This window comes from Paenibacillus sp. JL3B1040 (genome assembly GCF_057063165.1).
Genome location: NZ_CM169317.1, coordinates 1,328,701 through 1,385,463 on the forward strand (window position 1 = coordinate 1,328,701; position 56,763 = coordinate 1,385,463).

56 protein-coding genes and 1 pseudogene (1 of these 57 only partly in view) are annotated in these 56,763 nt (G+C 56.0%); 38 read left to right on the forward strand and 19 right to left on the reverse strand.

Annotated elements, in window-relative coordinates:
• Positions 1-292 precede the first annotated feature (292 nt).
• Together ACZF99_RS05750 and ACZF99_RS05755 are read left to right on the forward strand one after the other, a co-directional pair.
• Complete coding sequence (locus tag ACZF99_RS05750) at positions 293-712, forward strand: DUF6157 family protein (RefSeq protein WP_483609831.1); 420 nt, start codon at positions 293-295, stop codon at positions 710-712.
• 92 nt (positions 713-804) lie between these two features.
• Positions 805-1,608 (forward strand): AAC(3) family N-acetyltransferase, encoded by an 804-nt coding sequence (locus ACZF99_RS05755; protein ID WP_483612563.1) that lies wholly within the window; start codon positions 805-807, stop codon positions 1,606-1,608.
• 19 nt (positions 1,609-1,627) lie between these two features.
• On the opposite strand, the gene ACZF99_RS05760 is transcribed toward ACZF99_RS05755, so the two are convergent.
• Both ACZF99_RS05760 and cysK read right to left on the reverse strand, forming a co-directional pair.
• Positions 1,628-1,984, reverse strand: coding sequence for a rhodanese-like domain-containing protein (locus ACZF99_RS05760; protein ID WP_483609833.1), 357 nt, complete (start codon positions 1,982-1,984; stop codon positions 1,628-1,630).
• A gap of 44 nt (positions 1,985-2,028) precedes the next feature.
• Entirely contained in the window at positions 2,029-2,973 is a 945-nt protein-coding gene (cysK, locus tag ACZF99_RS05765) for a cysteine synthase A (RefSeq protein WP_483609835.1), read from the reverse strand.
• A 227-nt stretch (positions 2,974-3,200) separates the two neighbouring features.
• Between cysK and ACZF99_RS05770 the strand changes: the two genes are divergently transcribed.
• Together ACZF99_RS05770 and ACZF99_RS05775 are read left to right on the forward strand one after the other, a co-directional pair.
• Positions 3,201-3,680 (forward strand): hypothetical protein, encoded by a 480-nt coding sequence (locus tag ACZF99_RS05770; RefSeq protein WP_483609837.1) that lies wholly within the window; start codon positions 3,201-3,203, stop codon positions 3,678-3,680.
• An 11-nt stretch (positions 3,681-3,691) separates the two neighbouring features.
• Positions 3,692-4,213 carry a hypothetical protein gene (locus tag ACZF99_RS05775; RefSeq protein WP_483609839.1) on the forward strand — a complete coding sequence of 174 codons (522 nt, stop codon included), beginning with the start codon at positions 3,692-3,694 and terminating at the stop codon, positions 4,211-4,213.
• A gap of 7 nt (positions 4,214-4,220) precedes the next feature.
• Here the strand turns inward: ACZF99_RS05775 and ACZF99_RS05780 are convergent, their stop codons facing one another.
• Positions 4,221-5,102 carry a hypothetical protein gene (locus ACZF99_RS05780; protein WP_483609841.1) on the reverse strand — a complete coding sequence of 294 codons (882 nt, stop codon included), beginning with the start codon at positions 5,100-5,102 and terminating at the stop codon, positions 4,221-4,223.
• Between the two features lie 197 nt (positions 5,103-5,299).
• On the opposite strand from ACZF99_RS05780, the gene ACZF99_RS05785 reads away from it, so the two are divergent.
• Entirely contained in the window at positions 5,300-5,614 is a 315-nt protein-coding gene (locus ACZF99_RS05785) for a YciI family protein (RefSeq protein ID WP_483609843.1), read from the forward strand.
• 329 nt (positions 5,615-5,943) lie between these two features.
• On the opposite strand, the gene ACZF99_RS05790 is transcribed toward ACZF99_RS05785, so the two are convergent.
• Complete coding sequence (locus ACZF99_RS05790) at positions 5,944-7,911, reverse strand: ABC-F family ATP-binding cassette domain-containing protein (protein ID WP_483609845.1); 1,968 nt, start codon at positions 7,909-7,911, stop codon at positions 5,944-5,946.
• 260 nt (positions 7,912-8,171) lie between these two features.
• Between ACZF99_RS05790 and ACZF99_RS05795 the strand changes: the two genes are divergently transcribed.
• The 8 genes from ACZF99_RS05795 (at position 8,172) to groL (ending at position 14,100) form a co-directional block, all read left to right on the forward strand.
• Positions 8,172-8,849, forward strand: coding sequence for a 5-formyltetrahydrofolate cyclo-ligase (locus ACZF99_RS05795; protein WP_483609847.1), 678 nt, complete (start codon positions 8,172-8,174; stop codon positions 8,847-8,849).
• Positions 8,836-9,300, forward strand: coding sequence for a cyclic pyranopterin monophosphate synthase MoaC (moaC, locus tag ACZF99_RS05800; RefSeq protein ID WP_483609849.1), 465 nt, complete (start codon positions 8,836-8,838; stop codon positions 9,298-9,300). The genes ACZF99_RS05795 and moaC overlap by 14 nt, the downstream gene beginning before the upstream one ends.
• Before the next feature lie 133 nt (positions 9,301-9,433).
• A complete protein-coding gene (locus tag ACZF99_RS05805; protein WP_009226288.1) occupies positions 9,434-9,919 on the forward strand; it encodes a MogA/MoaB family molybdenum cofactor biosynthesis protein in 486 nt (161 codons plus the stop codon).
• Between the two features lie 159 nt (positions 9,920-10,078).
• On the forward strand, positions 10,079-10,300 hold the full coding sequence (gene tatA / locus ACZF99_RS05810) for a twin-arginine translocase TatA/TatE family subunit (protein ID WP_483609851.1): 222 nt from the start codon (positions 10,079-10,081) through the stop codon (positions 10,298-10,300).
• A 109-nt stretch (positions 10,301-10,409) separates the two neighbouring features.
• Positions 10,410-11,168 carry a twin-arginine translocase subunit TatC gene (tatC, locus tag ACZF99_RS05815; protein WP_483609853.1) on the forward strand — a complete coding sequence of 253 codons (759 nt, stop codon included), beginning with the start codon at positions 10,410-10,412 and terminating at the stop codon, positions 11,166-11,168.
• Entirely contained in the window at positions 11,165-11,356 is a 192-nt protein-coding gene (locus ACZF99_RS05820) for a hypothetical protein (protein ID WP_483609855.1), read from the forward strand. The genes tatC and ACZF99_RS05820 overlap by 4 nt, the downstream gene beginning before the upstream one ends.
• 785 nt (positions 11,357-12,141) lie before the next feature.
• A complete protein-coding gene (groES, locus tag ACZF99_RS05825) occupies positions 12,142-12,423 on the forward strand; it encodes a co-chaperone GroES (protein WP_483609857.1) in 282 nt (93 codons plus the stop codon).
• A gap of 57 nt (positions 12,424-12,480) precedes the next feature.
• Positions 12,481-14,100: a chaperonin GroEL gene (groL, locus tag ACZF99_RS05830; RefSeq protein WP_483609859.1), complete on the forward strand. Its 1,620-nt coding sequence runs from the start codon at positions 12,481-12,483 to the stop codon at positions 14,098-14,100.
• 303 nt (positions 14,101-14,403) lie between these two features.
• Here the strand turns inward: groL and ACZF99_RS05835 are convergent, their stop codons facing one another.
• Together ACZF99_RS05835 and ACZF99_RS05840 are read right to left on the reverse strand one after the other, a co-directional pair.
• Positions 14,404-14,808, reverse strand: a complete 405-nt coding sequence (locus tag ACZF99_RS05835; RefSeq protein ID WP_483609861.1) for a type II toxin-antitoxin system VapC family toxin — start codon at positions 14,806-14,808, stop codon at positions 14,404-14,406.
• A complete protein-coding gene (locus ACZF99_RS05840) occupies positions 14,805-15,038 on the reverse strand; it encodes a hypothetical protein (RefSeq protein WP_483609863.1) in 234 nt (77 codons plus the stop codon). The genes ACZF99_RS05835 and ACZF99_RS05840 overlap by 4 nt, the downstream gene beginning before the upstream one ends.
• A gap of 420 nt (positions 15,039-15,458) precedes the next feature.
• On the opposite strand from ACZF99_RS05840, the gene ACZF99_RS05845 reads away from it, so the two are divergent.
• Both ACZF99_RS05845 and ACZF99_RS05850 read left to right on the forward strand, forming a co-directional pair.
• Positions 15,459-16,448, forward strand: coding sequence for a Gfo/Idh/MocA family protein (locus tag ACZF99_RS05845; RefSeq protein WP_483609865.1), 990 nt, complete (start codon positions 15,459-15,461; stop codon positions 16,446-16,448).
• 29 nt (positions 16,449-16,477) lie between these two features.
• The gene (locus tag ACZF99_RS05850) at positions 16,478-17,512 is read left to right on the forward strand and encodes an AraC family transcriptional regulator (RefSeq protein WP_483609867.1); all 1,035 of its coding nucleotides are present in this window, start codon (positions 16,478-16,480) and stop codon (positions 17,510-17,512) included.
• Between the two features lie 174 nt (positions 17,513-17,686).
• Here ACZF99_RS05850 and ACZF99_RS05855 read toward each other — a convergent pair whose 3' ends face one another.
• Positions 17,687-19,309, reverse strand: coding sequence for a response regulator transcription factor (locus ACZF99_RS05855; protein WP_483609869.1), 1,623 nt, complete (start codon positions 19,307-19,309; stop codon positions 17,687-17,689).
• Positions 19,310-19,357: 48 nt separating this feature from the next.
• A complete protein-coding gene (locus tag ACZF99_RS05860; protein WP_483609871.1) occupies positions 19,358-21,133 on the reverse strand; it encodes a sensor histidine kinase in 1,776 nt (591 codons plus the stop codon).
• Between the two features lie 278 nt (positions 21,134-21,411).
• On the opposite strand from ACZF99_RS05860, the gene ACZF99_RS05865 reads away from it, so the two are divergent.
• The 6 genes from ACZF99_RS05865 (at position 21,412) to ACZF99_RS05890 (ending at position 29,549) form a co-directional block, all read left to right on the forward strand.
• A complete protein-coding gene (locus ACZF99_RS05865) occupies positions 21,412-22,758 on the forward strand; it encodes an ABC transporter substrate-binding protein (protein WP_483612565.1) in 1,347 nt (448 codons plus the stop codon).
• Between the two features lie 102 nt (positions 22,759-22,860).
• Positions 22,861-23,799: a carbohydrate ABC transporter permease gene (locus ACZF99_RS05870; protein WP_483609873.1), complete on the forward strand. Its 939-nt coding sequence runs from the start codon at positions 22,861-22,863 to the stop codon at positions 23,797-23,799.
• A gap of 12 nt (positions 23,800-23,811) precedes the next feature.
• Positions 23,812-24,651: a carbohydrate ABC transporter permease gene (locus tag ACZF99_RS05875; protein WP_483609875.1), complete on the forward strand. Its 840-nt coding sequence runs from the start codon at positions 23,812-23,814 to the stop codon at positions 24,649-24,651.
• Positions 24,652-24,677: 26 nt separating this feature from the next.
• A complete protein-coding gene (locus tag ACZF99_RS05880) occupies positions 24,678-26,516 on the forward strand; it encodes a DUF2264 domain-containing protein (protein ID WP_483609877.1) in 1,839 nt (612 codons plus the stop codon).
• Positions 26,517-26,557: 41 nt separating this feature from the next.
• On the forward strand, positions 26,558-28,384 hold the full coding sequence (locus ACZF99_RS05885; protein WP_483609879.1) for a heparinase II/III family protein: 1,827 nt from the start codon (positions 26,558-26,560) through the stop codon (positions 28,382-28,384).
• Between the two features lie 28 nt (positions 28,385-28,412).
• Positions 28,413-29,549: a glycoside hydrolase family 88 protein gene (locus ACZF99_RS05890; protein ID WP_483609881.1), complete on the forward strand. Its 1,137-nt coding sequence runs from the start codon at positions 28,413-28,415 to the stop codon at positions 29,547-29,549.
• A gap of 261 nt (positions 29,550-29,810) precedes the next feature.
• On the opposite strand, the gene ACZF99_RS05895 is transcribed toward ACZF99_RS05890, so the two are convergent.
• Positions 29,811-30,716 carry an ArsR/SmtB family transcription factor gene (locus ACZF99_RS05895; protein ID WP_483609883.1) on the reverse strand — a complete coding sequence of 302 codons (906 nt, stop codon included), beginning with the start codon at positions 30,714-30,716 and terminating at the stop codon, positions 29,811-29,813.
• 188 nt (positions 30,717-30,904) lie between these two features.
• On the opposite strand from ACZF99_RS05895, the gene ACZF99_RS05900 reads away from it, so the two are divergent.
• The gene (locus ACZF99_RS05900) at positions 30,905-32,401 is read left to right on the forward strand and encodes an alpha-N-arabinofuranosidase (protein ID WP_483609885.1); all 1,497 of its coding nucleotides are present in this window, start codon (positions 30,905-30,907) and stop codon (positions 32,399-32,401) included.
• Between the two features lie 5 nt (positions 32,402-32,406).
• Positions 32,407-32,679, forward strand: coding sequence for a DUF6171 family protein (locus ACZF99_RS05905; RefSeq protein ID WP_483609887.1), 273 nt, complete (start codon positions 32,407-32,409; stop codon positions 32,677-32,679).
• A 78-nt stretch (positions 32,680-32,757) separates the two neighbouring features.
• Here ACZF99_RS05905 and ACZF99_RS05910 read toward each other — a convergent pair whose 3' ends face one another.
• Complete coding sequence (locus tag ACZF99_RS05910; protein ID WP_483609889.1) at positions 32,758-33,438, reverse strand: SOS response-associated peptidase; 681 nt, start codon at positions 33,436-33,438, stop codon at positions 32,758-32,760.
• 455 nt (positions 33,439-33,893) lie between these two features.
• On the opposite strand from ACZF99_RS05910, the gene ACZF99_RS05915 reads away from it, so the two are divergent.
• The 5 genes from ACZF99_RS05915 to ACZF99_RS05935 all read left to right on the forward strand — a co-directional run bounded on the left by ACZF99_RS05915 (position 33,894) and on the right by ACZF99_RS05935 (position 37,664).
• Positions 33,894-34,313, forward strand: a complete 420-nt coding sequence (locus tag ACZF99_RS05915; RefSeq protein ID WP_483609891.1) for a stalk domain-containing protein — start codon at positions 33,894-33,896, stop codon at positions 34,311-34,313.
• Positions 34,310-34,672, forward strand: coding sequence for an RsiV family protein (locus tag ACZF99_RS05920; RefSeq protein ID WP_483609893.1), 363 nt, complete (start codon positions 34,310-34,312; stop codon positions 34,670-34,672). The genes ACZF99_RS05915 and ACZF99_RS05920 overlap by 4 nt, the downstream gene beginning before the upstream one ends.
• Positions 34,673-34,806: 134 nt before the next feature.
• On the forward strand, positions 34,807-35,640 hold the full coding sequence (locus ACZF99_RS05925; protein WP_483609895.1) for a patatin-like phospholipase family protein: 834 nt from the start codon (positions 34,807-34,809) through the stop codon (positions 35,638-35,640).
• Between the two features lie 137 nt (positions 35,641-35,777).
• The gene (locus tag ACZF99_RS05930) at positions 35,778-36,215 is read left to right on the forward strand and encodes an ASCH domain-containing protein (RefSeq protein WP_483609897.1); all 438 of its coding nucleotides are present in this window, start codon (positions 35,778-35,780) and stop codon (positions 36,213-36,215) included.
• A gap of 123 nt (positions 36,216-36,338) precedes the next feature.
• Positions 36,339-37,664 (forward strand): glycosyltransferase family 2 protein, encoded by a 1,326-nt coding sequence (locus tag ACZF99_RS05935; RefSeq protein WP_483612567.1) that lies wholly within the window; start codon positions 36,339-36,341, stop codon positions 37,662-37,664.
• A gap of 141 nt (positions 37,665-37,805) precedes the next feature.
• Here the strand turns inward: ACZF99_RS05935 and ACZF99_RS05940 are convergent, their stop codons facing one another.
• From ACZF99_RS05940 to ACZF99_RS05950, 3 genes and pseudogenes are all read right to left on the reverse strand, one after another.
• A complete protein-coding gene (locus tag ACZF99_RS05940) occupies positions 37,806-38,747 on the reverse strand; it encodes a glycine betaine ABC transporter substrate-binding protein (RefSeq protein WP_483612568.1) in 942 nt (313 codons plus the stop codon).
• A gap of 15 nt (positions 38,748-38,762) precedes the next feature.
• A pseudogene (locus ACZF99_RS05945) lies at positions 38,763-39,594 on the reverse strand (ABC transporter permease); the annotation flags it as partial.
• Positions 39,554-40,801, reverse strand: a complete 1,248-nt coding sequence (locus ACZF99_RS05950; protein WP_483609899.1) for a quaternary amine ABC transporter ATP-binding protein — start codon at positions 40,799-40,801, stop codon at positions 39,554-39,556. The gene ACZF99_RS05950 and the pseudogene ACZF99_RS05945, both read right to left, overlap by 41 nt.
• Positions 40,802-41,167: 366 nt before the next feature.
• On the opposite strand from ACZF99_RS05950, the gene ACZF99_RS05955 reads away from it, so the two are divergent.
• The gene (locus ACZF99_RS05955) at positions 41,168-41,722 is read left to right on the forward strand and encodes a GbsR/MarR family transcriptional regulator (protein WP_483609901.1); all 555 of its coding nucleotides are present in this window, start codon (positions 41,168-41,170) and stop codon (positions 41,720-41,722) included.
• Between the two features lie 151 nt (positions 41,723-41,873).
• Here ACZF99_RS05955 and ACZF99_RS05960 read toward each other — a convergent pair whose 3' ends face one another.
• A complete protein-coding gene (locus ACZF99_RS05960; RefSeq protein WP_483609903.1) occupies positions 41,874-44,384 on the reverse strand; it encodes an alpha/beta hydrolase family protein in 2,511 nt (836 codons plus the stop codon).
• An 88-nt stretch (positions 44,385-44,472) separates the two neighbouring features.
• On the reverse strand, positions 44,473-45,774 hold the full coding sequence (locus ACZF99_RS05965) for an amino acid permease (protein WP_483612569.1): 1,302 nt from the start codon (positions 45,772-45,774) through the stop codon (positions 44,473-44,475).
• Positions 45,775-46,072: 298 nt separating this feature from the next.
• Here ACZF99_RS05965 and ACZF99_RS05970 point away from each other — a divergent pair, with 298 nt between their 5' ends.
• The gene (locus ACZF99_RS05970; RefSeq protein WP_483609905.1) at positions 46,073-47,314 is read left to right on the forward strand and encodes an MDR family MFS transporter; all 1,242 of its coding nucleotides are present in this window, start codon (positions 46,073-46,075) and stop codon (positions 47,312-47,314) included.
• On the opposite strand, the gene ACZF99_RS05975 is transcribed toward ACZF99_RS05970, so the two are convergent.
• The 4 genes from ACZF99_RS05975 to ACZF99_RS05990 are packed head-to-tail and all read right to left on the reverse strand — an operon-like array spanning position 47,315 to position 49,970.
• Positions 47,315-48,169 (reverse strand): ABC transporter permease, encoded by an 855-nt coding sequence (locus ACZF99_RS05975; protein WP_483609907.1) that lies wholly within the window; start codon positions 48,167-48,169, stop codon positions 47,315-47,317.
• Positions 48,169-49,086, reverse strand: coding sequence for an ABC transporter ATP-binding protein (locus tag ACZF99_RS05980; RefSeq protein ID WP_483609909.1), 918 nt, complete (start codon positions 49,084-49,086; stop codon positions 48,169-48,171). The genes ACZF99_RS05975 and ACZF99_RS05980 overlap by 1 nt, the downstream gene beginning before the upstream one ends.
• Before the next feature lie 23 nt (positions 49,087-49,109).
• The gene (locus ACZF99_RS05985; protein ID WP_483609911.1) at positions 49,110-49,520 is read right to left on the reverse strand and encodes a hypothetical protein; all 411 of its coding nucleotides are present in this window, start codon (positions 49,518-49,520) and stop codon (positions 49,110-49,112) included.
• Between the two features lie 12 nt (positions 49,521-49,532).
• A complete protein-coding gene (locus ACZF99_RS05990) occupies positions 49,533-49,970 on the reverse strand; it encodes a LytTR family DNA-binding domain-containing protein (protein WP_483609913.1) in 438 nt (145 codons plus the stop codon).
• A 239-nt stretch (positions 49,971-50,209) separates the two neighbouring features.
• On the opposite strand from ACZF99_RS05990, the gene ACZF99_RS05995 reads away from it, so the two are divergent.
• From ACZF99_RS05995 to ACZF99_RS06030, 8 genes are all read left to right on the forward strand, one after another.
• Positions 50,210-51,316, forward strand: coding sequence for a LolA family protein (locus ACZF99_RS05995; protein WP_483609915.1), 1,107 nt, complete (start codon positions 50,210-50,212; stop codon positions 51,314-51,316).
• A gap of 220 nt (positions 51,317-51,536) precedes the next feature.
• Entirely contained in the window at positions 51,537-52,718 is a 1,182-nt protein-coding gene (gene alr / locus ACZF99_RS06000) for an alanine racemase (protein WP_483609917.1), read from the forward strand.
• A gap of 247 nt (positions 52,719-52,965) precedes the next feature.
• Positions 52,966-53,247, forward strand: coding sequence for a CopG family ribbon-helix-helix protein (locus ACZF99_RS06005; protein WP_018750966.1), 282 nt, complete (start codon positions 52,966-52,968; stop codon positions 53,245-53,247).
• A 3-nt stretch (positions 53,248-53,250) separates the two neighbouring features.
• Entirely contained in the window at positions 53,251-53,601 is a 351-nt protein-coding gene (locus tag ACZF99_RS06010; RefSeq protein ID WP_009226461.1) for a type II toxin-antitoxin system PemK/MazF family toxin, read from the forward strand.
• 171 nt (positions 53,602-53,772) lie between these two features.
• On the forward strand, positions 53,773-54,060 hold the full coding sequence (locus tag ACZF99_RS06015) for a hypothetical protein (protein ID WP_483609920.1): 288 nt from the start codon (positions 53,773-53,775) through the stop codon (positions 54,058-54,060).
• Positions 54,061-54,122: 62 nt separating this feature from the next.
• Complete coding sequence (locus tag ACZF99_RS06020) at positions 54,123-54,284, forward strand: hypothetical protein (RefSeq protein ID WP_483609922.1); 162 nt, start codon at positions 54,123-54,125, stop codon at positions 54,282-54,284.
• A 316-nt stretch (positions 54,285-54,600) separates the two neighbouring features.
• A complete protein-coding gene (locus ACZF99_RS06025; RefSeq protein WP_483609924.1) occupies positions 54,601-54,954 on the forward strand; it encodes a DUF4190 domain-containing protein in 354 nt (117 codons plus the stop codon).
• 147 nt (positions 54,955-55,101) lie between these two features.
• Positions 55,102-56,763, forward strand: partial view of a Tex family protein gene (locus tag ACZF99_RS06030; protein WP_483609926.1) — the 5' portion only. Its footprint extends 573 nt past the window's final position; 1,662 of the gene's 2,235 nt are visible here — the first part of the coding sequence; the start codon lies at positions 55,102-55,104; the stop codon falls past the right edge of the window.

Consider the following 56,763-nt stretch of genomic DNA (forward strand, 5'->3'; position numbering starts at 1 on the left):
GGCTAGCGTCTTTAGGCGCAGTTTGGCAACAGGGGGTTATACCCCAAGAGCAAACCACCCGTTGGACGGGTGGTTATGATTATGAGTAAGAAAGTATAAGTTTCGGAGCTCCCGCTGTAAGGTGATGGATGGTATTAGGTAAATAACTGTACCTGCGCAGATATTTTAGCCGTTAAGTGCTTGCTAGTGAGGCAAGAGAAAGTACTGTTGGAGTTAATGCAAACGCTAGTGCCCAATTCTTTAAATTTAAAGGTTCAGCTATAATAAGGAAAAAGAAAGGAGGCCGGGGGCCGTGAGCTACCAAAACACATTTATTCGCGTATCGACCGATTGTCCCGCCGACCGCGGGATCGTCCCGGTATCGACGGGATCCGCGAAACCTGCGCACGTCATTCAATACGAGCTGCTCTCGCAAGCTCCGTACCGGTACAATCATGAAGAGCTGCTGTTCGAGGTGCATATCCGCCACAAGCAAATCCCGGAGGAGGTCGTGCGGGAGCGCCGGCAGGAGCTCTGGGAGGAGCTGTTCAGCAAATCGCACCCCTGCCTGCGGGCTTCGGCGCTTCCCAAAAAGTATGGATGGGGCGTGCACTATGACGCACAAGGGAAAATCGCGATTTACGGCATGGACTCGCCGGAGTATCGGCGGTTCGTCACTTCAGCCGACGTTCAACTGCTGAACGCGATGAGGAATAGCCGCAAGACCGGTTAGGTATACCGGAAGCTTGTTCAATCGGGGAGGGCGAGACACGGGGAAAATGTTCAGAGGGACATGGGAAGATAAGGAGAGATCAAAGAAGCATGATGGAAGAAATTCAAGGGGAATTGTACACAGTGGAGACGCTGCGGGCGGATTTGGAGGCATTGGGGGTACGGAAAGGATCGACGCTGCTCGTCCACTCGTCATTTAAAGCGCTGGGGAAGTGGGTTTGCGGCGGCCCATCGGCGGTCGTCCTGGCATTGGAGGCGGCGCTGGGCGAAGAAGGCACCTTGGTGATGCCCACCCATTCGGGCGACGTTGGAGATCCGGCCAGATGGCAGAATCCGCCGGCGCCCAAGGCGTGGTGGGACACGATTCGCGCGCAAATGCCGGCTTATGATCCCGAGCTGACGCCGTTATGGTACATGGGCGTCATTCCGGACACGTTCCGCAAGCAGAAGGGCGCCTTGCGCAGCGGACATCCGCAGGTTTCGTTCGCGGCCAGAGGCCCGCAGGCGAACCTTATTACGGCGGACCACGGCCTGGAACTCGGGCTTGGCGAGCGTTCGCCGCTCGCGCGGATTTACGAGTTGCGCGGGGATGTCCTGTTGCTTGGCGTGGGTTACGGGAACAATACGTCGATGCATTTGGCGGAGTGCCGGGCGAACTATCCGGGGAAGGAGACTTACACCGCAAAGGCGCCGATGCGGGTGGAGGGCGAAAGACGGTGGGTGGAATTTACCGAGCTTGATTACGATTCCGAGGACTTCGAACAGCTCGGCGCCGATTTCGCGCAGGAGACCGGATTGGTGAAGCGCGGCCAAGTCGCCGGGGCAACCGCGCTGCTGATGCCCCAACGGGATTTGGTCGATTACGCGGTAGGCTGGTTGGAGCGCCGCCGCGTTTAATTCAAGTTGCTTTTTCGCGTTATGTTTCATGTGATGAATCGTCGGCTGGTCCGGACTCGACCTCAAGGTCCCAGTCAAGCATGCCGCCGAGGAAATTGTGGACCCGTTCAAAGCCCTGGGCCTGCAGGTAACGGGCGACCTCGTAGCTGCGCGAGCCGCTGCGGCATACAAACACGTATTCCTGCTCCGGATCGAGTTCTTCGAGCCGGTAGGGGATTTCGCCCATCGGAATCAGCGGAACCCCGGGAATATGCGCCGCTTCGTATTCAAACGGCTCGCGGACGTCGATGACGACGGTTTCGCTGGCGGGATCTTGAAGCAAGGCGTGCAGTTCGGCCTTGTTGATATGGGAGATGTCTCCGATCATTTGGGGCATAAGTTCATCCTCTTTTCCTAAATAGAATGGTTTCCTTCTTTCGCTTATCCCTCTGCGTCCGTCGGCTCGCCGAAGACACCCATGCTCAGGTATCTTTCTCCGGTGTCCGGCGCGATGCACAATACGCGTCTGCCGGATCCCAGCCGCCGGGCCAAACGGAGCGCCGCCCAGACCGAAGCGCCGGACGACGGTCCGACCAAGAGGCCCTCTTGAGCAGCCAAGCGTCGCGTCGTTTCCAGTGCAGCCTCATCGCTGACCTGAACGATTTCGTCATACACGGCGGTATTCAATACCGGCGGGATAAAACCGGGGCTTGTGCCCACCAGCTTGTGCGGGCCCGGTTCCCCGCCGGAGAGCACCGGGGAGCCCTGCGGCTCGACGACGGCGATATGGAGGTTCGGTATGACGCCTCGCAAATACTCGCCGGTGCCGGTAATGGTGCCGCCCGTGCCTGCCGTAGCCACGAACCCGTCAAGCCGGCCGTCCATTTGCCGCACGATTTCCGGTCCGGTCGTGAGCCGGTGAATTTCCGGGTTGGCGGGGTTCTGGAACTGCTGCGGCATAAAGCTGCCCGGGATTTGGGCCGAGAGCTCCCGGGCTTTGGCGATCGCGCCGGGCATGCGCTCCGAGGCCGGCGTCAACACGACCTCGGCCCCGTAAGCGCGCAGCAGGACGATTCGTTCTTTGGTCATGTTGTCCGGCATGACGAGGATGATCCGATACCCTTTGGCGGCAGCGTTCATGGCCAGCCCGATGCCGGTGTTCCCGCTGGTCGGCTCGATAATCGTGCTGCCGGGGGTCAGCAAGCCCGCCCGTTCGGCCGTTTCGAGCATGTGAGCGGCGGCCCGGTCCTTGACGCTTCCGCTCGGATTGGCAAATTCCAGTTTGACGTATACGTCCGCATCCTGCCCGGAGACCAACCGGTTTAATCGGACGACCGGCGTTTCGCCGATCAGGTCGGTGACGCTGTGGACGGCTTTTCGAGTCATGGCGGCTTGGCCCCTCTCTCTAAAATTTAAAGTATCTATTTATTCTACTCGGGAACCTCCCATTGTTTCAAGTTGCCCCCCATATGGCAATCCACCGTTCCCAAGCGGGATTTCCTATGATAAAGTAGCAGTAACAACGAAGATGAGCCGAAATAAGACTCGTCTTCTTTTTTTATACGATAGGTGAATTTAATCACAAACATGAAATTGCAAAAGGGGTTGTACGAATGGTGAAAGCGAAAGGAAGACCGACGGCCTGCGCACTATTGATCGGATTGCAGGGACTGCTGGGCATCGGCGCCGTGTTTGGCGGCGGTGCGCTGGTCCTGGATCCGTCGGGAGGTTTGCTGGGGATGCCGCTGGACGTGATGCAGATCCCGCTGTTCCCGGATTATTTCATTCCGGGGCTGATTCTGTTGATGGTTTTTGGCATGCTGCCGCTTGCGGTTACGACGGCACTGGTGTGGAAATGGAACTGGGGCATTGCGGAGAAGCTGAATCTTTTTAAGGATCGGCACTGGTCTTGGGCCTTTTCCCTGTATATCGGCTTTGGATTAATCATCTGGATATCGGCCCAAATCTACATCCTTGGCGGTTCCTCCGCGGTGCATTTGGTGTATACGGCCTGGGGATTGGCGATCCAGGCGCTGACCGTGCTGCCTGCGATCGCCGGCTATTATCGGAAGCCGTCCGGCGCCAACGCTTAGGAGGGGGATTTATGCGGAACAACCTGAAGCCGGGCAACATGATACGGCGGCCCGGCGGCCTGCGGCTCTTACTCGGCTTGCTGTGCGCTGCGGTGCTGCTGACCGTCTTGGGCGGCTGCAATCCGGCCACGGAACGGCAAAAGCGGCTGTACGACGACGAATCGGAGCTGGCCCAGGAAGGCGACACTTTTACTTACGTGAAACGGGCTAGTACGACGAACAATGGATCGACGACGATTTCTTTTTCCTCTTTTTATGGAATGGAAACGATTTGGCTCATCCATGCCTCGGCGGAGGGCAAGGTGACTTTCCTTCATCGGCAGGAGCTCGACGACGGCCGCTTTAAGCTCGTGGCCATTGGGCCGGAGCGCCAAGTGACGACACTTGCCGAAGGGAACAGCGAAGGGAAGATGGAGCTGACGGTTCGCCCGGGTACGTATCGAATCAAATTCGTCGGCAACAATGCCAAGGGCCGGGTGAGGACGGAAATTCAGGCGGACGCGGGCATCCGCATCACGGCCGCCGACGATTGACATCAGCTTACCAACTGGACAACGCCGTGCGTTTCCAGGTGTCCTTAGCGACGCAGACGTAAATGTAGTTGTCATCCCAGGCGATGTCGCCGGGATTCCCGGGAGCCTTGGAGGAAGCGGGCGTGCGGGATTCGCGGATGCGGATACCGTCCCCGTTGACGTCCAGCGCGCTTTGCGGATCCTCAGTCCCGATGCCGACTTGCCCGTTATCCCGCTTGATCGTCAGGGCGCTGTCGATCGCTTCCCCTTTATCCGAATAACGGACCAGGTTAAAGTCAGCCCCGGCGTTGCCGCCTTTCAGCTCGGCACTGTTGGCGCGCAGGCTCCAAAGCGGGGACGTGGCGTTATCCTTGCCGGCGCCTGCCAGCTGCACGTCCCGGTTGCCTTCGCCGGCCACCCGCAAAATGCCGTCCATGACGTTAAAATTGGAGGAGTGGGTGCGAATCTCGGCAACGTTGGTATCGTAGGGGATTTCCAAACGGGTAAAGAGCTGATCTTTATACTCTCCGGTCGGAGACATCGTCGTTTCGATTGAAATATGCTTGTGATCATGTTGTTCCGGATTGTTTGCTTTATCATGCGAGATAATCGCCGTTTTGTCCTTGCCTTGTTCATCGGCCCAGGCGATTGCCGGTTTGGCGCGGTCCGCCGTCCACTGAAGGCGGATCAGGTCGGATAAATGACCTTCGCTTTCGATCCATTGCTTGTCGGTGGACAGATGGAGCCGTTCGTTCTGCGGGAGAGCCAGACCGCCCCCGGGCAGCTTGGATTCCGTAAAAGGGGAAGTCGTGGATGAAGCGCCTTGGGATGTGCCGAACATCTGGCATCCTCCCACGAAGACAAGGCTGACGCCCAGTGCGGCGAGTGAAGCGGCTTTGACAAATTTCATTCCATTCTCTCCTTTTCGGTGAATATTTGACGGTTTATGTGCTTTTTCGGCTGCAGCTCTATAGAGATCATAATGATTTTAAAAAGGGCAGGGCAATAGGCATTTCGGATGGTTTCAACGGGCAGGGGGCGAGCGGAAGCGCGAAATGGAAGGAAATTGGGCAGGAAGCATCAGACTAGATCAGGGAGGAATCCACTATGAGCAAAGCACTATATGAGGGATATAAAAGGTACGTCATCCTGCTGTCCTTAAATCCGGGTCGACGCTTGGATGAAGAATTGATCCGCGGGCACGTCGCTCACTTAAGGGAGCTGGACCGGAGCGGGCGGCTTGTGATGTGCGGGCCATTCCTCGATCACCAAGGCGGAATGGTCATCATCCAAGCGGATAGTCCGGAAGAGGCGCGGGACATCGCGGAGCGCGATCCGTTCGTGAAATCGGGAGCCGAGAACTATGAGCTTCGAACCTGGGCGATTTCCTGCGAAGAGAATCGGCATCTTGGAGCCGGTTGAGGAGTTGGGCCTAAGACTAAGGTTTTGTCAAGTTGTGGACAAGGTTATCCACAACTTGTTGGCGATTTTCATGAAAAAAAGATGAAAGCTTGCGTGCTAACCTATTGAGCTAGACGGGAGAAAAGGAGTGCTTTATTTTCAGAAAACTGTGGATAATGTGAATAAGTTGGTGGATAAAACGTAGAATTTGACAAAAAACGACGGTATCCCCGCAAAAAAACGGCCCAGCGGGCCGTTTTGAGGTCAGATATGCTCTGCATAATGGGGATAAAGTTGTGCATAACTCAGGTAAACTGAAAATGTGGAAAATCAAAAATATTTTATGAACTTTATCCATCCGCTAACGATTCCCATTCCTCGTAGGCGGCGGATAATTGTTCTTTCCGGCGGTCGATTCCGTCCTGTCGTTCCTGGACCGCGGTATAGTCCTGATATACCTCGGGCAGGGTCAGTTCGGCTTCCAGCCGGGCGATTTCGTCCTCAAGCCCGGAGATCGTTTCCTCCAGTTGTTCCATCCGGCGTTGGCGGTTCCGTTCTTCGCGTTTCGCCTGTTTATCGGCTTCATAGGAAGCTGCGCCGGATTTGACCGCCGGGGCTTCGTGTTCGGTCAACTTGCCGGCTGCGTTTGCGGTCGCCTTCGCCAATTCGCTGTTCATTTGCTCGGCGGCGAGTTCGGCAAGCTCCTGCTTCTTCGCCAAGTAATCGTCATAATTACCCAGGAAATGATCCGCACCGTTCGGATGCAGCTCGACGATCCGTTCCGCCATCTTGTTCAGGAAGTAACGGTCGTGGGAAATAAACAGCAGTGTTCCATCGTATTCGATCAGAGCGGACTCCAGCACTTCCTTGCTGAACAGATCCAAATGGTTGGTGGGTTCGTCCAGGATCAGCACGTTGGCTTTTTGTAGCATCAGCTTCGCTAGGGCGACCCGGGCTTTCTCTCCGCCGCTTAAAGCTGCGACTTTCTTAAGCACGTCCTCGCCGCTGAACAGGAAATTGCCCAGGACGCTGCGGATCCGTGCCTCCTCGATGTGGGGAAAAGCGCCCCAAACTTCCTCGAGTACCGTATTGGCCGCGTTCAAATGCGTTTGCTCCTGGTCGTAATAGCCGATCTTTACCTTGGCCCCCCAATGAATCGTCCCTTCCGATGGCCGCAAATCGCCGGTCAGCATTTTCAGCAAGGTTGATTTGCCGATCCCGTTCGGGCCGATCAAGGCCACCGTTTCGCCGCGGTATAAATCGAAATTGACGTTCTGGAACAACGGTTTGGGTTTGTCGGCAAACGTGTAGGAAAGACCGTTGACATGCAGTACTTCCTTGCCGCTCACAACTTCGGCTTCGAAGGAGAAAGCAGCCCGTTTCGGGTCGCCGAGCGGCCGGTCCAGCACATCCATCTTCTCCAGCGCCTTGCGACGGCTTTGCGCCCGTTTCGTTGTCGAGGCCCGAACGATATTCTTCTGGATAAACGCCTCCATCCGGGCGATTTCATCCTGCTGTTTCTCGTATTGCTTCAACTGGCTTTCGTATTCCGCCGCCTTCAGCTCGATAAACCGGCTGTAGTTGCCCGTGTAGCGGCGCGATTGATGGCGTTCGATCTCCACGATCGCCGTGACGAGCCGGTCCAGGAAGTAACGGTCATGCGAGACGACCAGCAACGCACCGGAATAATTGCGCAGGTAGTCCTCGAGCCAAGTTAACGTTTCGATGTCGAGATGGTTGGTCGGTTCGTCCAGCATCAGCAGGTCCGGTGCCTGCAGCAATATGCGGGCGAGCGCAAGCCGGGTCTTCTGCCCGCCGCTTAACGTTGCGATCGGGGTGTCCGGTGCAAAATCGCCAAATCCCATGCCGTGCAGCACCATGCGGATGCGGGTCTCCATTTCATAGCCGCCATGGTCTTTGAACCAGTCGGACTTCAGCGCGTAGCGGTCAAGCAGCTCCTGATGCGCTTTCTCATCCCGGGCTAGCTCCGGATCGGCGATCTGCTCTTCCATCCGGCGCAGCTCGCGTTCCGTTTCGATCAGCGGGGCGAATACGGCGAGCATCTCTTCCCGGATGGTGCGGTCCGATTGCAATCCGCTATTTTGCGCCAGATAGCCGATGGTCGTCTCTTTGGATTTGAAGATTTGCCCGCCGTCGTAGGAGAGTTCTCCGGCCAAAATTTGCAGAAACGTCGATTTGCCCGCGCCGTTGACGCCTACAAGGCCGATGCGGTCCCGTTCCAGTACCTGAAGGTTGATTCCCTCCAGTACGGGGGTGACACCGTATAATTTCGTAATGTTCGAAGCTTGAAGCAGCATAACCGATTCGATCCTCCAAAAAACAAATTTGCAGTCTTTCATGGTAAAACATCAGTTCGGTAAAACACGTACCTCCAGTGTACATGAAACCCAAGCGAATTGCATCGATGAATGCCTGGAATCACGCGTTTTGCAAACCGGGTGCGTTGGTTTTCATTTTCATGTAACAATGATACACTAAGGAGGAGATAAGCCGGATAAGCCCGGCTTTCCGCTGGAAGGCCGGCAAACATGAGACGGGAGCGGAAGGGGAGGACGGCATGGAGCTAGCGGATGCCAAAAAAGAGCTGCGTCAGCGGATGCTGAAGGCGCGCGCCGAAATTCCGAAGGCATCCCGCATGGAGCAAGCGCTGACCGCCAGCCGTTTCGCGGAACACGAGGTGCTGGGGCCCTTGCGGGTGCGGCGCGGCGGCAAGTTGAACTTGTTCTGTTACATATCTTTCCGGGATGAACCGGATACGGGGCCTTTGCTGGCCAGTTGCCTGGCCCTGGGGGACCTGCTGCTTGCGCCGAGGATTGGAGCACAGCGCAGTTTGACCTTGCATGAGCTCACCGGGCCGGCGGACCTCGCTCCCGGCACCTGGGGGATCCCGGAGCCGGCGGAGCATACGGCCGTTTGGCCTCCCGAGCGCTACCCCGAAATCGACGTGATTATCGTTCCGGGGTTGGCCTTCGACCTGAACGGAGGGCGCATCGGATTCGGCGCGGGGTATTACGACCGACTGCTGGATGAATTGGCCCGTCGGAGCGGGGGCACCGGAAAGGTCGTCCTGAGCGCCCTTGCCCTGGAGGAACTGATCCTGCCGGAGGCGATTCCGATGGAGCCGCATGATGTCCGGCTGGATTTGCTGTTTACGGCAAAAGGAACGATCTATATGAAGGAAAGTAGTGATAAGCTTGGCAAACTCGGAATCGGGTCAGGGAATGACGCATTTTAATGAACAAGGCCGCGCCCGGATGGTGGACATTTCCGGGAAATCGGCGACCGTTCGCGTGGCCGTGGCGGAGACCAAGCTCTCCATGCTTCCGTCGACCCTAGAAGCGATCAAGGCAGGACGGGTCGGCAAAGGTGACGTGCTTGCCGTCGCCCAGGTCGCGGGGATCCAAGGGGCAAAACGGACGTCCGACTGGATTCCGATGTGCCATCCGCTGGCGCTGACCGGCGTGAATGTTACGTTTGGCGACAACGGCCTGGACGAGTTGTACATCGAAGCGATGGTGAAGACGGAAGGCAAAACCGGCGTGGAAATGGAGGCGCTCACCGCGGTGTCCGCCGCGGCGTTGACGGTGTATGACATGTGCAAGGCGCTGCAAAAGGACATGGTCATCGGCCCGACGCTGCTGCGGTCGAAGTCGGGCGGCAAAAGCGGGGATTACTTGCGTTCGTGACATTTGCGGCAGGTACTGGATTTTGATATAGATAAAGTAGGCAGTTTGCCGTGGAATTCAGCATGAATCGACATGATCCGGCATGATGTTGGACTCCAAGGGGAGTTCCTATATGGATGAGGAGGGTGACTTCATGGTTTGGAAAACAGCGATCCTTACCGCCAGCGACAAAGGGGCCAGGGGAGAACGGGAAGATACGAGCGCCCAAGTAATCCGCGAGCTGGTAGAGGAGGAATTGGGCGGCGAAATCGTGGAATACCGCATCGTCCCCGATGAACCGGATGAAATTATCGCCGCATTGATTGAAATGACCGATTATTTTCACGCCGATTTGGTGCTTACTACGGGAGGGACGGAGCTGGCGATCCGCGACGTAACGCCGGAAGCGACCCGCCGGGTCATCGAACGTGAAGTGCCGGGCATGGCGGAGGCGATGCGCTATCGATTGATGCAGAAGAACCCTGCGGCCATGCTGTTTCGGGGAATCGTCGGCATTCGCGGACGTACGTTGATCGTGAATTTGCCGGGGACTCCCAAAGGCGTGCACGAAAATTTGGCGGCGATTATGGACCAACTGCCGGAAGCGTTGTTGATGGTGACAGGGCAATTCCGATTGTAATCCTCCTTCCAATTGGCCCTTATTCTCTATTCCTTTGTTAAATTGTCAAATAAATAGACTGTAACTGTGATATTTATTATGGTATGATGTGGGCGAGTGAATGTATCGGTTCGATTTGCCGTTGTCTATTTTTTTGCCGTAACGAAAGGAGAATCAACCATGAGCGCAGGCGGATTTTTGTTGATCGTCATTGCGGCGTTATTGCTGTTTGGCCCGAATAAATTGCCTGAACTGGGGCGGGCCGTTGGCCGCACGTTCCGTGAATTCAAGGAGGCGACCCGGGATATCGTGGACGATCAACCGGAGGCCAGAAGAACGGAACCCGCACCGAAACCGCAGGTAGAGGGCCCCAAACCGGACGACCGCCGCCTTCCCGAATAGCCGGAAGCGGCAGTGCCCGTTGCATAGGCGATACCTTGATCCCTTCCTTCGCGGAGGGATTTTGTATGAGATTTGACGGGAAAGCCCGGCGGGGAAAGGAGAACAGGAGATGTCGGAGAAAGACAATGCGCAAAGTTTCGTGGAACACCTCACGGAGCTGCGGCGGCGATTGGTGGCGGTTTGCGTCGTGTTCGTCGTAGTGTTGGTGGCGGCCTTTTTCGTGGTTGATCCGATATACCACTATGTGACGAAAAACGCCATTTCCGGCGTGACGATCGAATTAAACGCTTTTTCGTTTTGGGACGGCGTTGGCGTTTATATGAAAATCGCCATGCTGGTTGCGCTCGGGATCACGCTGCCGTTTACGCTTTACCAGGTGTGGGCGTTTGTCAGCCCCGGCCTGAAGGCTCGGGAACGGAAAGCGACGGCGAGATACATTCCGTACGTGTTCATCCTTTTCCTGGTGGGCCTGGCTTTCGGCTATTACGTGGTGTTCCCGTTGGCCATGACGTTTACCGGTTCGCTGAACAAGGAGCTGGGACTCATCGAGACGTACGGAATGGCCGACTATTTCAAGTTTTTGACCAATATCGTGCTGCCGATCTCGTTATTGTTCGAGCTGCCGCTGGTCATTTTGTTTTTGACGCAACTGCGGATTTTGAACCCGGTTCGGCTGAATAAGATGCGCCGGGTCGCGTATTTCGCGCTGGTGGTCGTGTCGGTGATGATTACGCCGGCGGATTTCTTCTCCGCTTTCCTGGTGCTGATCCCGCTGATCCTGCTTTACGAACTGAGCGTGCTCCTGTCCAAGCGGGTCTACGCCAAACAGCAGGCGGCGGATGCGGTGCGGGCGGAGATGTATAAATGAGGGAACGCGCCTTGCGTAAGCGGGGCGCGTTTTTCTTTTGCCCGCTGGGACTGGATCGTTGGCGGGGGCGGAGGTGCCGGGGGGCCGCATCGGGAGGGGGAATCGCCGTACAGCCGCTGTTGTCCGCCCTTTGCCCTGATGGGAACGAAGTGAAGGAGGAGGCAAAGGGCTCCCAAAGGCGGACGTAAACTCTGCCCGGCGCTCTCCCCCTCTTTACGCGGCCCATCTCCCCCGGCGGCTGGGCAAGGCCCCGCCCATGCCCAGCCGGGGAAGAATCCGCGAGGCCCGCTTCCGCCCAAGGCGCGTTGGGAGGCGGCAGGGAAGGGCTGGATCATTGGCGGGGGCGGAGGTGCCGGGGGCGAGGTGCGGGGTGCGGGGTGCGGGGGGCTGGTGAGCCACATGGAAGGTGCGACCAGCCGGTCATCCGCCGCCCCCCGGCTGAACGTAAAATGTTGTATTTCTTACAACATTTCAGGCTCACGCCCCCTTGATGAGCGCAAAATGTTGTATTTTGTACAACAATATTGGATCCATTGGCCCGTTTACCCGGAAAATGTTGCACTTAATACCATATTTCCGCCTTAAGCGGGCCAAACACCGCGAAAATGTTGTACAAAATGCAAAAGTTGCTGCTCAGTCCGCAGTTGGTCCAGCCCGCGGTCTATCCAGCCGCCAGGAGTGAACCGCCCCACAGCGGAGGAACGTTAGCCCAAATTACCCGGCGACCGGACTAGCCACCTCGCGCTACTCCCGTCCAGCCCCGCCGGAATATTTATCCAGGCGCAAGGATACAATGGGAAGGGCGCCGATTAGCCCGATAGGACAATGAAAAAAATTTGTACAAAGGAACTTGAAATCTACTCGCAACTTGAGTAATATAAAAGTGGTTGTTAGCACTTGAGTAGATTGAGTGCTAATACATATAACAAACATCTACCCATAACACCACATATTTAAAGGAGGCTGTTTTTTCATGATCAAACCTTTAGGTGAACGCGTACTCGTGCAACCGATCGAGCAAGAGGAGACAACGGCATTCGGCATCGTGCTTCCGGACACGGCCAAAGAAAAGCCGCAGGAAGGTAAAGTCGTCGCCGTTGGCAGCGGAACTTTGAAAGATGGCGCTCGCGTTCCGTTGGAAGTGAAAGAAGGCGACCGCGTTCTTTTCTCCAAATATGCCGGCACCGAAGTGAAATATGAAGGCAAAGAATATTTGATTATGAAAGAAAGCGACATCCACGCCATCATTGGCTAAACCGCCGACGAAAGGCATTGAACGAACACACACAACTTTATGGGAGGTAATTGAACAATGGCAAAAGACATTAAATTCAGTGAAGACGCCCGCCACGCTATGCTTCGTGGGGTTGACGCTTTGGCAAACGCAGTAAAAGTAACACTGGGTCCGAAAGGCCGCAACGTCGTGCTGGAGAAGAAATTCGGCAGCCCGCTCATCACGAATGACGGCGTAACGATCGCGAAAGAAATCGAACTGGAAGACGCTTTTGAAAACATGGGCGCCCAGCTCGTAAAAGAAGTAGCTACCAAAACGAACGACGTCGCCGGTGACGGTACGACAACCGCAACGGTTCTGGCACAAGCGCTGATCCGCGAAGGCTTGAAGAACGTTACGGCCGGCGCCAGCCCAATCGGCCTGCGCAAAGGGATCGACAAAGCGGTTCGCGCTGCAGTCGCTGAACTGAAAAGCATCTCCAAAGCCATCGAAGGCAAACAGTCGATCGCTCAAGTTGCCGCGATCTCCGCTGCGGACGAAGAAGTGGGCGAACTGATCGCCGAAGCGATGGAGAAAGTGGGCAAAGACGGCGTCATCACCGTCGAAGAATCCCGCGGTTTCGCTACCGAGCTTGAAGTGGTTGAAGGGATGCAGTTCGACCGCGGTTATGTATCTCCTTACATGATTACCGATACGGACAAAATGGAAGCCGTACTCGATAACCCATATATCCTGATCACGGACAAAAAGATCAGCAGCACGCAAGAAATTCTGCCGCTGCTGGAGAAAATCGTACAACAATCCAGACCGTTGCTGATCATCGCTGAAGATATCGAAGGCGAAGCGCAAGCGATGCTGATCGTCAACAAGCTGCGCGGTACGTTTAATGCGGTAGCCGTTAAAGCTCCTGGCTTCGGCGACCGTCGTGAAGCGATGCTGCAAGATATCGCCGCTCTGACCGGCGGCCAAGTGATCACCGAAAAACTCGGCCTTGATCTGAAGAGTACGACGGTGGAGCAACTGGGTAACGCGCGTCAAGTTATCGTTACGAAAGAAAACACGACGATCGTGGACGGCAGCGGCGACAAAGCCGACATCCAAGCTCGCGTGAACCAAATCCGTGCGCAACTGGAAGAAACGACTTCCGAGTTCGACAAAGAAAAACTGCAAGAGCGTCTGGCTAAACTGGCCGGCGGCGTAGCGGTTATCAAAGTCGGCGCGGCTACCGAAACCGAGCTGAAAGAACGCAAACTGCGCATCGAAGACGCGCTGAACGCAACGCGTGCGGCCGTTGAGGAAGGGATCGTATCCGGCGGCGGTGTTGCCCTCGTCAATGTATATAACGCTGTATCTGCTGTTGAAGCGGCCGGCGACGAAAAAACCGGCGTTAACATCGTGCTTCGCGCTCTGGAAGAACCGGTTCGCACGATCGCAGCCAACGCGGGCGAAGAAGGCTCCGTTATCGTGGATCGCCTGAAGAAGGAAAAAGTCGGCATCGGCTATAACGCCGCTACCGGCGAATGGGTGAACATGATCGAAGCCGGTATCGTTGACCCGGCGAAAGTAACCCGTTACGCATTGCAGAATGCTGCCTCTGTAGCCGGCTTGTTCCTGACGACCGAAGCGGTTATCGCCGACAAACCGGAACCGGAAAAACCAGCCGCTCCTGACATGGGCGGAATGGGCGGCATGATGTAAGATAGGCTGTAAAGCCTTGCCCACATATTGACCACATTGTGTAGAATGAAGACACCTTAGAGTGATGGAAATCGCTCCAAGGTGTCTTCTGTTTTTTAGAGAAAGTGAGGAGGTCTTGTTTTGAGATTAAGCATCTCAAGGCCGTTCGTACGACTTGCTGCTTGGCTATAGGACGATGGTGTTTTCCCGTTATATTCTGATTGTTTGGCAACATCGGCAGAGCACGTTCTAGTTGTTACTTTGCTTTGACCAGAAAACGCATTAACTTCAGTGTATCCTTGGTCGGTCTTCAGCACAGTAACCCTATATTTTCAACAAAGTCATCCCATACTCATTCGTAACAAAGTCCATGTCTGAATCCCGGGAAACCAGTAACAAATTAGCTGTAAAGGCAGTTGCAATAATGAGTGCATCAGGAGTTTTGATTTTCCGTCCCTTGCTTCTTTGCTCGCTTTGCATGGAAGCTGCCTTTCTTGCAACAGCGGAATCGACATGTAACATATGCCTAGGGGAGAAAAGCCTTTCAGCGATTAAGAACTGATTGTGTTTGACACCGCTCAGTACCTCACATTCCGTAATCGTCGAAAAAAATATTCGCCGTTTTTCTTCTTGGGCTTGTCGTACTAAGTTAACGGCGGCATGATCGTTGTCCAGAATGGCGATTACGATGTTCGAATCGAATAAATATCCGGATCGGTTGTGGGTCACTTTCCCCAGCCCTCCCGTGACCCCTGAATGTGGTCTAATAATTCTTGCGCTTCCCCGGGCTTCAGTATTCCAGCTACACTTAAAATGTCATCGACTGAGTAATCATCAAAGTCCTCGATGGTTTCTGCTTCAAGATCAATGACCAACTTCTTGGTGGAAATATTGTTTTCAGATAAAAACTCCCGTAGGTCTTTTGCTATATGAGGATGGAGCTTGCGTACCATTGACATGGAGAACCACTCCTTTATCAAGTTATGTTGCTAAATCGTTTTGCTTCCTGCGATCTTCTTCGATTATTACTTATAAACAATTATACCCGATAATGTAATGAAGGGATACGGCCGCGGCACATAGAACGAGCTATTATCATGTTCCTTTCATGTACGATTGGGGTTTATGTTAGTGCCCACAACTTGCCCACAAACTCTACGCATACATCGTAATCACTTAAATATATAGGACTGATTCAAAAAACACATTCGAGTTGATCTTAAAAATAAGTAAAACTTAGAACCGTTTTCTTATATCCACATGTCGTCAATTTGTAGTTTAAATGGCACGAAAACTCATTATAATGGCTATGAAAGTGGTGTAATCTGTCTGTGTTGTCGTATAATTTAAGTCAAATGGCCAAGGAGGCTTACTTACGAATGATTCGGATCGGCAAAATCAGTTTTTGGCATGTTCATGCGGAAGATTACACGAAGCAGGCACTGGAGCATCCCGAAACGGAGCTCGCCGCGATCTGGGATGAACTTCCCGAACGCGGGCAGACCAAAGCGGCGCAGTACGGAGTGCCGTATTACGCCACGCTCGACGAGATGCTTGCGCAGGACGACATCGACGCTGTCATCGTGGACGCGCCAACGAATCTGCATCGCGACGTCATGGTGAAGGCGGCTGAGGCCGGCAAGCATATTTTTACGGAGAAAGTCATCGCCCCTACGGCGAAGGAAGTAATGGATATTCTCGCTGCGGTCCGGAAAGCGGGGGTGAAGCTGATGGTTTCCCTGCCGCGCCTGTACGACGGTTATACGCAGACGATCGATCGCGTGCTCCAAGACGGCAAGCTCGGCAGGCTAACCATGGCGCGGGTCCGTCTGTCGCATAACGGTGCGACCGCGAACTGGCTGCCCGCCCATTTCTTCTCCAAGGAGCAGTGCGGCGGAGGCGCCCTCATCGACCTGGGTTGCCATCCGATGTATCTTGTCCGGCGTTTCTTGGGAATGCCCGAGAGTGTCAGTGCGAATTTTGGCTATGTGACGGGCAAGGAAGTTGAAGACAATGCGGTAGCCGTGCTCCGTTATGCGGAAGGCGCGCTAGGCATCGTCGAAGCAGGTTTCGTGAACAGCCACTCGCCGTTCTCCATTGAGCTTCACGGAACCGATGGCACGCTGCTGTACGGGTTCCCGGATGAGGTTCCCGTCGTTCGTTACAACGGCGGGAGCGGACAATGGGAGAAGCTGGAGCTGGGGGACAGATTACCTTATGCGTTCAGCCAATGGGTGGAACATATCAAGCAAGGTACCGAGGCGACGGAAAATATCGCGGCGGCTGTCGATCTGACCCGACTCATGGAGGCTTCGAATCGCTCGGCGGCGGAAGGCCGGTCGATCCGGATCGACGAGCTGGCAAAATAGCGGATGACCCAAGGAAAGGAGGGATCAAGATGCGGGCGGATTATCGCGAACCGACGGGGAAGAAGCCGGCGGACCGTAAAGCGGCCGGAAGCGCAAGCCCTTTTCCGTACGGCAGAATGACGGAAAGGCAGGATGCGCTCGACCGGCTTGAGCTGCAATTTCGCTGGGGAGGTTACGGAATTCGCGTGCTGCGCTGCCATCTGGCCTCGTTTCCTCCGGGACATATCATTCCTTTTCACAAGCACTCGGGTTATGAATTTCATTATATTCCGAAAGGCAAGGGCAAAGTGATCCTCGTCGACCAGGCTTACGATCTCCACGAGGGCCTGTTCTATTTGACCGGACCGGATCTGGTGCACTATCAGGAATCGGACCCGGAAGATCCGATGTATGAGCTTTGCCTTCATCTGGAGATTGAGCCGCTGGCGGCGGACGCCGAACCCGGCGGCTGGGGAGACGAGTTGGAGGCGGCGGAGGCGAGGGAATGCATCAGCTCGTTGGATCGTTTGCCGATCGCACCGGTCGTTGACCGGTTCCATGCGATGAGCGGTTTTCTGGAGGCATACCGTATTTTGGAGCAGCGGCCCATCGGCTTCTACACGCTGCTGAAGCAGGAAATCGTGCAGATTTTGCTGCGCACGGTTCGCGTGCTGGACAGGGCCGACGACAGAACGGGAATTCCGGAGCGGGATATGAGCTTCCATCGCTACAAGTTGGCCACGCAATATATTCGGGACAACGAGAGCATGCCGATCTCGCTGCAGCAGGTTGCCGAGGCGATCGGGACCAGTCCCCGGCAGCTTCAGCGTATCTTCCGCAGTGAAGGGCGGACGACGTTCCGCGATTATTTGGAGCACACGCGGTTGACGGCGATCTGTTCGGACCTGCTTCTTACGGACAAAGCGATCGAGGAGATTGCCATTGCCCACGGTTACGCGAATCCAAATTATCTGTATCCGGTATTCAAGAGCAAGTACGAAGTGACGCCAAGCGCGTACCGCAAAATGCATGCAGGAGAGCCTTCGGCATCCCATTCCGAACGAGAGAAGGAAGCGAGTAGATGAGCAAGCATGTACGCATCGGCCTGATCGGAAGCGGAGGAATCGCCAAAGCCCACGTAAGAGAAGCGGATCAACTTTAAATCCTAGTGTCATCACGCGATAAAGCAAGGGGGCGATCCCAAATGGCTAATTCTTGGCCTAGGGACAGCCCTCTTTTTGGGTCTCCAACGGCGATGATCATCCCGAAGAAATCGAGCTGCCTTTGCGCTGCATGAACTCCCGAGGCGAGATGCCTTCCACTTTTTTGAACACCTTGCTGAAGTAGAAGGCGCTTTCATACCCGAGTTTCTGCGAGATCTCGTAGATCCGGCCTTCGCCGCGAACCATCATTTCCTTGGCGGCCGCGATTTTGGTCTCCGTGACGTATTCCACGAAATTGATTTTGGCGGTTTTGGAAAAAAGATGGCTGAGGTAATTCGGACTAAAGTTGAACACGTCGGCGACTTGGTTAAGGGAGAGCTTGCTGCTCAGATTCCGTTTGACGTAATCCTGCACGTTCCGGACGATTTGTTCCTTGTAGCTCTGTTTGCGCGACGACAGGATATCGCAGCACCCGTCCCGGAATTGAACCAGCCAGTCGATGACGCCCTGGGTCGTTTGCTTCTTATAAATCGCACGGTAGCCCTCCGGCTCGTTCTCGAAAATTTGCTCGACCACGTTTTCGCCGTCCGCCAGCAAGGAGGTGGCCATGTATAAAATATTGCAGGCCGCATCGGTGGCCGAGACAAACAGCTCCGGCCTGCCGTTGAACCGGTCGATCACATTCGTGATCATGGCGTACAATGCGCCGGTATCCAGTTCCTCGAAGGCGCGGCGGATGTCCGAACGGGATACGGAAGCCTCTTCCGCTGGGGAAGCGAGCTCGGCTGCGTTGCTTTGGGCAAAAAAGACGAAGGATTGCCGGTCGAGCGCCGTCGGCAGCGTTCGGCGGGCGGCCAGGTAGCTTTCGTGCAGCAAATACGGGTCTTCCACGGCGTAACCGGCGGCACCGATTATTTTCACGTTGAAATAGGAATGGAGCACGGCGGCCATATCGTGAAGCAGCCCTTCGATCTCCGGCATCCAACGCTGCGGGTCTTTATCGGAAAGGGGCAGCACGATCGCGAAGTTCCGCAGATCCAGGCTGGTGACGAAGCAAGGCCGCGCCGACGCAAGCGTGTCCTTGGCCATCTGCACCGTGCTGGTGCATAAAGCAACCAGCTTATCGCCGCGTGGGGGGACGCTGTCCGGCCCCTGAATCCGGCAGGTGCAGACCAGGTAAGCGGGAGCCGAGAGATCCAGCTCGAGATCGTCCCTTTGCAGGAGGTATTGGTTCTTGTTCTCGAACAGTTGGTTGAACAGGCGGATAAAGAACTTATCCCGCAGCGCATGCAGATTGCTGCGATAGAGCATGTTGGGATAGCTCTCTACGGTTTTATAATCCTCCAGCAGGGTGACGGTCTTCCTCACGGATTCGGCCAGCGTCTGCGGCGTCAGTTCGAGCTTGACCAGGTAATCCGCCGCCTGCAGATGGATCGCGCTGCGCGCGTATTCAAATTCCTCGTAGCTCGTCAGGAAGATGAACAGCGGAATCCGCCCATATTTGCCGCGAACGGATTCGGCGACCTGCAAGCCGGTTTTGACCGGCATTTTGATGTCGGTAATCACGAGGTCGGGACGCAAAGCCTCGATCATCTCCTCGGCCTGGGCCCCGTTATGGGCGATGCCGACGATTTCGATTTGATAATCCTCCCATTTGAGCATGGATTGTAGGCCGATGCAGACCAGCGCTTCATCATCGGCGATCAGCAATTTCATCATACCATCACTTCCTTGCGTGGTTTACGTTAGCGAAAGACTGAAGGACGTTCATCTTCTCCGGTAAGGCAATAAGAGGTTCATTCTCGTATAATGGCCGAGCTCGCTTTCGATGGAAAGGCCGTAACGCTCCCCAAAGGTCAGGCGTAAACGGTCATGTACGCTGCGCAGACCGACATTTTCGAGCAGCCCTTTGGATCCGGGCTCCTGCTGGGACATGATGGCGGCGATCTGTTCTTCGCTCATCCCGACCCCGTTATCCTCAATCGTGATCCGCATGTCGTAACCGCCGCTTTTGGCCACGGACACCGCAATTTCCCCCCGGCCTTTCGGTTCGATCCCGTGGAAAATCGCATTCTCCACCAGCGGCTGCAGCGTGAAACGGGGAATCAGGCCGGAGAGCAGCTCCTCGTCTTCAATGCTCTGTATCATCGTAATCGTGCTGCCGTAACGATATTTCTGAATAAGAAAATAATCGTCCATCAGGCTAAGCTCCTCCCGCAGGGGGACCAGCTTGCGATGATCCTTGGCGATGTTGCGCAGCAGCCGCGACAAAGAGGTCGTCATTTCCGCGATACCCGTGGCGTTCTGGAGCGTGGCCATCCATTTGATCGAGTTCAGCGTGTTATAGAGGAAATGGGGACTGATCTGGCTTTGCAGTATTCGGTATTCCAGCTCCTGCTTCTGCTTCTCGTCCGCCACGCGGGAATCCATCAGCGTCAGGATATCATGGGACAACCGGTTGATGCCTCGTCCCACATCCCCCAGCTCGCTGTTCCACTCGATATTCCGGTCGATCAGGAAATTGCCTTGAGCGATCTTGTCGATCCGCTTTCGTAATTTCTCCACGGGCAAGCTGATCGTCCGGGTTAAATAGAGCGTAATAAAGCCGCTTAAAGCGATCACCAGCACGGATACGCCGATCATCAGCAGCAGCCAGGCGTTCAGCTGCGGAGCGAATTGCTTCCCGTCCAGCGTCTGCGACAGCACGACGCCTTCCCGCACGGGATAAGACACGGAGATCCGGCGCTCGCCGTCCAGCTCCATCCAAGCCAGCCGGGTCAGCTCCCCGGTGGCTTCTTTTTTGTCATAAGGCAACATGGCGTAAGGACCGGAGAGCGGCTGCACCTTATCCCCTTCGATCCGATACTTCCGGCTGCCCAGCGTGACCAGCAGTTCAGAGCCCTCCGGAAGGCTGTAGCCCTTCAGCTTGTCGGTAATCACGGAGGTGTTGGCCAGAAGGTAGACCGTCCCGATCCGGGCGGCCCGGTCTCCGTAGATCGGCAACACGAACGGGATGCCGCTCGAACGGGATAACGGATCCTGGATCACTCGTTCCCAAGCTTCCTTCGCGTCTGCGGACAAACCGGGGAATTGACTGATATTATGGATATTTAACGGAGCTGAAGCGCTTCCATAATTGTCGACTTGAATAAACTTTGTTTGATGATCGGTGATGATCAGACGGCGCACGTAGCCGTAAGACCGATTGACCCAAAAGTCCTCCTGTATGGCCGAGAAGACGTTCAGCCCGTCCTTGGCGCTGGCGTCCGGCGAGGCGAAATAGTCCTGAATCAAGCTGTTGGTCGGGGAATTCGTGCTGCTGGCCATAGCCAAAGTGGACAAGTTGATGAGATCCTGGTCAATGATGTGCGAGACGAGCTGCAGGTTGAATTCCGTCGCCTGAATCGTCGTTTTACGCTGGAAATACGAGATCAGCTCATAGCTGAAAAAGGACAGCATCCCCGCGATCAGCAAGGCAAATACGGTCATGATCAGGATGATGCGGCTTTTGATGGTGGCTTTTCTAGCGCTCGTGTCGATCACCTCGCCCGGAGTTGGATTCCTGCCATAAACGAACCGATATCAATTACAATAACATGACTTGGCTTCCCGGACAGCGGCAGGGTTCAGAAACAACCATTTTTGCATCTTTTAAGTATGATTTTACAGCTTTCCGTGCGTTTGTTGAAGAAGCGAATAGAAAAGTATAGGAAAAGAACGCAAAAATGTATGCCCTTTCATTCGGGATTCCGGTACGATTGACCTAAGGATTCGGCGGGGCCGGTCCGGGAGTTCATCACAGGAGGAAAAGGGGTTTGAACATGAGACGAAAGAAAATATTCGGTTTTACCTTGGCGGCGGTTCTGCTCGTAGGTCTGCTTGCCGGATGTTCCGGCAATAACGGAAATTCGGGCACAACGGCGACGTCCGATCCTCAGACAACGAACAATTCTGCAAACGTTTCCAACGAGAAAAGCGACGAGCCCGTCACGCTGAAGTGGGCGTTATGGGACTGGGAAGCGACCGCTTATTATCAACCTCTGATCGACGCTTATAAGAAAGACCATCCGAACGTAACCATCGAATACGTCGATTTGGGCTCCACCGACTACATGACGATGCTGAGCACGCAGCTTTCCGGCGGCGCGGATCTGGACATCCTGACCATCAAGGATATCCCGGGTTATGCCAACCTGGTGAAGCAGAACCATCTGGAACCGCTGAAGAGCTTCATTGATACCCAAGGCATCGATACTTCCCTTTACGGCGGAACCGTGGAGCAAATTCAAGTGAACGGCGACGTATACGCATTGCCTTTCCGCAGCGATTTCTGGGTTGTCTACTATAACAAAGACTTGTTCGATAAAGCCGGGGTGCCTTATCCGACCAACGATATGACGCTGGATCAATACGACGAGATCGCGAGAAAAATGACGTCCGGCAGCGGCTCGGAAAAAGTATACGGCGCCCATTACCACACCTGGCGCAGCGCGGTGCAACTGTTCGGCATCCTGGACGGGCAGAACACCATCGTCGACGGGAAATACGCTTTCCTGAAGCCGGTATACGAACGGATTCTGAAGCAGCAGGACGACGGCATCGTGATGGACTACGCTACGCTGAAGACCTCCAGCACCCACTATTCCGGCGTCTTCTACAATAACTCGGTTGCCATGATGAACATGGGCAGTTGGTTTATCGCCACGCAGATCGACAAGGTGAAGAGCGGCGAGTCCCAGGCGACGAATTGGGGAATCGTGAAATATCCGCATCCGGACGGCGTAAAAGCCGGTACGACGCTGGGAACGATCACTTCCCTGGCCGTGAACCAAAAGTCCGCCATCAAAGAAGCCGCCTTGGACTTCCTGAAATTTGTGACGGGTGAAGAGGGAGCGGCGGTCATCGCATCCACCGGAACGATTCCGGCGATCCAGAACGATGAGGTCGTCAACTCCATCGCTTCCATCGACGGCTTCCCGACGGACGAGAACAGCAAAGCGGCTTTGACGACGGAAAGAACCTACCTGGAAATGCCGCTGCATGAAAAGAGTGCGGATATTGAAGTCATCCTGAACGAAGCGCACGATAACATCATGACGAAAAATGCCACCATCGACGAAGGTCTGGCGGATATGGAGAAACGGGTCCAAGAGGCGCTCAATAACTAATCGCTGAACTCGCATTCTATTTCGATGCTGCCGGGGGCGGGCTCTCAAGCCCGCCCTTTTTTCCGAATTCTCTAACACAAGCAGGTTTGGAGGAGAGAAATCATGCGGAATGAACCCGTGATAGGAACCGAAATTGTCAAAAGAAACGCTTTATCCAAAAGCGTCAAGGATCATTTGGTGGCCTACAGCTTTATCGCCCCCAATTTTATCGGCTTTGCCGTGTTTACGCTGGTGCCGATGATATATGCGTTTGTTCTCGCGTTCGTGAAATGGGATGGGGCCAACCCGATGGAGTACGTGGGGCTGCGGAATTTCACCCGACTGCTTCAGGACAGCACCTTCCACAAAGCTTTTTGGAACACCATTGTTTATACGATTGGCGTTGTGCCATTCACGATGGTCTGCGCGCTGGGGCTGGCGCTTCTGCTAAATCAGAAGCTGCTGGGGCGCAACTTCATGCGGACGGTGTTCTTTTTTCCGTATGTCGCTTCGCTGGTTGCGGTAGCTGCCGTATGGAATTTCGTATTCAGCCCGACCATGGGGCCGGTCAACCATATTTTGCACGCCATCACTGGCGTTCCGATCGAGGATTTGCCCCGGTGGGCTGCGGACAAGGACTGGGCGATGTTCACGGTCGTTCTGTTCACCGTATGGAAGAACATGGGTTATTATATGGTGATTTATTTGGCGGGGCTGCAGGGAGTCAATCCCGAGCTGTACGAAGCCGCCGAGCTGGACGGGGCCGGCCGCTGGAGAAGATTCCGCAACGTGACGATTCCTCAGCTTGCGCCGACGACGTTCTTTGTGCTGATGATTCTGATCATCAACTCGTTTAAGGTGTACGACATCTTTATCAACCTGTTTGCCGGGGCCGATAACCAGTTGAACGATTCGACCCGGGTCCTTGTCTATCAAATTTACAACACCGCGTTCCGCTCGCTGGATTACGGGTACGCCAGCGCTATGGCGATTGTGCTGTTCCTGCTCGTTCTGGGCATTACCCTGGTTCAGTTCCAGGGCGAGAAGAAGTACGGACAATAGGAGGAGGCAAAAATGACAGGAGCCAACAAACAAGTCAAAACCGTCGCCAAAATTTTTGCGTACCTGGTGCTCGCGGTGGTCGTTCTGTGTATGCTCGTTCCTTACGCGTGGATGCTGTCGTCCTCGCTGAAACTGAATAAGGACGTTTTTTCGTTTCCGATGCAGTGGATTCCGGATGCTCCCCGCTGGCAGAATTATGTGGAGATTTGGACGCGGATTCCGCTTGGCCGATTTATATACAACACGGCAAAGCTGTCCGTTATCGTCACCGTGCTTCAACTGCTGACGTCCAGTTTCGCCGCTTATGCTTTCTCGAAGCTGCGTTTCAAAGGGAGAAACCTGTTGTTTCTCGGCTATATCGCGACGATTGCCATTCCATGGCAGGCCTACATGGTCCCGCAGTTTATCATGATGCGTTCCATGGGGCTGAACAATACCCATCTCGCGATCATTTTTCTGCAAGCCTTCTCGGCGTTTGGCGTCTTCTTGATGCGTCAGTTCTACCAGAGCATTCCCGATGAACTGTGCGAGGCGGCCCGCATCGACGGGTTAAGCGAATACGGAATTTGGGGAAAAATCATGCTCCCGCTCTCCAAGCCGGCCTTGTCCACGCTCACGATCTTCACGTTCGTGAATACGTGGAACGACTTTCTCGGACCGATGATTTATTTGACCAAAACGGAATTGAAAACGATCCAAATCGGGCTGCGCATGTTCATCACGCAGTATTCCGCCGAATATGGCTTAATCATGGCGGCCAGTGTCGTCTCCATCATTCCGGTGCTGATCGTCTTCCTGTCGCTGCAGAAATATTTCGTGCAAGGCGTGGCGGCGACCGGGATCAAGGGGTAATATCAAGGGGAGAAGGAGTTGAGGAAATGAACGCGACTGACGGCCATCCGCTCCAAACGCGGAGCGACATGGTGAATGTTTTGGAGCGGTTGGTGCATCCTCTCCGGCCGTTCTACAGCCGAGGCGGCGCCCGGCTAGCGCTGGGCGGGACCGGCGTGTCCTACCCGGCGGCCGTGGCGGAGATGGAGGGGTTCTCCCGGGTGTTATGGGGGCTGGTTCCCCTGCTGGCGGGCGGAGGCTCCAGTGAGTTATGGAACGTCGTCCTGGACGGCATTCGCTCCGGCACGAATCCGGAGCATGAAGAATATTGGGGCGAGGTGGGCGACTATGATCAGCGGCTCGTCGAGATGGCGGTCTTCGGCTACGCGCTGGCGCTGATCCCGGAGCATATCTGGGAACCGCTCCGCCCGGCGGAGCGCGACCGGCTGTACCGCTGGTTGAATCAAATCAACCGTCATCCTTGTTACGACTGCAATTGGCTGTTCTTTAACGTGCTGGTGAATATGGGATTCCGCAAAGCCGGCTTGCCTTACGACGCCGAGCAACTGGAGCGGAATTTGGACCGGTTGGACGCTTTCTATCTGGAAGACGGATGGTACAGCGATGGCATCGGGGGGCACAGCGATTATTATGTGCCGTTTGCCTTCCACTATTACGGACTGCTCTACGCGCGCGTGATGGAAGGTGAGGACCCCAATCGTTCGCGCGTGTTTAAGGAGCGCGCCGCGGCATTCGCCGGCGATTTCCTTCACTGGTTTGCGCCGGACGGCGCGGCGCTGCCGTACGGGCGCAGCCTGGCCTACCGCTTTGCCCAATCCGCCTTCTGGAGCGCGCTTGCTTACGCCGGCGTGGAAGTGCTTCCAATCGGCGTGCTGAAGGGGCTTGTGCTGCGCAACCTGCGCTGGTGGTTAGACCGGCCGATTCGGAGTTCCGACGGGCTCCTCACGGTCGGTTACGCTTATCCGAATCTGGTCATGGCGGAGAACTACAATTCGCCCGGCTCGCCGTATTGGGCGCTTAAAGCGTTCCTGCCGCTGGCCCTGCCGGAAGAGCATCCGTTCTGGACCGCGGAGGAGCTGCCGCTGCCGGAGCTGCCGGCGCTCTCGATCCAGCGCCCGGCCCATCTCGTGCTGGCCCGCGATCACGCGTCCGGCCAGGTGGCGGCCTTTAACGCCGGCCATCGCGGCACGAACGAGCATACCCATACCTCGGCCAAATACGAGAAGTTCGTTTATTCCACCGGGTTCGGGTTTAGCGTCCCGCGCGGGGAATGGGGCTTGTCCCAAGGCGCGTTCGACTCCATGCTCGCGCTCAGCGAACGCGGGGACAACCTGTACCGGGTCAGACGCCGCAACCTCGAGACGTCGATCCGGGATAACGTGCTGTTTGCTCTATGGCAGCCTTGGCCCGACGTCGAGGTGCGGACCTGGGTTGTCGCCGGACTCCCCTGGCATGTACGGATTCACCGGATTGTAAACGGGCGTCCGCTCGATGCCGCGGAGGGCGGATTTGCGCTGGGGATGGAGACGGAGCTGACGGAACGGACGGAAGCGGGCCGGGCGGCGGCCGGGGCGGCAAGCCCTTATGGAGCGAGCGGGGTGCTGAACCTGCTGGGCTACGGGACGGCCGAACTAATCCGTCCGAACGCCAATACCAATGTTCTGCATCCGCGCACCGTCCTGCCGACGCTTCAGACTTCCCTGGAGCCGGGAGTTCATGTGCTTGCGGCGGCCGTTTATGGCGATCCATCGCCGGGGGCAGCTTGGGAGCCGGTGACGCCCGAATCGCTGGGCATCGTGATCGGGGGGCGGGAAATCGTCCTGCAGACGTGCCAAGGGAACGAAATACGCATCGAATTGGAGTAGCTGGCGCCGTTTCGGGCTGTCCGTCGGAGGGAGGAGAGTCGATGAGAGATTTTGAGGAATGGGAGCGGCTAGTGGAGGATCTGTCTCCTTTGCGGGCGGACGACTATTATTCGGGCGGCGGCGGGGCGGCGTTCTGGAATTCGCTGCGCGAGGCTGCGGATGCCCGGGCCGAGCTGGAGACGATCCGGGCCGAGGGGGAACGCCTGCTGACATCCTCGGCGGAGGAACTGACCTATTCGTTGTTTTCCTTGTTTGCGGTGCGGGGGTCGCGGCTGGAGTATGAGCGGGTTTATTTTGAGAGGCGGCGGCGCCTTAACACCTTCGCCTTTCTGTCGCTGCTCGAACCGGAATCGGAATCGTACGAAACGGCGCTGTGGGATGCCATCTGGGCGATTTGCAGCGAGTTCACCTGGTGCTTGCCCGCGCATGTGGATGCGACACGTCCGGTCTCGGAAACGATCGACCTGTTCGCGGCGGAGACGGGGTTTGCGCTGGCCGAGTTGTCCCTGCTGCTCGCCGGGCGTCTGCCGGAGCTGCTGCGCGTGCGGATCGTCGAGCTGGTTGAGGAGCGGCTGTTCCGTCCTTTTCTCGAGCAAGGCCCGTACCATTGGGAGGAGCTGACGAACAACTGGTCGGCGGTTTGCGCCGGCTCGATTGGTTCGGCTGCGCTGCTGCTGATGCAAGAGAAGCGGGATCACGCCCGACTGGCGCGTATTTTGGAGAAAACCGAGCGCAGCATGACCTTCTATCTGCAAGGCTTCGGCGAGGACGGCGCCTGTCCGGAAGGGCTGGGGTACTGGAATTACGGGTTTGGCTATTTCGTTTATTATGCCGATCTGCTGCTGAAGCGAAGCCGGGGCCGGCGGGATTGGTTCCGCGTGGACAAGGTGCGGCGAATTGCCGGCTTTCAGCAAAAATGTTTTCTGGGCGGCCGGCTGGTCGCCAACTTCTCCGATACGCAGCCGTACGGCAGCGTCCACCCGGGGCTCTCGCATTACCTCGCTTCCCGGTATGCGGAGGTGGAAGCTCCGCCCGCTTTGCTCTATGCGGACTACCGCGAGGACCATTGCAGCCGGTGGGCGCCGGCGCTGCGCAACCTGATCTGGCGGGACCGCGCTGCGGCGGGGGCGGCGGAGTGGAGAGACGGCGACTTTGTGTTCGAGGACGCCGGCTGGCTGATCTCGCGTTTCACCGCCGCGGGGAGGACGTTTGGTTTTGCCGCGAAAGGCGGACATAACGGTGAATCGCATAACCACAACGACCTGGGCCATTTCATGCTGGCGGGCGGGGGAGCGTTTTTCCTGTCCGATCTGGGGTGCGGGGAATATACGCGGGATTATTTTGGCAAGGCCAGATATACGTATGACTGCAACGGCTCGCAAGGGCATTCCGTCCCGATTATTGACGGGCAGCTGCAGCAAGAGGGACGGGAAAGGGAGGCTTCGTTAGTCCGGTATGAGACATCAAAGGGAATTTGCCTTTTGGAGCTGGAATTGTCCGGGGCTTACGAGGACGAAAATCTTCGCTCTTTCAAGAGAAGCTGGGCATGGGACAAGACGGAGGACCCGCCCTGCCTGTCGCTTCGGGACGATTTCCGGTTTGCGGAAGCGCCGGGAAGCCTGGTAGAGCGGCTCGTGACCCCGATTCGGCCGGAGGTTGGCGATCCGGGATTGCTGCGCTTCGCCGGCGGCGAAGCGCTGACGCTGGAGCTGCATTACGACCCGAAGCGGCTGGATGCCGATGTTGCGGAACGGACGTACCGGGATCATTACGGGATAGATACGGTCTGGTACGCGCTGGATTTCCGGGTGCGGCAGCCGGAGGCCGATTTCGGGATCGATTTTCTATTTAAATTCGTCACGCATTAGGAATAGGGGAATGGAGGGACGAAGTCTCATGGGAATTGAAAAGGCCTGGGCGGAAGAGGCCTGGGCGAAGTCGCTGGACAAAACGCTGCGGAATGCGGCCCGAATCGGCTCCGGATTTCCGCACGCCAGCAAAGGCGGGGTCTTTGAGTTGGCCGAGCCGGCCTGGTGGACGGCGGGATTCTGGCCGGGACTGCTGTGGCTGCTGTATGAGGGAAGCGGCAAGGAGGAACTGAAGGCGCTGGCGCAAGCCTGCGAGACCAAGCTGGACGCGGTGCTGGACGGCTATGTGCGTCTGGATCACGATCTGGGATTTATGTGGACGCTGACCAGTATTGCTTCCTATAAACTTACCGGGAGCGAGGTTTCGCGGATTCGGGCACTGAAGGCCGCGAACTACCTGGCGGCCCGCTTCAATCTGAAGGGGCGTTATATTCGGGCCTGGAATCCGTGGAAGGAAGGGGAGCGGAACGAAGGGTGGGCGATCATCGACTGCTGTATGAATCTGCCGCTGCTGTTCTGGGCGTCCCGCGAAAGCGGCGATCCCCGGTTCGCCCATGTGGCCGAAGCGCATTTGGATACGGTGCTTGAACAGTTTATCCGCGAAGACGGCTCGGCTTATCATATTGTGGTCTTTGATCCGGTAACGGGCGAGGTGGTTGGGCCGCAAGGCGGCCAAGGCTATGCGCCGGAGTCGGCGTGGTCGCGCGGCGCGGCCTGGGCGATTTACGGCTTGACGTTGGGCTTCCACCATACCGGCAAGCCGGAGTATCTGTCCGCCGCGCAGCGGGCGGCGGATTCCTTCCTTAGTCAGTTGCCGGACGACCGGGTGCCGGCCTGGGATTTCCGCGCGCCGGAAGAGCTGCGCGAGCTGCGGGATTCGTCCGCCGGATCCTGCGCGGCCAGCGGGATGCTGCTGCTGGCGGAGAAGCTCGGCAGCGCAGGCGCGGCCGCTGCCAAGTACCGTGAGGGCGGCGAACGCATCCTGAAGTCGCTGTACGAAAATTACGGCGCCTGGGACGACCCGGCCGAGGAAGGCCTGATCCTGCACGGGACCAGCAACTACCCGCAGGGCACCAACATCGACGTGCCGCTGATTTACGGCGACTACTTCTTCGTGGAAGGCCTCGCCCGATTGAAGGGCGGAGGGCCGTCGTATTGGGAATAGCGGACGGTGGCGGCGGCGCGGTACGGGATATTTGAACGAAAAAACATACAAAACCGAGAATGAATCGGCCGGATTATCGAGTTTTATACGAAAAAACGTACAAGCAGCTTATGTGGCGGTTGGACATCTGCATGTTGTACGGAAAATCGTATAAATGTCCCCGTTTACTCCATAATAGGGCGGAGCCCAAAGCCATTTTTTATGGCTTTGATATGCTCCGCCCTATTTGTGCTTGTAGTGCGTCGTCTTCTCATTCTCCGGTTATTCCACGTAAAACACCTCCGCGCTCGGATGCTCGCCGTAATTGCCGAACCCTTTGCCGAACAAGGTCAAGCCGCCGGGGTAGCGGGCGTCCAATTCGACGGACAAACGGAACGTCCACTGCTTCTGCCGGATGTCGATGTCGCGAAGGGTGACGTCCGATAGTTTCAAGCCGTCCATGTACGTACCGTCTTCCGTAACGCGCAACCGTTTCAACAGTCCATATTGATTCGCCTGTCTTGGCCACCAATCGGGGGTATATTTGCCCGGCTGATCCCCGTAGTCGCCGGGGCTCGTCCAGGTGCCGAGCCGCTTCCCGTTCAGAGTGAACGTAATATCGGAAGGATAATCTTCCCTCGTTCCCGGGGCTTCGGACGCGATTTCCATCGTAAAGACCAGCTCTTCGGGCTCTTGGCCGGATAGCAGGTAATTGGGGGTTTTGTATTCGATGAACCCTGTGCCGAACCAGAGAACGGCGGCATGGATTCGCTCCGGATCCCAAAAGTACCGGGGGTCGTCAAAGCTGCCGATGATTTTGCCGGTCGTTGCGATCCCGCAGGTTGGCTCGATGTGAAAATCGGAATAATGCCCGACCGGGATTTCGACCCGGTAGCTCTTGCGCTCGGCCGCCGCCTGTGTTGGAAACTGAATTTCCGCGCCGGAGACGGCAAGCGAGCAAATCTTTTGCAGACCGCTCTTGCCGGGAGCCATTTGGGTGGCGATCAGGCCGCATTCGGACAGCTTGCGCACATGCATGGTCATGATCGCGCTGGACAAGCCCACCGCTGCGGCTAACTCCTTAATGTTCATCGGGCGGTTGGCCAACAGCCGCAGTATGCGCAGACGAACCGGGCTCGACAGCGCTTCATACACGGGCAGCGATTGTTCAGATAAATCAAGTTTCATGGATTTCCCACCTTACCCGAAGTTTAATTAATATACATATTAATCAAAAGACATGTTTTTGACAAGTACTGTTACATATACTTCCTAATTTTATGGAAAACATTTGACGAATCAGCGATAATCCGTCTATAATATTAGTGATATAGTTACTTAATTAATATTTAAATTAACTAAGGAGTGAACGACGGATGACACTACAAGGGGTGCTGAACGCGGATTCCGGCAAAGGAACGATTAACCGCCATATTTATGGACACTTCTCCGAGCATTTGGGTCGTTGCATTTATGAAGGGATTTGGGTCGGCGAGGATTCCCCGATTCCGAATACGAACGGGATTCGCAACGATGTCGTGGAAGCGCTTAAGCAGATTCGGGTTCCGGTGCTGCGTTGGCCGGGCGGCTGCTTTGCCGACGAATACCACTGGAAGGACGGCATCGGGCCGAAGGAAGCGCGCAAACGGATGATCAACACCCATTGGGGCGGCGTGGTGGAGAACAATCACTTCGGGACCCACGAGTTTATGGAGCTGTGTCGGCAGTTGGACTGCGAGCCTTACATTAACGGGAACCTTGGCAGCGGGACGGTCCAGGAAATGTCCGAGTGGGTCGAATATTTGACCTTCGGCGGCGTGTCGCCGATGGCTGAACTCCGGGCCCAAAACGGTCGCAAGGAGCCATGGAAGGTTACTTACTTCGGCGTCGGCAACGAGAACTGGGGCTGCGGCGGCAACATGCGGCCGGAATATTATGCCGATGAGTACCGTCGCTACCAGACTTACGTCCGCAACTATGACGACAACCGGATTCACCGGATCGCCTGCGGCCCGAACTCGGACGATTACCGCTGGATGGACGTGCTCATGCGGGAAGCCGGCCGGTTCATGGATTCCATCACGCTGCATTACTATACGTTGCCAACCGGCAATTGGCAGGATAAAGGCTCGGCAACCGGATTCGACGAGCAGGCGTGGTTCTCCACGCTGCAAAAAGCGCTGCACATGGATGAGCTGATTACCCGCCACCGTACGATTATGGATAAATACGATCCGGAAGGCCGGGTTGGATTGATCGTGGATGAATGGGGAACCTGGTACAACGTGGAGCCGGGAACGAATCCGGGATTCTTGTATCAGCAAAATACGATCCGCGACGCGCTCGTCGCCGGCCTGACGCTGAATATCTTCCATAAGCATAACCAACGCGTGCGCATGGCGAATATCGCCCAGACCGTCAACGTGCTCCAAGCCGTCATCCTGACGGAAGGCGAGAAAATGATTCTGACGCCGACGTATCACGTGTTCGACATGTATAAGGTTCACCAGGACGCCGAGCTGCTGGAGTTGTCGCTGGATCCGGGCAGCTACAAGCTGAACGACTCCGCTATTCCGGCGGTGACCGCGACGGCGTCGCGCGATACGCAAGGGAAGATCCATATCAGCTTCTGCAATCTGCAGCATCATGCCGAAGCGCAGGTAACGATCGACCTGCGGGGGATGGATGGCGGCAGCTTGACGATTACGGGCTCCACTTTGACGGGCGAGACGATGGACGCCCATAATACGTTTGTGCAGCCGGATGCCGTGAAGCCGCAGCCATTCGAGTCGTTTCAACTTAGCGGCGGCAAGCTGACCGTCAATCTGCCGGCGATGTCGGTGACGACGCTCGAGTTAACGGTGAAGGCTTAACCGCTATGGCGGATACCTCGTGCAAAGCGTGCCGGGACGATTACCGGGTCACGGACGAGCAAATCCGGCGACTGCTGAAGACGACGGCGTTTGCGCCCGAGCGAAGAGTGAGCGAAGAGCAGTACCGGGACAGGCTGCGCGCTTGCGAAACCTGTCCCAAGCTGATGGACGGGATGACCTGCACGGCTTGCGGATGCATCATCCCGGTGGTCGCTTGGCTGAAGGAGCGGACTTGTCCGCTGCCGGGCGGCGGATTGTGGGCAAGTCACCAGGAGTAAATGAACAGGGCTTCGACCTTTTCGCGGCATGGCGGGTTACCTTGCGCGCAAAGGTGAAGCCCTTTTTTTGGGGGGCGATTATTCGGACGATTTGAGTTCTTCGAGCAATTCCTTCGTGTTGTTCCTTACGTTGCCGACGGTCGGCGATACCGGGTAAGCCCGCATCTTCGTGACATCATAGGGCTGAAGCAGCCGGAGCAACGGCACTGCGTCCGTATTATCCCGTGCCAGCCACTCGGCCTCGTGCTCCGGACGAAGGATGGCGGGCATCCGGGTGTGGATTTCGGCCATAAGCGAATTGGGTTCCGTGGTGATGATGGTGCAGGTTGCCAGCTTGTTCCCTTGGGGATCGGACCAAATATCGTATAGCCCGGCGAAGGAGAAGAGGCCTCCGTCCTTCATGACGATCCGAAACGGCTGCTTGCCGCCGGCCCGCTGCTGCCATTCATAGAAGCCGTCGGCGGGGATAAGGCAGCGCCGGGACGTCAGCAGCTTTCGAAACGCCGGCTTTTCCGTTAGCGATTCGGCGCGGGCGTTGATCATGCTGCCGCCGATCTTGTCCTCCTTCGCCCAGGACGGCACCAACCCCCAGCGCAGCTCGCCAAGGCGGTTCCCCTGCTTGCCCGAAATGACGGCGGGGATGAATTGCATCGGTGCTACGTTATAGTTCGGGGCGAATTTCGCCAGCCGGTTCTCAAAGATCAAATATCTGACGATCAGCTCGTCCAGGGGAAGCGTAATCGTAAAACGGCCGCACATGGGGGAACCTCCATCGTATCGTATTCATATCCATCGTTGTATTGTAGTTATTCATGTTTGTTGTAACCATTGTAATCGATAGACTTGCTGGCATGCCAGTCCTCTAATTTTCCCGCTTACGTTAATCAGATGCATAAGTGCAGTTCATTTTGCTCGAAAAACAAATTTATGCCAACTCAAGTGCAAATGTGCAGGTCATTTCCCCACATTGGGTTCAATTTCCGGAAGTTGCTGGGAATTAGATGCATTTTTACATCTCAAGGAGAAAAATAGGTGGATTCTGCGATTATCAACTGCACTTTTGCACTTCGCGAATCATTCGGCTCTTATCTCTGATGGAGAAGGGAGCAAAGCCCCTCCCTCTCGCATCAGACATTGCAACTTTTTGGAATCGTCTTTCGTTTATCCAGTGCTATGAAGTTTCAGGTGAATCCTACCAGAAAGGAACATCTACGATGAATACACGGATGAATACACGGATGAATAAACGCCCTAAATGGATGACTTTAGCTCTTACCGCAGCTCTAGCGGCTGCTCCCTTGGCCGTTTCATTTCCAGCGCAACAGGCAGATGCCGCAACGAATACCCAATATACGGTTTCGCCTCAAGCGTTCCGCATTGAAGGTGCCAAGAAAACGATCAAAACCATCAATCTCAACGGCACAACGTACATCTCGCTGCGTGATTTAAGCAACGGACTGGGGCTCGGCATCGGCTTTGATCAAGCAACGCAGACCGCAAAAGTCACCGGAAATAAACGGGTGTTGGAGATCAACCTGAACGCATCCTCTTTTAAGTTAAACGAGCAGCCCCTTTGGGGACCTTGGGGAACGCGTCGATTCGTCAGCCCAGCGTTGATGGACGTTTCACGGTGACATATAACGAAAAAGGCCGGTTAAGCCTCTATGTGGATTATTACGTGGATCTCGGAGGAGCGCACGGGACGACTGCCCGCGTTCCGTACACGTTTGATTTGTCGACCGGAAATGTGCTGACCCTGAAAGAGGCAGCGAACAATCATGCGAATTATGTATCGATCATCAACAGTAAAATTAAGGAGCAAATTAAAGCGCGCAAGCTGGGACTGATCGACCCGTTTGAATCAATTGAAGCGGATCGCGACTTTTTCCTGAACCGGAACGGGGTCGTCATTTACTTCACGCAGTATGAATATACGCCTTATGGGGCGGGCATGCCCGAATTCGTGATTCCTTACGCTGTCTTCCAATCATAAATCTAAATAAGCTTTGGTCCGCCCCGGGTCGATATCCATCGGTTCGGGGCGCTTTGTTGGGGAGAGAAGGAACTTCCGCCAAAGCTGAAGAATATGTATTTTTAGTAAAAGAACGACAGACAGGGAGATTGGCCATGGAGCAAGTGGGTTTAGTGTTAGGCGGCGGGGCCGTACGGGGACTCGCTCACTTGGGCGTATTGAAGGCGTTCGAACGGCACGGGATTCCGGTGGATGCGATCGTAGGCACCAGTATGGGCGGCGCGATCGGGGGCTTGTATGCCGCGGGCATCCCGGCGGGAGACATTGAGGATTTGCTGTACCACACGCCGAAGTACCGGCTGATGGATTTAGGAATCCGCCACAGGGGATTGCTCGGCGGAAATAAAATCTACCTTACCGTCAACGAATTGCTGAAACAGCACGGCAAGGACGAGTTGAACATCGAGGATTTTCCCATTCGGTTTACGGCGGTTGCCGTCGATTTGATGCAGGGTAAGCAGGTGATCTTGGATCGGGGAGACTTGGGGACGGCGCTGCGGGCGACGACGGCGTTTCCCGGGGTATTTGCTCCGTTGGTGCGGGAGGGTCAGGTACTGGTCGACGGCGGGGTACTGAACAATTTGCCCGTGCAGGAACTGAAGCGGAAGGACGTGGGGCTGATTATCGCGGTCGATGTGACCCGAGAGCATGAGAAGAAGCCGCCCCGCAACATGATCGAGGTCGTTTACCGCTCCTATAGTTTAATGACCGCCGAACGGAAGCATACCAGCCTGCGGTTGGCCGATATCGTCATCCGGCCGGACGTGGGGCATGTGTCCGCGTTCGATTTCTCCAAAATGCCCGACTGCATCAAGGCGGGCGAGGAGGCGGCCGAATCGATGATGGATGAGCTGAAGGCGCAGGTAAGGAGGGTGAAGCCCGGTTTCGGCGAGCTTAGCCGCCCATGCCCGGAGGATTTCTCAGACTAAGGTGTAAAGAGGACGGGGGCTTGCCGAAACCTTGCTTCGATTGTTGTATTTTATGCAAAATTGATGGCGCTAAATACCTGGCGGAAACGGTGCGGTTGAGTTATTCAAGCTAAATTAATCGAAAGTGGAGGATCAATATGCGTTGCATCACGATACGTCAGCCCTGGGCGACGCTGATCGCAATCGGTGCCAAGCGATTGGAAACGAGGAGCTGGAGAACGAACTACCGCGGCGAGCTTGGCATTCATGCCGGCAAGCAGGTGGATCGGAAGGCTTGCGAGACGGAACCGATTCGGTCACTCTTGGCGGCGCACGGCTATTCGTCTGCCGATCAATTGCCGATCGGTGCACTCGTGGCCGTCTGCCGGTTGAATGATTGCCTCCCCGTACTGCAAGACAGCGGGGAGACGGCATGGCTGGGCGGAGGGGATAGACGGTTGGAAGCCGCCGGGCAGGAATACCGGTTCGGTGATTTTGCGCCGGGCCGGTACGCTTGGGAATTGACCGAGCTGCGCCGGCTTACGGAGCCGATTCCGGTCCCCGGCAAACAAGGCTTATGGAACTGGGAACCGTAACGGTTTATCGACGGGAAATGGTGAAATTTTCAAGGAGTCAAGCGATTTACAGGAGGGTCCGACACCCATTATAATGAAGTGATTTGCATGACATCACGGATTTCAAAAATTAGGGAGAGCAACATGAACCGCAGCTATGACGACCCCCAACGCATTTATATTTCGGTGAAGCAGAAATTCTGGATCAGCCATGCGGCGGCAGGACTGTGGATGCTTTTTTCCATAGGGGTATCGATGCCGTGGCTGCACGATTTCGCGAAGTATGTTACGTTGCCTGCGGCGTTTCTCATCATCGCAGGGATCTCGTATATTCCCGGATACATGAACGCATTTATGATCGTCAGCCTGCTGCTGGACCGGCAGCCGCCGCTCCCGGCTTCCTCCCCCGAGCGGCCGGTGACCGTGCTGATCGCTTGCCATAATGAGGAGCGAGGGATACGGACCACGCTGGCGTATCTGGCCGATCAGGAGTACTCGGGGCAGTTGAAGGTCATCGTGATCGATAACAATTGCTCGGATCAAACGGCGGAGCGGGCTAAGGCTGCCGGTAGGGAGCTAGGCTTGGACCTGCTGGTACTCGAGGAGAAAACGCCGGGCAAAAACTATGCGCTCAACGCTGCGTTGGCCTTGGTGGAGACGGAGCTGATGATCACGCTGGATGCGGACACGCTGCTGCACAAGCTGGCGGTCAAGCATATCGTGTCTCGCTATGAAGCGGCGCCGCCGGATATTTGCGCGGTCGCGGGAGCGGTACTCGTTCGCAACAGCCGCCGTAATTTCTGGGCCAAGCTGCAGGAGTGGGATTATTTCCTTGGAATTGCCAGCATAAAAAGACTGCAAGGGATGTTCCAGGGGACGCTCGTTGCGCAGGGAGCTTTTTCGCTCTATAAAACGGATGCCGTGCGCGCCGTACAAGGGTGGCCGGACGCGATCGGCGAGGACATCGTGCTGACGTGGAAGTTTTTGGCCCGGCGTTGGCGGGTGTATTTTGAACCGCTGGCCGTTGCTTTTACGGACGTGCCGGAATCGTTCCGGCATCTCGTAAGGCAGAGGAGCCGCTGGGCCCGGGGCATGATCGAAGCCTTGAAATTGCTCAAACCGTGGAACCACCCGTCCGTTTACGCCAAATACTTAACCGGCTGCAATTTGCTGATGCCGTATTTGGATTTGGTTTACACCTTCTGTTGGCTGCCGGGTTTGGTTCTTGCCTTTTTCGGCATCTTCTGGATCGTCGGGCCGGCAACGCTGCTGGTGTTGCCGCTGACCTTTATCCAGAATTTTATTTTGTACCGATACCAAAGCCGGGTGTTCCGCTCGCTCAATCTGCACATCCGCAAGAACCTGTTCGGCTTCATTGCCTACGTGCTATTCTACCAAATGGTGATGAGCCCGGTCTCCGTCTATGGCTACGTGCAGGAAGCGCTGCAACGAAAACGGATTTGGAAGTGAAATTTTAAGCTGATCTTCAGGTTTCCGTAATGTTCCTTTAAGGAACCGGTGTTATTCTTTAAATACTCCCTCTTCTTAATTGATATATACGTGAAGAAGCCACCCCGAACAAGGGTGGCTTCTTCCTTCTATATAAGGTAGTTATTTCAGTTCTTCGATCGAATTGATATCCATGTAGATCGGGACCACCAGGCCGGTTTTGACGCCGGTCATGTTCGGGCCAAGGTCCTCGAGTTGTTCGCCGTATTTATCCCAGTAATCCGCATGGGTGAGCGGCAGCCAGGCAGCCGCGGTCGCATCGACGTCACCGCTGGCTACGCCGGTCCACATCGGGCCAGCTTCGACCTGTAGAGACTCGACGTTATACCCAAGCTTGCTCTCAAGTACATATTCCAACAGGTTCGTGCTGGCGATCTCCGAATCCCAGGCGACGTAACTCAACTTGAGCTTGTCGCCGTCCACCGGCGTCAATCCTTCGGTCCAGCTATTGATGCGGTCCTCGTGGGTATCTGCCCAGGCTTTGGCGGCTTCAGCCGGGTCCTCGCCCTCCTGGATGGCCGTCATGATCTCTCCCATTTCATCCGAAGTCCACTCGAAGCGGTCGAGGAAATCGTAAGCAGTCGGATGGTCTTCCTTCAAGCCCTTCCGAGCCAACGTGTGAATTTCTTCGGCTTCCCCGTAAACCTTTTGCGGATCCTCCAGATATTTCAGATCGTATTTGGCGAACATCCAATGCGGTGTCCAGCCGGTAATAATGATCGGTTTTTCGGCTTTGACCGCTTTATCCAACATTGCCGTCATGGCCGCGCCGGACCCTTCGATCAGCTTCCAGTTGTCCAGGCCGTAGGTTTCGATCGCCTGGCTGGTCGCTTTCATGATGCCGGCGCCGGGGTCGATGCCGATGATTTCATAGTCGACCTGCTCGCCGACCGCTCCTGCCGTGGCGTTCCCCGCTCCGTTCGCCGCAGCATCCGGCGCGTTGTTCCCGTTGCCGGCCGTCGTGTTGTTCGCTTGCCCGCAGGCGGACAAAGCCAACATTCCAACTAGACCCGCCAACACCATCAGTTTTCTCGTCTTCTTCATCTTAATCTCCCCTTTGTTGTTTGGATTTAAACAAGTTTTGCGTAAAGCGGTCAAGCACAATGGCCAGGACGACCACGGCCAGACCGGCCTCAAACCCTTGGCCGATTTTCAGTTGGGTGACCGCCCGATAGACGGTGGCTCCGATGCCTTGCGCACCGATCATGGAAGCAATGACGACCATCGACAAGGACAGCATGATCGTTTGGTTCACCCCGGCCATTAATGTAGGCATGGCGAGCGGCAGTTCCACTTTGAACAGCTTCTGCCAGGATGTGGAACCAAAGGCGTTGGCCGCCTCCGTCAACTCGCCGGACACTTGCTTGATACCGAGATAGGTGAGCCGGATCGTCGGCGGAATGGCGAAGATCACCGAGGCGATAACCCCGGGGACGACGCCCAGGCTGAAGAAAGTCACGGCCGGCAACAGATAGACGAATGCCGGCATCGTCTGCATGAAATCAAGCAGCGGCGAAACGATCCGATGGACCAGTTTGCTGTAGGCGCTCCAGATCCCGATCGGAATCCCCAGCAGAATTGAAATCAGGCCGGACGTGATGACCAAGCCTAAAGTGCTCATGGTTTCGTCCCAATAACCGAGATTGTCGATCAGCAGAAATCCGATGACCGTGAAGAGGGTCAGTTGCCATTTTCCAATCAAATACGCAAGAACTCCGATGATGGCAATAAAAAGCAGGGGATGTGGCAGCAGGAAGAGTCCGGCGAAGAAGTCAACGATCGTTTCGATTGTCGCGGACAATCCATCGAAAAATCCGCCTAACGTCCGTTCCATTCCGTCCACCAGCAACTCAATCCACTCGGCCAACGGCAATTTCGGTATTGACTTCATCTGCGCTCACCTCCTCTGGCTCATGGTGGGTTTCTCCGGCGAGGGCTCCCAACACGGCGCCACGCACAATCACGCCAAGCAGGCGCTCCTGCTCGTCAATGACCGCTAGCGGCACTTTGGCTGAGCTGGTGACTTCAAACAAGTCGCTCAGTACGGTGTCCGGGGCCACGCGGGGGCCGTCCGTAATCAGGATTTCCTCCAGGCCGGCGCCGTTCTTGGCGGCACGGGAGGCATCTTCGGCCGTAATTACGCCGAGCAGGCGTTTGCTGCGGTCGATGACAAACAGGTTGGAGATGCCCCGTTCACGCATCAATTCGAGGGCGACACGGGGCCCCCGATCCAACGTCACGGTCTCCGGACGACGCATCACGCGGGCGGCGGTCAGTACCTTGGACAGATCCACGTCCTCGATGAACCGTTCGACGTAACGGTTGGCCGGGTTCATCAGCATTTCCTCCGGCGTGCCGATCTGGACGAGCGCGCCGTCTTTCATCAAGGCAATCCGGTCGCCGAGGCGCAGCGCTTCATCCAGATCATGCGTAATGAAGACGATCGTTTTCTTCATCTTCTCCTGCAACTCCACCAGTTCGTCTTGCATATCGCGACGAATGAGCGGATCGAGCGCGCTGAACGCTTCGTCCATGAGCAGGATTTCCGGGTCGTTGGCGAGCGCGCGGGCCAGGCCGACCCGTTGCTGCATGCCGCCGCTTAGCTGATCCGGCATTTTGAGCTCCCAGCCTTTGAGGCCGACGAGTTCCAAGGCCTGCATTGCCTTGTCACGGCGTTCCTTTTTCGCAACCTTCTGAATTTCCAGTCCGTATTCCACGTTCTGTAAGACGGTCCGATGCGGGAATAAAGCGAATTTCTGGAACACCATGCTAATCGATTTGCGCCGCACCTCGCGCAGTTCGGCTTTATTCATTTTGCGGAGGTCCCGACCATGCAGCAGGATTTCTCCGGCCGTCGGCTCAATCAACCGATTGAGCATGCGAACCAGCGTCGATTTGCCGCTTCCGGACAAGCCCATGATGACGAAAATTTCGCCTTCCCGGATGTCCAGGCTGACTTGGCCGACGCCGACGGTGATGCCTTTTTCTTTGAGCAGACGCTCTTTGGTGTAGCCTTGCTGCAATAATGGGATGCCCTGCTCCGCGTGAGGGCCAAATAATTTACTGACTTCACGAACCTGCAATAATGGCTGATTCATAGATTCACTCCTTTTCTAAATCCTCGAGTTCCCCCTTCGATATCGGCTTCGCTGCAATAGATAACCTAGCGAGGCGGTATCGCATCAATCCGTGTTGTAAGTGTAACAAACCCCGCGTTGATAACGCAAAGATGAAAACCGTACGTAAGGTACGTACAGAAAAAACTGAACGTAAAGAACCTCCGGATAACTCCGTGATCCTCCCAAATGCTACCTAGGCTGCTTCTTTACAATTGGGCTTGACTTTCTTAATATAGAATAAGCGTTGAGCCGCGTAGCGACTTGTAGCGACTTCGAGTTCGCGGGTTCGCGGGTAAACGCGTTACAGCCGGAGATGGTTTTGCAAATGGATAGGAGGTTGCAAGCATGAGCTTGGACCAGCTCACCGATGAGCAGCAGGCATTATTAATGAAGGTACGCAAGCGCGTGATCGAGGCAATCGGCCGAAACATGGACTTGTACGGGGTTTCCCTATCGACAGGGCATTTGTATGGCCTATTATTTTTTGCCGACAAACCGATGACGCTTGACGAGATGGGCATGGAAATGAAAATGAGCAAAACCAGCATGAGTACGGGAGTCCGCACCCTGTTGGATCTCAAAATGGTCAATAAAGTGTGGGAGAAAGGCTCCCGCAAGGACTTATATGAAGTGGAATACGACTGGTACCAGACGTTTACGGACTTCTTCGCGATTAAATGGAGGAAAGCGGTGGAGAGCAATATTCTCGTACTGCGCCGTTCGATTGAGGAGTTGACCAAAGCGATGACGGAGGAGGCCGAGGGGCCGCTTCGCCGGGTGCTGGAGGAAGACGTATACAAGATGAAAGAAACGGTGAAATATTACGAATGGCTGGACCGGCTGATCGATACGATGGAAAGCGGAGAGATTTACAAGCTGGTACCGAAAGAAACCGAATAAGTTATCAGGAGGTCAGCCAGAATTTCTGGCTGGCCCTTTTTTAGCTTGCAGAAAGAGAAAGTATAAAAAATTCGAGGGACACAGGCTGGCCGGACGCTTTGCAGGATGATCCCCTTTGATCAGATCGCCGAGAACCGGGGAAGGGCTCGTTTTACTCCGAGCCCTGGCACCCTGAATGAAAGGGATCATCGTGCAAGGCAGCAAGAGGGATATCAAGGTACGATCGTGCGTGTGAATAGACCCCGATGTCGTCCAGCATCAGCTTGGCTGGCCCGCCGCTCAGGCGGAAGGCCAGCCCTCGGATTCCGGATTCGGGGGCAAAGTCCGGGTTGGCGGCCGCGAAGTCCGCCAGGGACAGCCGGTACGTCTGGAACACCGCTTCCGTCGGACGCTTGTATTTGCCGCCCGATAGGTGGCGATCCAGCCAAGGGTGGATCGTAAACGAGATGACGGGCAACGGCTCGGCGTCCATGAACTTCGTCAGGGGCAGGCGGACGGAGGTGCCGTTGCCGTCGACCAGCTCGACCTCGACCCTTACGAAACCCGCGGCCAAAGCCGCGTCCGGCGTATCGTCGTCCTCCAGTTCGAAGCTGCGGTCCGTCAGCGAAAACGCCAGTTCCTCCGGCTTGCCGCCGGACGGCTGGGGAGCTCCTTGCTCCCAGCTCAGCCGGTAGACAGATGGCTCGTCACCGCCTTGCTGGCGTTCCAGTACGATTCCGCGAGACGGTTTGCTGCCGTTTTGTCGATTCTTCGCCTCCTCTTCCTTCCAGGATAAGTCGCTGGCCTCCGCTTTGCCGCCGCCGGGCAGCGTCCCCCGGTTCGAATCTTCATCGAAACGTGCCCAAACGGTAAACGTACCGCTCTCGAACCGGTTGTAATACGCGGTGTCCGGGAGCCAGGCTCTGCCGGTGCGGTAATCCTGCAGCAGCGGAAGGTACCGGCCGGATTCGGAATCGTCAGCCAGGGGGAAGGACGAGGCTTTCCCCGTCCCAAGCCTCCCGCCCTGCAGCGTTTCCTCGAAGAAAGCCGAGATATACACCTTGGCGATGCTTCGCTGCTCGGCAGGCGACAGCATCCCGTTGCGGGTAAGCAGGATCCCCTTTGGATAGCTGACATCGCGGCCGCCCCAACTGCTGTTGAATTGGCTGTGGTTGGCGTCCCCGATGTACAGCGAAGCCTTGAACCGTTCGCTGCCCGGCGAATAACTCGTTCGCATGTATTGCCGGTCGCCGTCAAAGTCGCTGACGTCGCCGTCCCGCGCGCCCTGCAGCGTCAAATAGCTGACATCCTTCAGATGGGTGAGCTTGCCGTCGACCTTCCTGTCGGTGGGGGCGATGGCGGCCACGGCTTCAATCCGGTAGGAGGCCAAGCTTTGGATCAGATCCGTGTCGCTCGCGAACCAATTCTTGTAATCCGCGGCCATCGCAACAGCCTGCCCGCCGCGGGAATGGCCGACCAGGCCGATGCGGTCGAAATCGACCCGTCCGTATAACGGATTGCCGGGCTCGGCGGCAAAGGCGCCGATCTGCTGCAGATGCTTCAGCAGGATCCAGGCCCGGACCTTCATATCGTTGTCGGGGATCCCGGTCCAAGCGGAGTAATTCAGAAAATTTTCGTCGATCGACACGGCCGTGAACCCGCGGCTGGCCAGCAGTTCCCCCAGATAAGCGTAACCGTCGTCGGAAAAATCCTCCATCAGGTGATTGCCGTGAACGATCAAAACGAGCGGGAAGCGGCTTGAGCTGTCGGCGGTTTCCCCCTCGGTCGCCATTGGCGTCCATACTCTGCCGTTCAGCGGCAAAGCCCGCTGATTGAATCCCCAATAGACGGTCCGGTAGACCGGCCACTTCTTGATATAAGCCGAGGCATCCACCGCCTCGGACGTTACGTCGACCGCTGCTCCGTATTCGGGCTGCCAGGCGTCGTTCCCGCTGCCGTACGTAAAGGTCGATATTTCGTAAGGCCCGGGTTCGGCGGGGCTGTCGAGCAGATCGGCCAGGCTCGGTACGGTCGGAGCCTCGGCGGCCGAAGCGGGCAGCCCGTCGTCGGCCGCAAGCCCGCCGTCCCCGCGGACTCCGCCGACGTCCCGCATCCCGGCGCTTTGGAAGGCCGGCACGGCGGAGTCGTTCCCCGTCGCGAAAGGCCAGATCGCGGAGGCCAGAACGAGCAGCGCCGCCGTCAGGGCGGCTGCCGCCTTATGGCGCAGCAGGAGGCGCCGGCTGGCGAGCGTTCCGGCAATCAGCCCGGCGGCGATCCCCGCCAGGCTGATTGCCGCAGCCACGACCGCAGCTGCGGCTACGGATACCCCGCTAGAGTTGAAAATCACGAACACGGCGGCAAAATCGAACAGGACCGCCCCCGCAAACAAACGGGGGATCGGCACGCCAAGCAAGGCCAGCAGCAGCGCGGCGGCGTGGGCGGTCAGGTACAGGCACAGCGTTCCCGCCAGCAGGAACAGCAGCAGATCAACCGCGTTTCCCAGTCCGGTCGGCATGCCCAGCGCGAGCAAGCCAAACGCGAACATGCCGGCCCCCCAGGGGCCGGCAACGGCGGATCGCCAAAAGGCGGTATCGTATCGGTAAGCATACCGGATGCGGCGAGCGATCCGGCGGCGCAGCGTCGGCTTGCTTAGCACAAGTTCGGTAACAACCTGAAGTTCCATGATTTCCCCCAGTAAAGAATTCTCTCTTCTTCCCTTATTGTAACATGCGCGGGGGAACGGGAGAAACAGGGGAATGCAGGGTGCCAAACTACCGGGCTACTCGATCTCCCGGACGGGAGCGGAAGCGGACGGCCGACCAGACGATTAACAGGACGAGTATAGCCAGACATACGCCGATGCTGATGCGGTTCTGCGCGTCGAACAGGAACAGCAGCGCGATGATCGTCAGGCCGATTACGGTCAGAATCGTAATAGTAGGAAATCCCCAAACCTTAAAGCTTGGCGCGGCCGGATAACGCCGGCGCAGCTTCAACTGCGACATGCAAATCGCAATCCAGACGAGCAGCACGACAAAGCCGGGCACGGCCATCAGCAGGCGGAACAATCCCGCTTGATTAATTACGGCGAGCATGGAGCCGAGGATCAGCACAATGCCGCTGAGGATCAAGCTGTTGACCGGTACCCCCTTGGATGAAATCCGCGCGAGTTTGGCCGGCGCTTCGCCCCCGGTCGCCATCGAATGAAGCATTCGGGTTGCGCCGTAAATGCCGGAATTGGCCGCGGACAAAACGGCCGTAATCAGGATGAAGTTCATCAGATGCGCCGCGCCCTGCAGCCCCGCCGACGTCAGCACCTGCACGAACGGGCTGGTCTGCTCGCTGAGACTGTTCCACGGTACTAGCCCGCAGATGATCAAGATCGGCAAAGTATAAAACAGCACGACGCGCAAAATAAAGCTTTTGACCACCCGGGGCAGCACCTTTTCGGCGTCCTTGGCTTCCGACAAGGTGAGCCCGATCAACTCGGAACCGCCGTAGGAGAACATGACGACCAGCAGCGCCGAGAAGATCGCCGTCCATCCGTTCGGGAAGAAGCCGCCGTAGTCGATGTAATTGCGCGGGAACGATGCTTCCGCACCGGGGAGGAGGCCAAACAGCATAGCCACGCCGAGCAGGATAAATACGACGATCATCGCAATCTTGATCCCGGCGAGCCAAAATTCAAATTCGCCGTAGCCGCCCACACTCATCATATTAACGGCCAGGATAAAGACGGCGCTGGCCAGGCTGAGCACCCACAGCGGCGCGTCGGGCAGCCAGAATTGCAGGAAGCTGCCGGCCGCGATCACTTCGATGACGCAGACGGACAACCACATGAAACAATAAAGCCAGCCGAGGATGAAGGAGATTCGTTCCCCGAACGCTTCACGAATGAAGTCCTTCATGTTCCGACCGGGATACACGGTCGCCATCTCGGCAATCGCGCCCATGACGACAAGCAGCAGCAATCCGGCGAAGACGTAGGAGAAGATGACGCCGGGACCGGCCAGGCTGACCGTCTCGGCGCTGCCTTTAAAGATGCCGGTGCCGATGACGCCGCCCATGGCCATGAAGCTGATGTGGCGGGGCAGCAGTTTTTTCTGCAGCTTGGAAGAATCGGATTTCACGTAAATAAAGCCCCCTAACCAAAGTTGAACCGCTTAACAAATATACGGACTTATATTACACCAATTCCCCGGTCGGAGGAAATGAAATCATATCCGGTTGATTTTGCACAATTTCGTTGATTGGTCAGGTAGGCAAGCGCCCGGCAGCACGGATTCTATCGCGCCTTGACAATTATTTGCTTCGCGGGTTTAATAGGGAGATAGTTTTGGACAACTTGTGAACAAAGAAGGCGAACTCCGTATGAACGCAAATCTCAAGCAGATTCACCCTTTATCGTGGACCATCATCGTGGGGACGATATTTGGACGCATGGCTTCCTCCATGAGCATTCCGTTCTTATCCATCTATCTTATCAAATCGCTTGGAGCCTCTCCGTCCGAAACCGGAATCGTCGTTGCCGTCAGCTCGCTGATTGGGGTGTTCGCCAGCTTCTACGGCGGGTATATCTCGGATGTCATCGGACGCAAAAGGGTGCTGTATATTTCCATTTTCGGCTGGGTGCTCGTGTTCATCGGATTCGGTCTGGCGAATCAAATCTGGTTCTTCTTTGTCATGAACGCCTTGAACGGGTTATGCCGGGCGTTGTTCGAGCCGACCTCTCGGGCGCTGCTGGCCGATATCACCCCGCAGGAGAGCAAGATGCTGGTATTTAATCTGCGGTACGCAGCGATTAATCTCGGCGTCGTGGTCGGGCCGATCCTCGGTTTGCAAATGGGGGCTTCGGAGTCGGGGCTGGCTTTCTATATCGCCGGTCTCGTGTATTTGGCGTACGGGCTGGTTCTGGTATTCCAGTTCATGTTGCACAAGGAAATCGGGACGGTGGATCACGGAGCGGGCGAGCGCTTGTCGCTGAAGGGGGCCTTGCAGGTGACGGGTCGGGATCGGACCTTCTTGTACGTATTGGTCGGCATGATTTTCTGCGTGCTCGGGTACGGCCATTTCAGCTCTACGCTGGCGCAGTATCTGGAGATGTCGCCGGATATCCAAGACGGTGCCAAGCTGTTCGGCTATATGCTGTCGCTGAACGCCGTCGTCGTATTGGCGGTGCAGTTCCCGATCGTTAAGTTCGCCGGACGCTTCTCGCCGATCGTTCCGCTGCTGGCGGGCAATCTGTTCGTGTCCGGCAGCCTGCTGCTGTTCGGCTCAGTGCATGCGGTCTGGGCATTTCTGCTGGGCGTCGTCCTCTTTACGATCGGCGAAGTGCTGATGTTCACGATGACCGACGTGCTGGTCGACCGCATCGCCCCGGCCTCGATGCGCGGCACGTATTTCGGTATGTTCGGTTTCAACCAGTTAGGTAACGTACTCGCGCCGCTCGTAGGCGGGTTCCTGCTGGACGCCTTCGGCGTTCCGCAATCACTGCTCATCTTCGCGATCATCGCGCTAACGACCGCCTTTGGCGTGCCGTTCCTGTTGTTGGCCAAACGCCATTTGGCGGCGGAGGAGACTTCGGCCGCACATGCGGAGGCCAAGGGCGCTTGATTATTTGCTTTTGCGCGACACATTCAGCAAGGACAAGCCGAAGAAGACGATCGCGGTCGCCAGCAAAATGACGAGGCTTAACCAAGGCTCCACCCGGTAGCTGCCGAAATGATACACGACGCCCATACTTTCCGTAAAATCCGCCAGTGCACCGGCCGGCGCGCCGTTGAAGGAGACCTCCATGGGGCGTTCCAGCATGACGCTGCGGATCAGTACGCCGGCATGGGAGATGGGAAAGACTTTGATGACCCATTGCACGGCTTCGGGCAAGCTGCCCATCGGCACGTAAATGCCGGTCAGGAAACCGATCAGCGTTCCGATCACCGTGCTGGCCGCCGAGAAGGCGTTCTGGCTGCGCAGAAACGTGGTGATGAAGAAGACGATCGAACTGCTGGCGAGAACGGATAACACGATAAGTCCAAGCACTTTCAGTATACTGAGCAGCGGCAGCAGCTCCCCGTCCAGCACCAGGATATACAGCTCACCAAGAATAAAGGTGACGACGCTCATGATGACGCCGACGGAGCAGGCGCTAAGGATGTAGCCGCCGGTCAGTCGGCTTCTGCGAAGGGGAGACGTCGTGAAATCCTTGAGGATTTTGCGTGAGCGGTCTTCGACCATGATCCCGAAAGCCCCCATCGTCGAGGTGACGGAGGTAACGGCCAGAATGCCGGCCAGCACCCAACTGTTGATGAGGACCGAAGCCCCGTCGATCACCGGCAGACTATCCGCGATCGTGTCGCCCAGAAAGACGACGTAAAGTCCGAGAATGATGAATACGGCCAGCAGGGAAAACAATACGGCGGCGCGGTCCCTAAAAAAGATTTTCAAATTGCGGTTTGCCATGCTTAACATCAGCTTCGGACCTCCGTTCCCGTCAGGTTAATAAAGACATCGTCCATCGTGCCGTTGACGACTTCCAGGTTGGCGATATTGTCGCGGCACCGGTCAAGGATCCCGAACGCCTCCACGGTGCGATTGAGCGGAATGTGATAGATGCCTGCGGCATCCCGGTCGAAGGCAAGTCCCAACTCCGCCAGCAGGGCGTCCAGCTCGGCGCCGTTCACCGGCTTTATTTTCATCCGATCGGAAGCGTACCGGTTCTTGAGCTCCAGCGGCGTGCCCTGGGCCAACACTTCGCCGTGATCGATGATCGTGATGTAATCGGCTTGCGCGGCTTCTTCCATATAATGCGTGGTCAAAAACACCGTCATCCCCTGCTCCCGCTGCAGTTTGAGGACCATTTCCCACACCTTTTTGCGCGTTTGCGGATCCAGTCCGGTCGTCGGTTCATCGAGAAACAACACCTTTGGCGTATGGATCAAAGCCCGGGCGATGTCGGCCCTACGGCGTTGACCGCCGGACAGCTTGCCGTACGGCCGCTTCAGAAATTCGGCGACGCCCGCCGTTTCCGCCGCGGCTTCGATCGCCGCTTTAAGTTCCGGGCGAGACCGCCCGTACAGGCGGCCCCGGATTTGTAGATTTTCCTCCACGGTCAGCAGCGGATCCAGCAGGCTGTCCTGAAATACGATCCCGATGGAGGAGCGGATCCGGTCATCGTCCTGACCCAATCGGTACCCGTCGATGATCACCTCGCCGCCGTCCGGCTGAAGCTGGGTGGAGACGATATCGATCGTCGTCGATTTCCCCGCCCCGTTAGGCCCCAGAAAGGCGAACAAGCTGCCTTCCTTCACTGTAAAATCCACCTTCTTTACGGCCTCCAGCGAACCGAATTTTTTCCTGAGGCCGGTGACTTCAATTATATTCCCCATGATTTACTCCCCTCCGTTTTCGACTACTTGTTTTTCTGTTTGGATTGAATTTGCTGGTTGATCTTATCGGCATCGACGCGGTCTTTCATGATCAGAACGCCGTATACGGCAAAGTACACGGCCACCGACATGCCGCTGATCAGAGCAAAATTAGGCCAATTCATCGGAAAGACGTGAAACAGCCATCCGATGGCAAATACCGAGAACAACACGGTCACGATATCGACGGCGATGGAGGGCCATAGGCTCTTCCAGGGAATTCGGTCAGTGAGGATCATCAAGAGCTGGATGAACGTCGTCATGGCAAAAATCTGCAAGGCCAACTGGGTCGTTAGGGGAGGGAGTACATCAAGCAGTGACAGACCCGAGAATATCAAAATAATGAACGTAAATGAGATGCAGTCTATCGTGATGTAGGCTTTTAATTTAGACATTCTTCATCCCTCCTAGAAATTGAATTTTTCCTTAAATCCCTGGACATAGTGGCGGTTAATGATCAGCTTCTCCCCGTTTTGGAGACGAGCCTCGAAGCGCCCGTTAATCAAGGCTCTGACGCTGGACAGCTTCGCGATATTCATGATGCAGCTCTTGCTGATCCGCACGAAATCGGCTTTGGCCAACTGCTGCTCCAGCTCATAGAGCTTGAGGCTGCACTCGAAAACGTCTTTTGCGCAATATGCAAAGGTCTTGTCTTCGATGGATTCGAAATAGAAGATATCTTCCGGCCGCAAGGGATGTATGGCGCCGTCTTTTTTGCCGGTGATGGCAAAACCGTACAACCGGATCTGGGCGATCAGTTTCTCCAAATCGGCGTCGATCAGCCGGCATTTTACGGTGATTTCCACATCCTCGTAGTCGAGGGATTGATCGATGGTCAGTTTCAAAGGATTCACTCCTCGGGTTCCTGGATAAACGGGTTCAACCTTTGGCTTGGTTGGTGTGTTAACCATAGCACGCCTTTTTTTAAGGACGCAATACCGTGAGCGGTAAACTGCGTTTGCGGCAGGGTAACCTGCATCCTGCAACTTGTCTTTCCCGCGCAGGGGCTAGTCTGCATAATCGGCCAAGTTCCCTCATAGACATGTATCAGTTTAGGAAATCAAACTGCAGAGGGGATGATCTCATGCGCCGTTTCACGTGGATGCTGACCATCGTGATAGCCTTAAGCTTCGTGCTGGCTGCATGCGGGAAAAAGGACGCCGACGGCGTCGTCAAGGATTTGGACAAAGTGGTTGCCCAGTTGGAGAGTTACCAGGGCTCCGGCACGATGACGCTTTATACGGGTGACAAGCCTCAGGAGTACAAGGTGGAAGTCTGGTACCAAAACCCGTCGTTCTACCGGATCGCGCTCACCAATGCTCAAAAGGACGTCACGCAAATCGTGCTCCGCAACGAACAAGGCGTCTTCGTGCTGACGCCAAGCCTCAACAAGAGCTTCCGTTTCCAAAGCGACTGGCCGGAGAACCAGGGCCAGGTGTACCTGTTCCAAACGCTGGCTCGCAGCATCTTGAGCGACAGCGCGCGGCAATTCGAAAGCGACAAGGACAGCTACATTTTCGAAGTCGCGGCCAATTACAACACCCACGCTTTAGTGCGGCAAAAAATCTGGCTGGCTAAGGACAACTATGCACCGAAGCAAGTACAGGTATCGGATGCCGAAGCGAAAGTCGTCGTCGAAGTGAAATTCGATAAATTCGATTTTGATGCCAAATTCGACAACAACTCGTTTGACATGCAGCACAATCTGGATACGGCTGCCCAAGATTCCCGGGGCACGCTGCTTGAAGTCGACGAGAACGGCATGCTCGTGGAGAAGAAGCCGGAAGATCAGGCCGCGGGCGCGAACGGCGATGCGGAAGAAGGGAAAACACCGGCCACACCGGCGTTAACGGAACCTTTTGGCGTCATTATCCCGACCTACTTGCCGGAGGGCGTCTTGTACCAGGACGACAAAGCCGTGGAAGGCGCCGATCGTACGACCGTGCTGCTGCGGTATGATGGTACATATCAGTTTACGCTGTCGGAATCGCGTTCGCCGGATCGTACCGCTTCGCTCGTGCCGGGTGAACTGGTCGACATGGGCTTTACGTGGGGGCTTCTGACCGGTGATACGCTGCGGACGCTCACCTGGACCGTGGATGGTCTGGAATTCCGGATTACCAGCGAGAATTTGCCGGTGACCGAAATGGTTAAAATCGCCGCTTCGATGCAGGATCAAACCGGGAAATAAAAAAGGAACGGGCGGATAACGGCTGGGCCGACGGGAGGATTCTCCCGCCGACCCCGTCGATTCGCCCCTTTGTTCTATTAGAGAGGTTACCGTTCCATCGGATACGGCGCTTTCGGCAATTGGGTTCTTTTGCAGAATTGACAGTCGCATCCATGGACATTACCATTAGATTATTGCTCAGATATTTGAACTCTCAATCTTTGGAGAAGGTGACCCGAAAGTGCAAGTGATGTATCGACCAACCCATGCGGAAATTGATTTGGACGCGCTGCGCGGCAATTTCGAGGAATTGCGGAGAAGACAACCGGCGGACATGAAAATGCTGGCATGTGTAAAAGCTAATGCGTATGGGCATGGCGCCGTGCCCGTGGCGAAGGAACTGGAACGGATCGGCGCGGATTATCTCAGCGTCGCGTTCCTGGACGAAGCGCTGGAGCTCCGGAAAGCCGGCATCAAGCTGCCGATTCTGGTGCTCGGGTATACGCCGCCCCACGGTGTTCGAACGGCCTGGGAGCACGACATCACGTTGAATGTCTTCAGCAAGGAAGTGCTTGAGGCGATCGAAGCGCTGGATCTTAATGAGTTCCCGCATCAACTGAAAGTCCATATCAAAATCGATTCCGGCATGGGCCGCGTCGGACTGCTGCCCGGAGACGAGGCGGTCGCCTTCATACGCAAGGCCATACAAGCGCCGCAGGTGAAAGTGGAAGGCTTGTTCACCCACTATGCCACGGCGGACGAGGAAGACAAAAGCTATACATTGGAACAATTCCGCCGGTTCCAGGGCGTGGTGGACGCGCTGCGGGAGCATGAAATTCGCATCCCGATCATACATACGGGGAACAGCGCGATCGCCATCGATCTGCCGGAATTGTCGGTACAAATGGTTCGCATCGGCATCGCTTTGTACGGCCTGTATCCGTCCGACGAGGTACGCCGCGATCAAGTGCGGCTGACCCCGGTTCTTTCGCTGAAAACCGAAACGGTGCGAGTCAAAACGCTGCCGCCCCATTCCGCCATCAGCTATGGCGCGAAATACGTCACCCAAGGGGAAGAGCGAATAGCCACCCTTCCGATCGGGTATGCCGACGGATATTCGCGATTGCTGAACGGCAAGGCGCAAGTACTGATACGCGGCCGCCGCGTCCCTGTAACCGGCGTGATTTGCATGGACCAATGCATGGTATCGCTTCAAGCTTTGGCTGATGAAGCCGAAGAAATTCAAGCCGGCGAGGAGGTTGTGCTCATCGGCCGGCAAGCCGGCGAGGAAATTACCGCCGGGGAGCTGGCTTCCGCTATGGGAACGATCCATTACGAGTTGATTTGCATGTTGGCCCACCGGGTGCCCAGGGTATACAAACGGAAGGGCGAACCTGACGTATTGCTGAACCCGCTGCTGTGACGAAATGGAGCGGCAGACAAAATTCAACAAATCTTTTACCCTGAAGGAAGGAATTTATGCCGGGTCTAGCGAATACTAAACATGGAAATGATCAGGTATGTACGGCACTCGCGTTTTTGTTTATAATGAAATGCAGCATACTTGATATACTATCGGCATATATTTCTTTTGTATAAATTTCCTTGAATAATGCTATACTGATATCAGGAAACAGGGTCGAGTAGGTTTTGGGGGTGGAAGTTTTAAGATGGCCAATATGCACAACACCAAAAGGATTATGATCAGTTTGCCGGATCATCTTTTGCAGGAAGTCGATGGAATCGTAGCGATGGAGAATTCCAACCGCAGCGAGTTGATCAGGCAGGCCATGAAGCTGTATCTGAACGAGCGGAAGAAACGTTTTATCCGGGAATCGATGCAGCGCGGCTACATGGAGATGGCAAAAATCAATTTGTCCATGGCCTCCGAAGCGTTCCACGCGGAAGAAGATGCAGACATCACTCTGGACCGCCTAGTAAGCGGGGTGTAAACATTGATCGTAAAGCGCGGCGACGTTTTTTTTGCAGACCTCTCCCCTGTGGTGGGTTCCGAGCAGGGCGGGGTCAGACCGGTGCTTATCATCCAGAATGATATCGGGAATCGATTCAGCCCAACGGCCATTGTTGCCGCTATTACGGCGCAAATCCAAAAGGCGAAGTTGCCTACCCATGTCGAGATTGACGCGGCCACGCATGGATTTGACCGGGATTCCGTCATCTTGCTGGAGCAAATTCGAACGATCGATAAACAAAGATTAACGGATAAAATTACGCATTTGGATGAGGAGACGATGAAGAAAGTGAACGATTCGCTGCTCATCAGTCTCGGTTTAATCGATTTTTGAGTCTTCTTAAGCTAATGCGTTTTCAGTTTTACTGCAAGCGCTTCGGACTTTGCTCCGGGGCGTTTTTTGTTTTGCCGATAATATTGATAAAAGGATCTTATGATTTTGCTACTTCGAGCGCGGGCAATTCGAGTACGATGTAGGTAATCACCGATAAAGGAGAGGTTGCCGTTGAACGCTCAATATGAAATCTATGACGATCCCTTCAAAATGTTGATTCTGCTGGCGACGATCGTGGCGGAGCAGCAAGGCCGCGAGCTGGATTACGAGAACGTGGGGCCGTTCGAGAACGACAAATTCTCGCTGACGAACGGCCGGTTCCTGTACAAGAAGGATCAGGTCGAGATCACCTGGTACCGGTTCCTGGGGCGCGATATCCAGTGCAACAAGGATCTGACCCGGCAGGAATACAACCGGATGTTCGTGGATTGCATGGCATCAGTTTACGGAGTGAGCTGAGCTCCCGAACAAACCAAAGTGCAAGCGCAAGGGAGTCCCTGCGGCTTGCACTTTTTCGTTTTTTGGTTGAACATCGGCTTAATCGGTCCGCAGGGCGTAAATCGGGCGGAGTTTGGCTATCTTTGTTGGCCGGGATCATCCCGAAGACGACACCGATAAACAGCGAAAAGCCGAAGGCGATCAGGACGATCGGGAACGAAACGGTCGTCGTCAGCGCCGGGTAGCGGCCGATCATCGTGCTGGCGCCGTAAGCCCAGCCCGATGCCGATCAGCCAGGTCCAATTGTTGCGCATCCAGGGAGGATTGCTGCGCCTTGAGGTTGTCGGAGTTAGCGGTGCCCTCGAACGTAAGCAGCACCTGGCCTTTCTTCACGACGTCGCCCGCTTTCACGCGGACCTCGTTGACCCTGCCTTCGTCTTTTGTAGGACGCTTCTGAGCAATTTTTTGCCAAGGCCGGGGATGGCCGAAAAATATATCATGGCGTCATCCGCCGCGATCTAGTACAATTAATGTAACATTTTCCGGGGAGGACCTTTTTTCATGGATCAACGTCCGTCTGAAGTACCTTATTCGTATTCCACTTTCAGCCAATATCCGCTGTCGGCACCGCCGGCGCCGCCAAAAACGAACGGCAAATCGATCGCTTCGCTGGTGCTGGGCATTCTCTCGATTGTCATACCGTACGTCGGTTTTATTTTAGGGATCGTCGCCATCGTCTTTTCCAGCCTGTCGTTAAAAGAGATCAAACGTACGGGCGAGCAGGGCAAGGGACTCAGCATTGCCGGCCTCGTTTGCGGCATCATAGGTACGGTGCTGTACGGCATTATTCTGCTGATCGTTATCATCGCGATTTTGGTATATGCTTCATCTCCAGACGTATACAGCACGTTTTAAATTTGTCGAATCAAAGCACCGCTGCCCTGGGCGCGGTGTTTCTTCGTTTTCTCGGACACAGCTTCGTCTGGACAAGCTGGAAATGCGGCGCAAAGTTTGTGATAATAGAAACAATCGCAATTTTTTGAATGAAAGAGGGATTCGGCCATGGCGCAAACGGAGACGAACGGAACAGCGGCGCAAGGGGCGGCTGATGCGAAGGAGCAAGAGCGAATCATCGTCCAAATCGCCAAGGAGCTGGGACTATCTCTGAAGCAGGTGCGAACGACGATCGGGCTGCTGGACGAAGGCAACACGATTCCGTTTATCGCCCGTTACCGGAAGGAAATGACCGGGGAACTGGATGAGAACCAGCTTCGCAGCATTGAGGAGCGGACGCAATATCTCCGTAACCTGGAGGAACGGAAGCGGGAAGTCGTGCGGATCATCGATGAGCAGGGCAAACTGACGGACGAGCTGGCGGCCGCGATCGCCAAGGCGGTGAAGCTGCAGGAAGTGGAGGATTTGTACCGGCCATACCGTCAAAAGCGGAAAACCCGAGCCAGCGTAGCCAAAGAGAAGGGGCTGGAGCCGCTGGCGGAATGGTTGCTGTCGCAGCCGAAGCAGGGGGAGCCGCTGGCGGAAGCGACGAAGTTCACGGCGGTAGCCGGGATCGAAAACGGCGTGGAGACAGCCGAAGAGGCGTTGCAGGGCGCGATGGATATCGTGGCCGAACAGGTTGCGGATGAGGCTGCCACTCGGGCATGGGTTCGCAAATATACGATGGATCACGGGCTGATGGTGTCCGAGGCGAAGACGCCGGAAGAAGAATCCGTTTACGAGATGTACTACAACTACCGGGAAGCGGCGAAAAAAATGCCGTCCCACCGTATCCTCGCGATGAACCGCGGCGAACGGGAGAACGTGCTGAAGGTGACGCTGGAGGTGGATGCCGAGGCGATTTGCCGCTACATCGCCGGCCAGGTAATCCGCGGGCGTTCCGCGACGGAGAACGTGCTGCGCGCGGCGATCGAGGATGCCTATAAACGCCTGATCGCTCCGTCGATTGAGCGAGAGGTGCGCGGCGAGCTGACGGAGAAGGCCGAAGCCCAGGCGATCTCCATCTTCGCCGGTAATTTGCGCAGCTTACTGCTGCAGCCGCCGGTTCGCGGCAAGCGCGTGCTGGGCGTCGACCCGGCCTACCGGACCGGCTGCAAGCTCGCCGTCGTCGACGACACCGGCAAGTTGCTGGAGGTGGCGGTCACCTACCCGACGCCGCCAAACAACAAGAAGCGGGAAGCGGCGGCCAAGTTCCACGAGCTGATCGACAAATACGACGTCGAGCTGATCGTCATCGGCAACGGCACCGCTTCGCGCGAGACGGAGCAGTTCGTTGCCGAGGTGATCGCCGAACGCAAGAGCAAGGACCGCGAGTTGGCGTACCTGATCGTTAACGAGGCGGGCGCTAGCGTGTATTCGGCCTCCAAGCTGGCGCAGGAGGAGTTCCCGGATCTCGACGTTGCGGAGCGTAGCGCGGTGTCTATCGCACGGCGGCTGCAAGACCCGCTCGCGGAGTTGGTCAAGATCGAGCCGAAAGCGATCGGCGTCGGGCAATATCAGCACGACGTGTCCCAGAAGCATCTCGACGAAAGCTTGAAGAACGTCGTCGAATCGGCCGTTAACCACGTCGGCGTGGACGTTAATACCGCTTCACCGGCGCTCTTGTCCTACGTGTCCGGCGTCAACGCGACGACGGCGAAGAACATCGTCAAGTTCCGCGAGGAGAACGGGCGCTTCAAGAGCCGAAAACAGCTGCAGAAGGTGCCGCGG

Bases quoted from the DNA above. Each gene is read 5' to 3' on its own strand.
- ACZF99_RS05975 (WP_483609907.1), bottom strand. From the start codon at position 48,169: ATGTTAAGCATGGCAAACCGCAATTTGAAAATCTTTTTTAGGGACCGC.
- ACZF99_RS05965 (WP_483612569.1), bottom strand. From the start codon at position 45,774: ATGGCCATGGGCGGCGTCATCGGCACCGGCATCTTTAAAGGCAGCGCC.
- ACZF99_RS06025 (WP_483609924.1), top strand. From the start codon at position 54,601: ATGGATCAACGTCCGTCTGAAGTACCTTATTCGTATTCCACTTTCAGC.
- ACZF99_RS05915 (WP_483609891.1), top strand. From the start codon at position 33,894: ATGAATACACGGATGAATACACGGATGAATAAACGCCCTAAATGGATG.
- ACZF99_RS05870 (WP_483609873.1), top strand. From the start codon at position 22,861: ATGCGGAATGAACCCGTGATAGGAACCGAAATTGTCAAAAGAAACGCT.
- ACZF99_RS05840 (WP_483609863.1), bottom strand. From the start codon at position 15,038: ATGTCAATGGTACGCAAGCTCCATCCTCATATAGCAAAAGACCTACGG.
- ACZF99_RS05895 (WP_483609883.1), bottom strand. From the start codon at position 30,716: ATGAAACTTGATTTATCTGAACAATCGCTGCCCGTGTATGAAGCGCTG.
- ACZF99_RS05980 (WP_483609909.1), bottom strand. From the start codon at position 49,086: ATGGGGAATATAATTGAAGTCACCGGCCTCAGGAAAAAATTCGGTTCG.
- moaC (WP_483609849.1), top strand. From the start codon at position 8,836: ATGACGCATTTTAATGAACAAGGCCGCGCCCGGATGGTGGACATTTCC.
- ACZF99_RS05930 (WP_483609897.1), top strand. From the start codon at position 35,778: ATGCGTTGCATCACGATACGTCAGCCCTGGGCGACGCTGATCGCAATC.
- ACZF99_RS05985 (WP_483609911.1), bottom strand. From the start codon at position 49,520: ATGTCTAAATTAAAAGCCTACATCACGATAGACTGCATCTCATTTACG.
- ACZF99_RS05885 (WP_483609879.1), top strand. From the start codon at position 26,558: ATGAGAGATTTTGAGGAATGGGAGCGGCTAGTGGAGGATCTGTCTCCT.
- ACZF99_RS05875 (WP_483609875.1), top strand. From the start codon at position 23,812: ATGACAGGAGCCAACAAACAAGTCAAAACCGTCGCCAAAATTTTTGCG.
- ACZF99_RS05770 (WP_483609837.1), top strand. From the start codon at position 3,201: ATGGTGAAAGCGAAAGGAAGACCGACGGCCTGCGCACTATTGATCGGA.
- ACZF99_RS05955 (WP_483609901.1), top strand. From the start codon at position 41,168: ATGAGCTTGGACCAGCTCACCGATGAGCAGCAGGCATTATTAATGAAG.
- ACZF99_RS05755 (WP_483612563.1), top strand. From the start codon at position 805: ATGGAAGAAATTCAAGGGGAATTGTACACAGTGGAGACGCTGCGGGCG.
- tatC (WP_483609853.1), top strand. From the start codon at position 10,410: ATGTCGGAGAAAGACAATGCGCAAAGTTTCGTGGAACACCTCACGGAG.
- groL (WP_483609859.1), top strand. From the start codon at position 12,481: ATGGCAAAAGACATTAAATTCAGTGAAGACGCCCGCCACGCTATGCTT.
- ACZF99_RS05900 (WP_483609885.1), top strand. From the start codon at position 30,905: ATGACACTACAAGGGGTGCTGAACGCGGATTCCGGCAAAGGAACGATT.
- ACZF99_RS05865 (WP_483612565.1), top strand. From the start codon at position 21,412: ATGAGACGAAAGAAAATATTCGGTTTTACCTTGGCGGCGGTTCTGCTC.
- ACZF99_RS05890 (WP_483609881.1), top strand. From the start codon at position 28,413: ATGGGAATTGAAAAGGCCTGGGCGGAAGAGGCCTGGGCGAAGTCGCTG.
- ACZF99_RS05760 (WP_483609833.1), bottom strand. From the start codon at position 1,984: ATGCCCCAAATGATCGGAGACATCTCCCATATCAACAAGGCCGAACTG.
- ACZF99_RS05790 (WP_483609845.1), bottom strand. From the start codon at position 7,911: ATGCTGCTTCAAGCTTCGAACATTACGAAATTATACGGTGTCACCCCC.
- ACZF99_RS05845 (WP_483609865.1), top strand. From the start codon at position 15,459: ATGATTCGGATCGGCAAAATCAGTTTTTGGCATGTTCATGCGGAAGAT.
- ACZF99_RS05940 (WP_483612568.1), bottom strand. From the start codon at position 38,747: ATGAAGAAGACGAGAAAACTGATGGTGTTGGCGGGTCTAGTTGGAATG.
- ACZF99_RS05960 (WP_483609903.1), bottom strand. From the start codon at position 44,384: ATGGAACTTCAGGTTGTTACCGAACTTGTGCTAAGCAAGCCGACGCTG.
- ACZF99_RS05910 (WP_483609889.1), bottom strand. From the start codon at position 33,438: ATGTGCGGCCGTTTTACGATTACGCTTCCCCTGGACGAGCTGATCGTC.
- ACZF99_RS05785 (WP_483609843.1), top strand. From the start codon at position 5,300: ATGAGCAAAGCACTATATGAGGGATATAAAAGGTACGTCATCCTGCTG.
- ACZF99_RS06005 (WP_018750966.1), top strand. From the start codon at position 52,966: ATGGCCAATATGCACAACACCAAAAGGATTATGATCAGTTTGCCGGAT.
- tatA (WP_483609851.1), top strand. From the start codon at position 10,079: ATGAGCGCAGGCGGATTTTTGTTGATCGTCATTGCGGCGTTATTGCTG.
- ACZF99_RS05905 (WP_483609887.1), top strand. From the start codon at position 32,407: ATGGCGGATACCTCGTGCAAAGCGTGCCGGGACGATTACCGGGTCACG.
- ACZF99_RS05970 (WP_483609905.1), top strand. From the start codon at position 46,073: ATGAACGCAAATCTCAAGCAGATTCACCCTTTATCGTGGACCATCATC.
- ACZF99_RS05775 (WP_483609839.1), top strand. From the start codon at position 3,692: ATGCGGAACAACCTGAAGCCGGGCAACATGATACGGCGGCCCGGCGGC.
- ACZF99_RS05795 (WP_483609847.1), top strand. From the start codon at position 8,172: ATGGAGCTAGCGGATGCCAAAAAAGAGCTGCGTCAGCGGATGCTGAAG.
- ACZF99_RS05850 (WP_483609867.1), top strand. From the start codon at position 16,478: ATGCGGGCGGATTATCGCGAACCGACGGGGAAGAAGCCGGCGGACCGT.
- ACZF99_RS05935 (WP_483612567.1), top strand. From the start codon at position 36,339: ATGAACCGCAGCTATGACGACCCCCAACGCATTTATATTTCGGTGAAG.
- ACZF99_RS05805 (WP_009226288.1), top strand. From the start codon at position 9,434: ATGGTTTGGAAAACAGCGATCCTTACCGCCAGCGACAAAGGGGCCAGG.
- ACZF99_RS05925 (WP_483609895.1), top strand. From the start codon at position 34,807: ATGGAGCAAGTGGGTTTAGTGTTAGGCGGCGGGGCCGTACGGGGACTC.
- cysK (WP_483609835.1), bottom strand. From the start codon at position 2,973: ATGACTCGAAAAGCCGTCCACAGCGTCACCGACCTGATCGGCGAAACG.
- ACZF99_RS05880 (WP_483609877.1), top strand. From the start codon at position 24,678: ATGAACGCGACTGACGGCCATCCGCTCCAAACGCGGAGCGACATGGTG.
- ACZF99_RS05820 (WP_483609855.1), top strand. From the start codon at position 11,165: ATGAGGGAACGCGCCTTGCGTAAGCGGGGCGCGTTTTTCTTTTGCCCG.
- ACZF99_RS05855 (WP_483609869.1), bottom strand. From the start codon at position 19,309: ATGATGAAATTGCTGATCGCCGATGATGAAGCGCTGGTCTGCATCGGC.
- ACZF99_RS05995 (WP_483609915.1), top strand. From the start codon at position 50,210: ATGCGCCGTTTCACGTGGATGCTGACCATCGTGATAGCCTTAAGCTTC.
- ACZF99_RS05780 (WP_483609841.1), bottom strand. From the start codon at position 5,102: ATGAAATTTGTCAAAGCCGCTTCACTCGCCGCACTGGGCGTCAGCCTT.
- ACZF99_RS05950 (WP_483609899.1), bottom strand. From the start codon at position 40,801: ATGAATCAGCCATTATTGCAGGTTCGTGAAGTCAGTAAATTATTTGGC.
- groES (WP_483609857.1), top strand. From the start codon at position 12,142: ATGATCAAACCTTTAGGTGAACGCGTACTCGTGCAACCGATCGAGCAA.